This is a genomic window from Alloyangia pacifica (assembly GCF_020524285.1).
In the GTDB taxonomy this organism is placed as follows: domain Bacteria; phylum Pseudomonadota; class Alphaproteobacteria; order Rhodobacterales; family Rhodobacteraceae; genus Salipiger; species Salipiger pacificus_B.
In genome coordinates, this window is record NZ_JAIVKX010000027.1 from 1 (window position 1) to 55827 (window position 55827).

Genomic DNA, 55827 nt, shown 5'->3' on the forward strand with positions numbered 1-55827 from the left:
TGGTGGCTGCCGATCAGCTTTTCTCTTTCCTGCAGACATCCGCCTCGACGGACGGCACATTCTTCTCGGTGATGACCGAGGGTCCCGCCGGGCAGCCGATCCCGTGGCACTACCACAAGCACCATACCGAGAACTTCTTCTGTCTCGAAGGCCGGATGACGCTGTGGGTCAACGGTCAGGAGCTGACCCTGCACCCCGGTGACTTCTGCCAGGTGACGGCGGGCACCGTCCACAGCTATCGTCTGGACACGCCCTACACCAAGTTCTTCGGCTGGCTTGTCCCGGCGGTCTTCGAGCCCTTCTTCCGCTACATTGGAGACCCGACGGATATCCACGTCTTCCCCGTCGAACTACCTGCATTCCGGTTCGACCGGGTCATGGCTCATATGGAAGAACTGGACCTGAATGTCCTGATGGTTCACGACTGACCGCAAACACGGTACGGAAGGGCCCGCCCGGGAGGCGAGCCCTTTTCCCTGCCGGGAACGGGCGCAGCCTGCGTGGTGATCATCCTTATCGGACGCGCGCAAACGGGCCTCGCTTCACGCGCTGTATCGGCTTGGGCAATCATAGCGATATTGCGCTCGGAGGGGCCTTGCGTCCGCGAGCAGGCCGCGGACTTTTCGGCCATTAGCTGCGGTGCAGCAACTTTCCCAAGCAAGGGCGAAATCCATACCGCTTCATTTGAAACTATCGTGTTGGACGCGAGCGTTGAGTCCTTTGAAAGCCCGGAATGGCGGATGTCGATCGAGCACGAAGGATCACTTCTTGGGGCCTGTCCGCAAGACTCCAGATGTACTGGCAGTGAAATAGACTATGCGCCCGCTCAAGGGCGTGAGCGCTCAAAGCGCCGATGACAAACGTCTCAGATTGCGTCGCCACAGGCGAACGAATACCATCCGTAGCATGCGTTTTACCGATAAGAAGAAGATCGATCAGAAGACCGGCCGGGCGATAAACCGAAGGCTGATCCTGAACCTCATCAGGATGTCCGGGGGCCTCAGCAGGTCGGAACTGGCGGAGCGCACGGGCCTCAGCCCGGCGGCGGTTGGCCATGTGGTCGGTGATCTTCTTGACGAAGGGTACCTGATCACCGGCACCTCGAGCCGCAATGGCAGCGGGCGCAAGCCGGTGCCGTTGATGCTGAACACCGAAGGGCATCTTGCCATCGGCGTGAAGGTCGGCCCGTCGCGGCTCGACTGCATCCTTACCGATTTCGGGATAAACGTGATCGACCGAGAAAGCTCTACGCTCACCGATGTCAGTCCCGAAGCGGTCGTCTCGGTTGCCGCTGAGGCGGTGTCCAAGCTCACGACAAAGCATGGAGCCGGTCGCCCGATCCTTGGGGTCGGCCTGTCGGTGCCCGGGCGGATCGACCCGCACAGCGGCATGTGCATCCGCAGCCATCGGTTCGACTGGGACGAGGTTCCGATCGCCTCGATGCTCTCCGAAGCGCTGGAGCTACCGGTGTTCATCGAGGATGACACGCTGGCGTTCGGGCTCGCGCATCACATGTTCGGCTTCGGACAGGCGTGCCAGAACTTCGCGGCGCTCGCCGTGGGGGACGGTATCGGCTACGCGGTGATCTCCGACGCCAAGGTGCGGCGCGGGGCATTGGGAACGGCGGGAAAGGTGGGGCATGTGCTGCACGACCCGTCCGGCCCCATGTGCGAGTGCGGTCGAAGGGGCTGCTTGCAGGCCTGGTTTTCGGCCGCGTCGCTGGCGGCGCGCTGGGGTGAGACACATTCGGAGCCTCTCGCCGAAGCGCTCGAGGCCGGGGACAAAGCTGCTCTGAGCTTCGTGGCAGAGGCCGGGGACGCAATCGGGCGCCATCTCGCGGAGTGGTGTACGGTCACCGATCCCGAGCTCATCGTGCTGGGCGGCGAGGCGGTGGCGCTTGGCGCGGCCTTCATCCGGCCGATGGAAGCGGCGCTGGCGGAGAACTTCTACCGCGATACGCCGCCGCCGGTCTTCGTGGACGATAGCAGCTTCTACTGGATGGCGGGGGCGGCTGCCGTCGTGGTGCAGCAGGTGTTCGACTTCGAAGCGGCGCCGGCCGCCGAACAGGCGGCCGACGACGAAAGCGGTCAGGCCCTGAGCACGATGGCGCCGTAGCCCTCGATCCGCGCCTCCGTGCCTAGGGAAGCGCCCGTCAGCAGATCGATCTTTCCACCTTCGAGCGAGACCGTCACCGGACGTTCGGTGGTGTTGAGCACGAAGAGCATGCGCTTTCCATCCTCCTGCGTGCGCTCGGTCACTTCGATGCCCTCGGGCATGTCGGGCAGCAGCGGGGATATCCCGGCAGGTACGAAGAGCTGGTCGATCAATCGCTGTGCGAGATCCTCGGTCATGTAGGTTCCGAGGTAGTGGCCGCTGCCCTTGCCGAGCGCGCGCCGGGTCAGCACCGCCTCGCCTTCGAGCCAGCGGTCGGCCCAGGTGGCCAGCGCCTCGACATCGTCCTGCACGATGAGCTTCTCGTAGAGATGCGCTGCGGCGAAGGTCTCGTTGCCGAAGCGGATGCCGTAGCTGCGCGCGGTCGAGCAGGCCGGCAGCGGCGCGCCGCCGGGACCGAAGCCCATGGTCTTCTGCGGTGGCAGAAAGAGGCCGTCCTGTCCGGGGGCGATGACCCGCCCGAACTCTTCGACGCGCACACCGAGGAGATCACCAAGGCCCATTCCGGGGGCAAGCTCGCGCAGGATGTGGTTGTCGCGGGTGCGGGTGCCGGTCATCGCTGAGGCGATCAGCAGTCCGCCGCCCTCGACAAAGGCGCGGAGATTGTCGGTCCATTCCTGCTCCCACATCAGCCAGTGCGGCACATAGAGCGCCTTGAGCCGCGAGAGGTCATCCTCGGGGTGGACGAAGCCGGCGGCGATGTTGCGCTTGTAGAGCGCACGGTGCAGCACCGTAGCGTCCTCGAGCGGCGAGGGCAGGCCCATCGGGTAGGTGCGGTAGGCCTCTTGGTTGTCGAAGTCCGAGCCGGCGATGCCGACGTCCATGCGCACCGAGCTGCCCATCAGGTCGGACTTGATCGACCCGATGTCGGAGGCGAACTGCTTGGCCTCTGCATAACGGCGGCGCGGCTGGTCGTCGTGATCGAGCACACCCATCCAGTAGATCTCGGCCCCGAAATGCGCGGGACGCCAGCGGAAGAACATCAGCCCGTCCGCGCCGCGCGCCACCGAGGTCAGCGCCATGCGGCGCATCTCGCCGGGCTCGGGCGTCATGGTCGAGAACAGGGGCTGCGAGCCGAAGCCCGAGGCCTGTTCGGGCACGATGAAGTTGCCGGTGAAGCCGCGACAGATGTCGAGATGCAGGGCCTGGCTGTAGGCATGGCCGCCGTGACGGCGCATCTCGTCGTAGAGCATCGGGTAGATGTCGAAGCCGAGGAAGTCGAGATCGGTGCTGAACTCGCTGCGGAAGTCGATGTCCTCGAGTTGACCGAGATTGTGGAAGACAAACCAGTCGGGGTTGGTGGCGCGCAGAATCTCAACCTGGTCGCGCTGGAAAGCGGCCGTCGCATGGGCGAGGAAGCGGTGGTAGTCCTGCCGGTGCCCGGGCGAGATATGTCCCGGATTGTTCGGGTAGGGCAGCAGCACCTGGTCGAAGTTGTCATAGTGGGTGGCCCAGAAATCGCCGCCCCAGGCCCCGTTCAACTTGTCGATTGTGCCGTACCGCAGGTGGCACCACTTGCGGAACTCGATTTCGCAGCTTGGCGAGAAGCTGATCGAGGTGGTGGTGTTGAGTTCGTTGTCGGTCTGCCAGCCGATGACATTGGGATTGTTGGCGTAGTGCTCGGCCATGGCGCGGGTGATGCGGCGCGAATGGTCGCGCAGCACCGGCGAACTGGTGTCGCAATGCTGGCGCGAGCCGTGCGAGGCGGTGCGGCCGTTGGCGTCGATGCGGAGCATCTCGGGATGGGCCTGCGTCAGCCAGCGCGGCGGCGTGGCCGTCGGGGTGCAGAGGATGGTCTTGATCCCGTGTTTGGCCAACCCCTCGATGGCTCGGTCGAAGAGATCGAAGTCGAAGTGCCCCTGATAGGGCTCCCAGATATGCCAGGCGAACTCGCCCATGCGGACCGAGTTGAAACCAGCCTCTGCCATGCGCTGCGCGTCGCGGTCCCAGTAGGTCTCGTCGACGTGCTCGGGGTAATGCGGCACGCCGATCAGGAACTCGTCGATGTTGAGCGGGCGCCAGGCGGAGAGCGGCGCGGGTGGGGTCTTTTTCATCGGTGGATTACCTTCGTGTTCGGGAGTTCACGTGCGGCTCTTCGGGGCCGAGACGGTGCGGCCATCGGAACGGAAGAGATAGGCGTAGGCGGGATCGAAGCCGAAGCGGATCGTGCTGCCGTCGGCGGGCGGCGCGCCCTCGTCGAGCAGCAGGGTTACGTTGTCGGTGCCGGTGTCCGAGCCGGTGGTGCGCAGCGCGCCGGCATCAGCGTAGAGCACCGTTTCGCGTCCCAGCTGTTCGGCCAGCCGGATCGTGGCCTCGGCGATGACGACCGTGCCTCCGGGGTTGGTCTTGAGGTGTTCGGGCCGAATGCCGAGCGTTACGGCGTCACCCACGGTCAGCCCGTGATCCGGTTGAAGCGCTGGGATGGTTACGGGCGGTAGCCCTGGAACCTCGAGTGTTGCGCCGGCACCCAGCGCAATGACATGCCCCTCGACGAAGTTCATCCGCGGCGCACCGAGAAAGGAGGCGACGAAATGGTTCACCGGGTTGCGGTAGAGTTCGAGCGGAGCGCCGACCTGCTCGATCCGCCCCGCGCGAAGCACGACGATGCGGTCGGCCATGGTCATCGCCTCGACCTGGTCGTGGGTGACGTAGATCATCGTCGCCCCGAGGCGCTTGTGCAGGGTCGCAAGTTCGACCCGCATCTGCGTGCGCAGGGCGGCATCGAGGTTCGACAGCGGCTCGTCGAAGAGAAAGACATGCGGCCGCCGGGTGATCGCCCGACCGATGGCTACGCGCTGCCGCTGACCGCCCGACAACTGCGCGGGCTTCTTGTCGAGGTAGTCGGTGATCCGCAGGATTTCGGCGGCTCGGCGAACCGCCTCGTCGATCTCGGCCTTGGGGCGCTTCATGATCTTCAGCCCGAAGCCCATGTTCTCGGCCACGGTCATATGCGGGTAGAGCGCGTAGCTCTGGAACACCATCGCGATGCCCCGGTCGCCGGGCTCTTCGCGGGTCACGTCCCGCCCGGCGATCTCGATGCTGCCCGAGGAAATCTCCTCGAGCCCGGCGATGGATTTCAGCAGCGTGGACTTGCCGCAGCCCGAGGGGCCGACCATCACCACAAACTCGCCCGGCTCGATCGACAGCTCGATGTCCTTGAGCGCGTGGAAGCCCGCGTAGTGTTTCTGAACGGAGGTTAGTTTGACGTCTGACATTGGCAGTCCTCAGCCCTTCACCGCGCCCATGGTCAGGCCGGCGACGAAGTGGCGTTGCATCAGGAAGAACATCACCACCGGCGGGATGGCGACGAAGAGAGTGGCGGCGGAGACAACGTTCCAGGACGAGACCCATTCGCCGCGCAGGTTGGCGAGCCCGGCGGTCACCGGCTTCACCGCGTCTGTCTGGGTGAGCACGATTGCCCAGAAGTAGTCGTTCCAGATGAAGGTGAAGAGCAGGATGGCCAGCGCGGCGAGCGCGGGTCGCACCAGCGGCACGACGATCTGGATCAGGATCTGCCAGGGGCTTGCGCCTTCGGCGCGCGCCGCCTGGAAGAGTTCATGCGGCAGGGCCGCGATGAAGTTTCGCATGAAAAGCGTCGCAAAGCCGGTCTGGAACGCGACGTGGAAGATGATCAGGGCGCCGAAGGTGTCGTAGAGACCGAGCGAGACCATCAGGTCGCGCACCGGGATCATGAACACCTGCTGCGGCAGGAAGTTGCCCGCGATGAACACCGAGAAGAGCAGCGTCGCGCCGGGGAAGCGGTGCCGGGACAGGACGTAGCCGGTCATCGTCGAGAGTACGAGCACCAGCACCGTCGAGGGGATGGTGATGATCAGGCTGTTGACGAAGTAGTCCAGCATGTCGGTCTGAGTGAAGACCGCGGTGAGATTGCCCCAGAAGTTGATTTCGGTCGGCCAGCCCCAGTAGTTGCCCGCCATGACGTCCTCGAATGTCCGGAAGGCGGTGAGGATGATGGCGAAGACCGGCATCAGCCAAAGCAGCAGCACGGCCCAGACACCCGTGGCATAGAGCAGTCGCGACGCGGGGCGGGACTCGGGAATTTGGCGAGGGTACATCACGCGCCCCTTTCGTCACGCAGAAGGCGGATCAGGTACCAGACGATGAACACCATCATGATGGCAAAGAGCACCGTCGCCAGAGCCGCGCCGTAGCCGAAGCGGTAGGAAAACAGGCTCTCTTCGTACATCTGGTAGGCGAGGTTGGTGGACGAGCCGAAGGGGCCGCCGCTGGTCATCACGGCGATGATGTCGAAGGAGCGCAGCGCCCCGATCATCGAGATCGCCACCGCGATGAAGGCGACCTGCCGCAACTGCGGGAGCACCACGTGGCGCAGCATCTGCCAGCCGCGCGCATTGTCGACGCGGCCCGCGCCGATGATTTCCTCGTCGAGGTTGTTGAGCCCGGCGAGGAACAGCACCATGCAGAAGGCGACCTGGGGCCAGAGCGCCGCGAAGACCACCGCAAGCGTCACCCATGTATCGCTCGACAGGACCGCCGGGGCGGTGCCGCCGAAGGCATCGAATATCAGCGCGAGCAGGCCATAGGTTGGGTCGTAGAACCACACGAAGATGACGCCGACGGTGACGGTCGAAAGCACCAGCGGCATGAAGAACAGCGACTTGGCCAGGCGCATCGAGCGGATCTTCTGGTTGACAAGCAGCGCAATGGCGAGCCCGAGCGGGGGCGCCAGCAGGAAGACTACCAGCCAGATGACATTATTGCGCAGCGATACCCAGAACTGCGGGTCTCCCCAGAGCTCGACGTAATTGGCGAGGCCAGCCCAGGCCATGTCGCCGAAGCCGTCCCAGACGTGCAGGGAAATCCAGAAGGTGCGCAGCGCCGAGAAGACGATGACGACGAGAAAGAGCAGCAGTCCCGGTGCGAGCAGCAGGGCCGGGGTCGCGCGGTGAAGCAGTTTCCGGCGATTGCGGAGCATTGTTCGGTCCGATTGGGAAAAGTTGTGGCGGACGGCAGGTGAGGGCTGCCGTCCGCGCGGGAGGGCGGCCGTCAGAGCGCGCCGTAGACGCGCGCGCGGGCCCGCTCGATGTCGGCCAGGATGCGCTCGGCCCTGTCGGGCCGCGCCATGAACTCTTGGAAGCCCTTGAGCCCGGCCTGCGCCACGTCCGGATTGGTGTCGCGGTCATAGTACTGCGAAGTGCCGTCGACGCCGACGAGACCCTTCTTCGACTCGGACATGATGTGATTGCCCGACACGTCGATGTCGGTGCGGGCGGGCAGGTTCCCGTCGGGCTCGAGATAGCTCCAGAGCGTGTCGGGCTGGTAGAAATAGGTCAGGAACTCGCGCGCCACCTCGGGGTTCTTTGCGCCCGCCGGGATGTGGATCGAGTCGACCGAGAAGTCCTCGTAGCGGCCCATGCCGGCATCGTAGGTGGGGAAGGGCGCGAAGCGCAGCTGCCCGCGATCCTCTTCAGGGAAGCCGTAGCTGATGAACCCGGCCAGATCCATCATCGCCGCCTTCTTCTGCGCCAGCGTCGCAGCAGCCTGTTCCCAGGCATAGGACGTCGCGTTCTCGAGGAAGAGACCCGCGTTCACCAGCTCGGTCCAGGGCTCCATGACCTTCATCAGGCTGGCGTCGGTATAGGCGATGCGCCCGGCCATGAGATCCTTGTGGTGCTCGAGCCCGTTGATCCGCAGGTTCATGTGGTCGAACCAGCCCGCGGCGGGCCACATGTTCTTTGTGCCGATGGAGAAGGGTGTCATTCCCGCCGCCTTGGCGGTCTCGCCGAAGGTGAAGAAATCCTCTGCGGTCGCAGGCGGCGTCCAGCCGTTCTCGTCGAAGACGTCCTGCCGGTACCAAAGCCCCCAGAGCAGGCCGGCGGTCGGCAGGCCGTAGATGCGACCGTCGACGGTTGTCGCGCCCATTGCAGGCACCACGTCGGCCCAGCCGTTCTGCTCCACGAGATCGGTAATGTCGGAAAAGAGTCCGCGCTCGACGAAGCCCTGCATCCGCTCGCCAGAGAACCAGAAGTTGATGTCGGGCGGGCTGGCAACGAGGTAGTTGCGGATCGCCGTTTTGTGCGCTTCGTGGTCCATGTTGTTGACCGACACCTTGACGCCCGCCGAGGTGCCGAACTCCTTGGCAAGGGCCTCAAGCGCCGCGCGCTGGTCGGGGTTGCCACGGTTTGAAATGATCACAAGTTCGCGGGTTTGTGCGTAGAGCGGTGCGCCGAGGCAGGCGGTGCCGGCAGCTGCGGACGTCGCGAGAAAGCGACGCCGGTTGAGTCTGAGTCTGGTCATTGGTTCTCCTCCCAAGTCCTGTTGTAGCGTAGGCGGTGATGACGATCCTGTCAAAGTAAATTTACTAAATAAAAAAATAGACGGATGGAGTTTATCGTGATGCGTTGCAAGGCTTCGGGCGGCGTTTCCACCTAACGCGACATGGCAGCACAGGGTGGTCATCTAACCTGATCGGAATTCTCTATGCGGGACTGCATGGGTTACGCTTCGCCATGGAAACCTCCGGCAAGAATGGGCTCGAAGCGGACCTGCGGCGGCGCAGCGATCGCCGATGGGAGTTTCGATAAAACGGTGTTACAGTCGCGGCGCCGCTTGCCGCGTCACGGAGAAGGGACCAGCCGGAATAAAGCTGGCCCTGAGAATTGTCGCGCGCTGGGACGGAGATCTCAGCCGAAGGGCTTGCTCTTCAGCCAGTCGCAGGTCTCGGCGATGACCGAAGGAATGTCACGCATCGCAACGCCGAGGCTGTCGCGGCGGGTGAAGTCGAAGCGTGTGCGCTCCTCGGGCTCGCCTTCAAGCGGGGCGGGCATGATCTCGCGGGGTACGTGCTTGCCCAACTCGGCATAGAGATCGCGCCAGGGCACGCTGCCATAGACCGCAAAGAACCGCCCCCGCGCGCCACTCTCGTAGGCGGCGAGGAAGAGCTTGGCCACATCACCGATATGGCTCACCGACATCGATCCGGCGGGAACCTTGTCGTGCCGCGTCTGGCCGTCGCGCACGGCGCTGGTGACAAAGCCCGCGCTGTCGCCCTCGAGATGCTGCGGCAGGATCACCGGGCCCAGCATCATCGTCGGCAGGAAGATCGCGAGGCGCATGTCGTGCCGCACGCAGAAGTCGCGCGCGGCGGTCTCCATGACGATCTTCTCGGCCGAGGTGAACTTGCCCTCACTCATCTGGAATTCGGCGTCCGACACGGCATTGGTCTCGGTCTTCACCGCCACGCCCTCGGGCGGGTTGGTCGAGGAGGTCGAGGAACAGAGCAGGACATTCTTCACGCCCGCGCGCTCGGCAGCCGCCAGCACGTTGAGGCAGCCGTCGCGCACCGGGGCAACGATCTCCGCATAGCCGCGCGCCCGGTCCAATTCCTTGGCAGGCGTGCCGTCGGCGGCCTTGTAGATCGGCGGGAAGCAAGCGATGAACACCGCGTCCGCTCCCTGCAGGGCCGCGTCGAAGCTGGCACTGTCGCTGGTTTCCGCCGAGAAGAGCGTCAGCCGGTCCGCGGCGCCGGGCAGGGCCATGAGCCATTTGGTCTTGCTCTCGTCCGAGGCGTCGCGCAGCGTGCCGTTCACATGGTAGCCGCGCTCCAGCGCCTCTTTGACGATATTCGATCCGACGAGGCCGGAGGCGCCCGCCACGGTGACTGTCTTGGTCATGTCGCGTCCTTTCCTAGCGGAGCGCAGCCGCCTTTGGAGGGCGCTCCGAGACTGTCCTTTCAAGGGCAGCTAGCTTGATGCACGGCCGGGTCAGCCCTTGGCGTGCGCGCTCTCGCGTTTGCGATTGCCAAAGTAGATCAGCGCCATGGACGCAAAGAGCAGCGCGATCGCCCCCCATCGCTGCGGGTCCAGCGGAATGCGGTCGTTGCCGAGCCACGCAAAATTGTCGATCAGCACGCTCATCGCAAGCTGTCCGGTGATCACTGCGACGGTGGCTGCGGCGATGCCGACGCGCGGTACCGAGAACACCATGGCGACAATGTAAAACACACCGAAGAACGCCCCGGTGAGTTGCCAGCGCGGCGCATCGAGCAATGTCATATCCCGCGGAGGCTGCGCGAAGAGCACCAGCAGGACACTGATCAGCGCGCCGAGCACGAAAGTCAGCCAGGCCGTCGCGAGAACGCCGACGGTCCCGCCGAGCCGACCGTTGACCGAAGACTGCACCGACAGGGTGACGCCGCCGAGCAGCGCCAGAAGGATCAGGAGAGAGGTAAGCATTCGGGTCCCTTCAGTGAATGAGTGCAAGTGCTGCGGCGATGAGGACGAGAGCGCCCAACCGGTATCCGTCGACCCGCTGCCGCGCCACGCCGAAAACGCCGAAATGGTCGAGGAGCAGTCCCGCGGCGATCTGTCCGAACAGGATGGCCACCATCGTGGTCCCCACCCCGAGCAGAGGCGTCACACTGGTAATGATCACCACGTAGACCGGCCCGAGCACGCCGCCGGTGAGCATCCAGCGCGGCTGGGCAAAAAGCTCGGGTAACGCGCGGCGCGGAGCGAAGATAAGCGCCAACGACAGCAGCAGGCTGCCGACAAGGAAGATGCAGAGCGTTGCGGACATATGGCCGACCCTCTCACCGAGCGGCCCGAGCAGCCCCGCCTCGACGGAAAGCCCCATACCGGCTGCGAACACCACGCAAAGCGTAAGGATTTGTTTCATTGTGCCTCCGTTGACTTGTGGAGGCAGCTACTTCAATCGAATATGGACAACAATTCAGGACATCTGGAAAGCATTTTTGCAAAATGGGCAATGACGTAACGCTGGCCAGCCTTCGCCTCTTCGTCGAAGTGGCCACCCATGGCAGTTTCAGTGAGGCTGCGCGGAGGGCGGGTCTCCCGGTCTCCTCGGTCTCACGCCATGTCAGCGGCCTTGAAGCGGGACTGGGCCAAAGATTGCTGGTGCGCAACACGCGGGCGGTGCGTCTCACCGACCACGGCACACAGTACCTGAGCTCTGTACGCGAGGCATTGGCCTTACTCGACACGGCCGGTGAGGAGGTGCGCGTCGGCGCGCGGGAGCCAAGGGGCACGTTGCGCCTCAATGCACCGGTAGCCTTCGGCCGGCGTCACATCGCGCCGCATCTCGCGACGTTCCAGGCGCGGCATCCGGCACTTGAGGTCGAACTGACATTGACCGATGCCTTTGTAGACCCTGTCGCCGACGGTGCGGACGTTCTTGTCCGTGTCGGGGTGCTCGAGGATTCCAATCTCATCAGCCGCAAGCTCGCAGGGCAGAGGCATGTGCTCGCAGCTGCACCCGAATATCTCGAACGGCGCGGACGTCCGAAATCTCCAGAAGAGCTTTCGAGCCACAACTGCCTGACCTACAGGGGCACACATGGCGCCCGGCCATGGCTGTTTCGCACGGCGAAGGGCAGATACACCCGTCACCACGTCACCGGCGATTTGCGCAGCAACGACGCGGACAGCCTGATCGCGGCGGCGGAAGCCGGGCACGGGCTGGTTCTGTTTCCGACATGGCTGCTGCATGTGCCGCTGCAGGAGGGGCGCCTGCTGCCGCTCCTTGCCGAATGGGAGGCGCTGTCCGACGTCGAAGACGGCGCCATCCACATGCTCTTTCCGGAAAACCGGATGCGATCTTTGAAGGTGACCGCGTTTCTCGACTTCATGTCGGAGACGGTCGGGCGCCGGCCCTATTGGGACGCCCTCATGGATGATGAGACCAGGGGGTGAGCCCTGAAGCCCGAGAACTCCGCTCACCAGACGACGCCCAATTCGGCGGGACTATTAGCTTATGCCGCTGAGATGACGCTGTTCGGCGATGGTTGCACGCAGGTGTTCTCTTCGAACACGACGACTACGAGGTCCTGCGGCGATCTTCGTTCGGTGCTCCCCAATCCCAACGGATCGCGAGACACTACGCCTGTCTTAGGTCACCGGCTCCTTGGCCAGCCCCTTGCCGAGGATGGGTCCGGTCGGGAGGTTGGTCGGCGAGCCGCCAGCGGGCTCGAAGGTGATCTCGTAGAGCTGCGTCGGATGCGGCTCGGGCAGGCCCTCGACGCTCAATACGCGTGACAGGCCGGTGGAGAGCAGGCCCAGCGAGACGGGAGGTCCGTCGTCGTCGGGTTTGGTCCAGACCTGCATCACCTGGCCCGCGGGCACATCGGGCCGCTCGAGCAGGGTCACGCGTGTGGTGTTGTCCGGGCCGCTTTCGACAAGCGCGATGGCTTCGCCGCGGTCATCCAGCAGCACCGCCACGACCAAGGGATCAGATGGCGTGAGCATCGACCAGCCCAGCAGGCAGGCCAGCAGCAGGCTGGCGGCGATCCCGGTCACGGCGGCGCGGCGCCAGCGGTTCAGGCGTGCGCGCAGCGGGGCAAGGTCGATCACCTCGGCGCCAGCCGTTTCAGGCTCCGGGGGAGGCGACGCCTCCTCCGATACATCCAGCCGCGGCGCGAGGCGATTCCAGAAACCCTCCGGCAGCGGCAGGTCGTCGGCTGTCTCGTCGAGCGGGGCGAAGCGGTCACGCGCCCTTGCAAGCCGCTGGGCCACCTCGGGATCGCGCGCGGCGAGCTCCTCCAGACGCGCGGTATCAGCCTCCGAGGCGAGCCCGAGCACAACCTCGTCGATCAGCAGATCAAGAGAACGGTCCGTCATGACAGACACTCCCTCAGCTTGAGCAGGCCGCGCCGGATACGTGCCTTCACCGTGCCCAGCGGCGTTGCCAGCCGCCCGGCGATCTCGCCGTGGCTGTGTCCGAGTACGTAGGAGGACAGGATCGCACGCCGTGTCGCCTCATCAAGCCCTTCCAGGCACCCGCGCAGGTCTGCCGAGGTGGGCAGCCTGTCGAAGGCCGCGTCGACCAGGGCGCCCTCGGAGGCGCGGTCGATTGCCTGCGGCTCGGTCGGCACTTCGCGGTCCTCGCTGCGCAGCATGGTCAGACAACGGTTGCGCAGGATGGTGTAGAGCCAGCCCTTGGCGCTGCCCCGGCTCTCGTCGAACTGATGCGCCCGGCGCCAGACCAGCACGAGGGCCTCCTGCACCGCGTCTTCGGCAAGGTCGACCCGGCCCAGCATGCGACGCGCGACACCGAGCATGCGCCCGCCCTCCGCCGTCATGATGCCGCGCAGGGCGGATTTGTCGCCCCCGGCGCAGGCCCTGATCAAGGCTGCATGATCCGTCACGTGACTTCCTGCTCTCCCTGTGCCGCCCTCTTGCGCAGCGGCAATGGGACTACGGCTAGAGACCGCTTGCAGGCCTGTCAATTTACACGAGATGGCAGGGCCAGATGCGCGCAGAGACGTTGCCGATTTGCGTGACCCGTTCGAGCCGGGCGCAGGCATGCAGCCTGCGCCCGACATAGACGTAGGGCGAGACCTCACATCTCTGCGGTCATGAAGGTGATGTCGCGCAGCATCGCGCCGTCGGCGCCTTCGATATCCCAGCTTTCCTGCACGGAGCCGTCATCGAGCGAGACGGTGTGCAACTGACCCGCAGCCACGAGCCAGGCGGTGTTGATGCCCTCGGCATCGGTGGCGATATCGAAGGCGTAGTGTTCCGCGCCCTCGATACCCAGCTTGCCGACCGCGGCCAGCGTGCCGTCATTCGGCGAGGTCTGCCGGATCAGCGCGACGATGGTGCTGTCGATGTCGTACATCGCTGTGCTCTCGGGCTTGCCGAAACTGTTGATATAGGCCGCCGCAACGATGGCCGGGGCCTCGCCCGCGTGCATGTCGGCCTCCTCGAAGGCCAGCGAGCCGTCCACCGTCACGGCACCGCTTTCGATGTCGACGCGGTGGTTGGTGGTGCCCGACATGAAGCGCAGCTTGTCGGCCATCGGGTTGAAGTCGACGATCACCGGCGCATCGCCCGCGATCGGCAGCTGCTTGTCCATGGTCGAGATCACGGTGGCCGCCCCGGTCTCGGGATCGATCTCGACGATGTCGAATGTGTCGCTGACGCCGATCAGCTGCCCGGTCGAGGGGCGCAGGTCGATGCCCAGCAGCCGATCGACACCGGTGACGTCCATGGACTCCGTCACCATGGCAGAGCTCGTGTCGATCACGTGCAGCATCTTGTCTCCGCTGAGCCCGATCGCGGTCATCGCGCCATGATCGTCGGCCAGCGCACCGGTGGCAGCAGAAGTGGTGAGCAGCAGGGTCAGGGCGGAAAAGGTCTTGTGCATCGTTCAGTCTCCTCAAGTCTCGAGCGCGGCCATTCCGCGGGCTCGATACTCCTAGGACTCGGGCTCGGGACCGTTTGGATGCACCTGGAGGAAGAAAAATCTTAGGTCTGTCGGAATGCTCTGTTTGGCCGAGCGCCGGAAGGGTTCTTTCCAGGCAGGTGACCATGGCGGTATCAGAGGCCGCCGGAACCGGACACTCAGGTCTGACACACGAGCAGCCCCAAGGTTGGCCAGGCGGAGGGTGCAACCCGGCAACGGTCGTAAGAGCATGCTATTGCCTCTTACGCATGCTGGTGAGCTTCACTGAGCTCCGAGAGTGATCTCAGAAGAGATTTTCAAGGGCGTGTGGAGAAAATTCTTACTGAGGACTTAACCCGTTCCAGCGGCGCACCTGGCTCACAGCGCCTTGCGAGGCTCTTTCCCTATCAGCGGGGATTGAGAAACATGCCCTGATAGGGAGTTCTGTTATCAGGCATGCAAGCAGATACAATACGCCTCACTCACTCTTGCAAAAGTTGTTGCATGACAGGCACGTGCCGAAAAGGGCGACCGTTGAATGCACCGATATTCATGGAAACCAGCTGAGCCGTTCACTAGGTCTCAATTCATGCAACAGACGCAGCATCATATCCTGGTCCGATCCATACGGGTCATATGACGTAAACCGACCTTGTCGGGTCCGGCCTTCTTGCTTCGCCTCTTGGCGAAGAAACGGTTTCGGAAACAGGTCACCTTCGCATCGAGGGTGTGGATATGAAAGAAGGGCTGCTCTGGGATGAAAACTCCTGAACACCGCATGCCGAAGAGCCTTGTCGGCATGATTCTCTTGGCCAGATAAGTCTTGAAGTTGCGGTTCTTCAGGCAGAAATCTTCCCTCGATGAATCGCAAGGCTGTAATTGCAATTATGAAAGGCTCGTTAGGATGGTGTATTTTCGCGGATCGATCTGGGACTTTACGTCGAAAGAGGACCCCCAGATTTTGATGTTCTAAGTCTGGAAGCACGCAAGGTACGCGGATTTGGAGATGCGAAAAATGTGCCTAGGGAGATTATCTAAGTACTTGAAGTGGCTTAAGAAAGTTGTTCGGCTTTCTTCGTGCTTCCGCTAACGTAACGAGGCACGCGAGACCCAGGCAGAAAGGATGGTCTGATGAAGAGCTAACCAATTGAAAACAGCGATCTGCGCCAACAGATCGCCGTTCCATCGGCAGACCCAAGTCCACCCATTGTCACGAATAGCGTAGCAGTAAGACGCTGCGGTTTCAAGGACAGGGTTCTTCCGACGAAATGAAGATCTTCCACCGGCCATGTCCTCGCATGGCAATGGGACCGGCTTGCCTGGAGCTCAGATATGGGCCCAAACGGCAGCATCGTCTCCTTCAGACAGCAGACGGTTCCGAAGATCACCTGCGCTCCGAAATCCCGGGGTGCGTCACCTGATCTCGAAAGAAGAAATCATGTCCAATCTTTCGCTTGGCAGCGGCGTCACGCTGCCGAACCCGAGCCGGGGTAACCGGGCCACCCAGGTCGGTTCGACTGCGCATTTCACTGGATGCATCGTTCTTGGCGATGGGCCTGGATTTCGCACTGGCATTGAGAGCCATCTCGAGGCGAAGGCTGCTCTACTGCTGGCAGCGCGCCCTGAGACCGGAGAGCTGATCGAGCAGGTCTTGTTCGAATGGTACGATGACGATGGTGAAATCCACAATCACTACATCGATCTCGTCGTGAAGGAGGCCGATGGTAAAACTGTGGGTTATGCGGTGCGTCCCATGGCACGAGCGAAAGAGACCTATCTGGCGCTTCTGGCTCGCGTGAAGGAGCAGGCCATCGGGCAGGGGGCGCTCGACGACTTCCGCCTGTTCACGGAACTGGATGTCTGCCCGGTCGAACTTTTCAACGCGAAGCTCTTCCATTCGGTGCGGCGGCCGGACTGCTTCGGCGATCCCGTGGCCCGGGATACCGTCGGCCGGATGGCCGGTGTGGTCACGATTGAGAGCCTGGTCGAGCAAACCGGCCTTGATGGGATGGGCTTTCGCGCGCTCGTTCGGCTGATCCGGTCCCGACACCTTCAGATGGTGCGCTTTGAGCGCATCGACCACAGCAGCTTGGTGTTCAAAGCGAAGGAGGTTTGTGCATGACTGTCTCTGATACCCAGAGCGCCGAACTGGTTTTGCCGCTCGGCCACGGCTCCAAGCAGGTCAATTCCGCAGTTGTTGATCATGTTGAGAAGGACGACGTCGGGACTGCTTGGTTGGGGGCATCTGGTGTTCCGGATCTGGTGATCCTCGACGGAGGCCCGGCTTTCCGGTCTCAGAAGTTTCTGCAGGCTGCCTTTGATCTGGCCGTAACCTCCAGCGACTGAGCCGAGGACGGCATACGACGTCGTCCGCACCGCAACCCACACTCACTCAACCCATCCCTCTTCAAAGCGGTGCCGTTCGGCAACCGCACTCTCTCCTGCTGCCTTGTGCAGCGCGAAACATCCGAAAAGGACTTCGAAATGGATCTCTCCTTCACCACCGAAAATTCCCGCTATGCCTTTGGCCGCTTTGACCGTGTTACCATCGACGGCATGGCCTTCCGTCTCCACATGGAAACCGAGAAGGGCTTCGTCATGACGCATGATGACCATGGGGGCCTTGCGCGGCAGTTCTCCCATGAAGAGCTTGCCGATCTGGGTAACTTGGGCCGCATCCGCGTCGAGCGTGACTTCTTCAATCCGGAGGCTGCGCGGAAACGGCAGCTGACGGATGGCGTGGCGCTTGGGGCGCTGTCCGTGCGGCCTCTTCGGCGTTTCGTGCGCAAGGATGCATATTGTCAGGCCGCGCTCGACATGCACCGCGAAAAACTGATGAAGTTCACCGATGCCTCCATTGCCGCATCGATGGACATGCTGGTCGGTCGCGCGACGCAATTGGCGAAGCCGCACATGCCCTCTGGTGCGCTGGATATCCTGCCCTCTGAGAACATGGGCGAGGTTCCAAGCCCGCGCACGCTGCGCCGCTGGCTCGCAGACCTCCGTGACCTGAGGCTGATCGGCCACCTGGACAATATGGATCGGCGCGGATGGCGGGGCACCCGTCTCGACCCCGAGGTGGCTGCCATCATGCGAAAGGAAGTCCAAGGGTATCTTTCGCAGGACAAGCCGACGATGCAGCAGATCTATGAGAATGTCGCGCTCGCCATCCATGCACGCAACGAAAAATACACCGACAAGGACGATCATCTCCTCGTGCCGAGCCGCGAGACGGTGCGCCGGGCGATCCGGGCACTGGACCCGTTTCGCGTGGAAGTTGCGCGCAATGGCGAGGCTGCAGCCCGCAAGAAGTTCCGGCCCGTTCTGAATGGGCTCGGCGTGACCCGCCCGTTGGAACGCGTCGAGATCGACGAATGGACGGTGGATGTCTCGACCCTGCTCGAGAGTACGAACATCTATGGCATGCTCAGCGATGACGAGAAGCGGCAACTCGGCCTCTACGTCAAAGGTGACGACAAAGATCCCCGCTACAAGGAAAAGGCCAAGGCCAAGGACCGCTGGACGCTGACTGCAGCGATCTGCTGTGCCACGCGCTGCATCGTCGGCATGGTCCTGAGCCGTTCTGCGAACTCCGAGGCAGCGGTGCAGCTCCTGCAGATGATCACGACCAACAAGGGGGCGTGGGCGGACGCTGTCGGGGCCCTGACACCTTGGGACATGCATGGCACGCCCGAACTGATCGTCTTCGATGGCGGCTCTGCCTTCAAGTCGATGCGTTTTCGCATGGCGGCTGAGGATCTCGGCGTGATGTGGGAGATGGGGATTAACGGGGTGCCGGAAAACCGCGGAACGATCGAGCGTGTCTTCTACAGCGCCGCGAGCGACCTCGCGCCGCGCCTCTCTGGCCACACGTTCTCCAGCATCATGGAAAAGGGCGATGCAGATCCCGAAAAGCGCGCCGCGCTTACCTTGGATGACTTTACCTTCGCGCTGCTGCGTTGGGTGATCGACATCTACCACAACACGCCCCATCACGGGCTGGGCGGAGAAACCCCTGTGAAGGCTTGGCGTCGCCTGTCGAAGCTGCATGGCGTGACGCCGCCGCCGGACGCGGAGATGATGCGGCTGTGCTTCGGCCAGCAGCGCGAGTACCGCCTGGACAAGACCGGCATCACCGTTCTGGGCGTGCGTTACCAGTCCGAGGCGATGCAAACCTATCTGCGCCGCGAGGACCCGGAAAAGGTTTCCGTGCGCTGGCACCCCAAGGATATCGGCGCCATCTCGGTCAAATGGGGCAAGAAATGGTACGACGTGCCTGCGCTTGACACTTCGCTGCAGGGCGTCGCAGCCCAGACCTGGCTGACGGCCGTCCGTCATGTCCGCGACGCGAATCCGAAGTCGAACCGCCTCGACAATGTTGCCGTCCGTGACGCCATCACGGCGATCAAGGCGCGCAACGAAGCCGCGATGGCCGCGGCCGGTCTCAACCTCGAGGACTGGTCCGAGAAACGCTGCGCGAAGGAAGAGAAGAAGCTTCTGGCCGGCATCGAGTTCGTTGAGCGCAAAGAACTGCGCCAGGTGAAAGACGGTATCGGCATGGAGATCCCCGCCTCCTCCGAACTGACCGTGGCGGCTGAGAAACCCAGCACGCCGGAGACGCCCGCCAAACCTGCGAAGCGGGCGGCCAAAGGGCGCGGCGTTACGCCCACCTCGCCCAAATCCAACATGACCATCGAGGAGGACTGATCATGGCACAAGCTGATACCGCAAAAAGTGCTCTGGAACGTGTCCGCAGCCTTCATATCGGCTCCGCGCGTGATGCCGAGGCGGCAATGCACACGACGCGCCTTCTTGCTACGGACGAACAGGGGGCTCTGACCCCTGTTGTCAAGCGCTTCACCCGGACTGGGGAAACCCGTGGGGTCATGCTGATCGGGGGGCCGGGAAGCGGCAAGTCCCACCTGTTGGAGCGCACGCTGTCCAAACTCACGGTGTTGCAGGAGGGCGAATACGGGCGGCCGCGCTATCTTGGATGTTCGGTGCCGAGTCCTGCGACGTTCAAGAGTATGACGCTCGCCCTGTTGGCGGAGAGTGGCTACCCCGATGCGAATCCGCGCAAGGAGGCCTGGTCGCTCTGGCAGGATCTGCGTCACCGCTTGCAGCTTCTCGGGATCTCGGTGCTCTGGATCGACGAGGCGCAGGATCTCTTCTGCGCGGACCGCAAGCTGATCCTGCGGGCACTGAAATCCCTGATGCAAGGCGACGATGCCGTCGTCGTGGTCCTGTCCGGCACGGAAGACCTCGCCAAGGTCATTCGTACGGATCCGCAGGTGCAGCGCAGGTTCACCGCGATGGTGCTGCCCGATCTCGTGGAGCAGGTCGATGGCGACAGTTTCCGTGATGTGATCACGCAGTACTGCGAACGGGTGGGGCTCGGGGCGCCGGTCGAAGCGGATCTGATCGGACGCATCTTCCACGGGGCGCGCTATCGGTTCGGACGGGCCCTCGAGCTGCTGCTGCAGGCCATGGAAATCGCCATCGGGCGCGGCGACGACGACCTGGATATCGGGCATTTCGCTGCCGCCTATGCGATGAACGAGGCCTGCACGGCCGCCGACAACGTCTTCTACGCCGAACACTACTGGCTCCTGAAACCCGATGCGGTCGAGGAGGAAGAACAACCGCGTCGGAAAAAGCGGTGAGGGCGGTCTCATGAGCACGCTTTTCCCCATGCTTCCGTTTGTCGATGATGAGACTCCTCTCTCCTGGGCGGCGCGGCAGGCCGCCTTCCACACCCGCGATCGCGTTCTGTCGTTTCTGACGGACCTCGGCATTCCCCTCGTGGACCTCGCGCGGGGCGACGAGTCGGCGGTTCTGCGGCTGTGCGAGCGGGCAGGGCACGATCCCGCAGCGGTGTTGTGCAATACGATCAGCGCAGTTGGTGGTCGGCGCTACCAGTTGCGGGGGCTGGAGTTCGCAGCCGAGTTCACGACCGGTCCTGTGACACGGATCTGTTCTGCCTGCCTGGACGATGATCTCACCGGGGCGCGTTTGCCGGGTGCCACGCTGCGTCACCGGCTCATCTGGCGGTTGGCACCGGTGCGGACCTGTCCGATCCACGGAACAGCGCTTCGGGATCTGCGGTCGGGGAAGTGGGATGACATCGCGCATGAACTGCAGGCCATGACTTCCTTGATCGCGGCCGAGCGGCAGGTGCCGGGTCGTGCCCGCGTTGTCTCGCCGCTGCAGGACTACGCGGTGGCGCGTCTGGAGGGCTGCACCGGGCCCGCATGGTTGGATGGTCAGGATATCGACCAGGCGGTGCGCGCGACCGAGATGCTGGGTGCCCTTGATGCCTTTGGTCCGAAGCTGAAAGCCTCGGACATGAACCATGACATGTGGGATGAGGCCGGGCGTGCGGGCTGGTCCATCGTGTCGGAAGGCGGTGCGGCGATCCGGGAGTATCTCATGGCGCGCGTCACGGCATGCAGAGGGAAGAGAGCCGCGCCGCGCGCGGCCTTTGGCATGTTGCATGCCTGGCTCTCCGGTAGCCGGCTGTCCAAGAATCCGGGGCCTATTCGCGACATGCTCCGAGATGTAATCCTCGAGACCACCCCGCTCAGCAAGGGACACATGCTCTTGGGCAAGCCGGTTACCGATCCCCACCTCTGCAGCGTGGCGTCGATCGCAAAGGCCGAAGGTCTCGACGCCAGAACGCTGCGCAACGTCCTGCAGGTCGCGGGGCTGTTGAGCCCGGCGGAAGCGGAGCAGGGGAGCAACCAGCTCGTGGTCGACTACACCGCAGCGCGCGATCTGATCGATGTCGTGAAGCATGCTGTCCCGGTCACGCACCTGCCGAACATGCTCGGAGCCTCTCGCCCGCTGGTCGCGCTTCTTATTGAGATCGGGCAGCTGCACCGTGTGCAGGATCAGCGTGCTCTGGCTAGCAAGATCGGGAAGGCGGTCGATGGCCGGGGCGTGAAGCCAATCCTTCGGTTCCTGGAGACGAGCTTCCAGGAGATCGACGAGGCGCCCGAGGGCTTTGTCCATCTCTCCAAGTCGGCCGAGAAATCCCGCGCGGGGGTGAAGTTCATCCTCGAACTGATGTTCCTCGGCCATCTGAAGCGGGTCTACCGGGTGACCGGCGCACACGGCTTCGCGGCCGTGGTTGTCGATCCGGAGGAGATCAAGGCGCTGCTCGAATCTCCTCCGCCCGGCCTATCCCAGGACTCGTATTTCCTGATGGGCTGAGCCTCAGAGCCTGACCTTTCCCTGAAACCCAGATCATGTCGCCTTCGGGCGGCATTTTTTTACGAAATTTCGATGGCCATTTTCTCTGGGTGAAATGGCCATCTGGCGGCCTCAAGGTGTTTTTTGGTAATTTAGTTCGTTATATTTCAATGACTTACGTTGTAGGTAAAGCCGTCAATGGACTATTATTTGTGGGTTCTTCAGTTGTGTTCCGACCACCAATTAGTGGCCACCGGCGGGCTTGGAATGTCCATTCTGCAAGCAAATAAGGTCAATCGGGCGTAAGCGCCCGATTTTCCGCTATTTCGGCCATTTTAGGCATGGCCGCGGATTCGACTCTGCCCAAAGGGACATGGGCACGGGAAATTGGAGATGGAAACGCTTTTCCCAATTTTATTAGGGTCGGTTCCGGCCGGTGACACGAAGCCGCTGTCGCACAGGGTGGACCTGTCCGCCATGATCAACACGTCAGAGACAGCTCCGAAGACTTGCCGAGCAGTAAGTGCGAAATATCGGTAGATGTTGGACAAAGGAGCAAAGGGCATAAAAAAAGGGCGGCTTTCGCCGCCCTTCTCCAAGGTGCCTACAAATTCCCTATGATGATCGCCAGCGCCGCAAGGCGCCCTCAATTCGCGCGTAGCCTTGGATAATCTCATGCCTCGAGTGATGACCGTCGCAGAACTGGTGGCCGTAAGTGTCTCCACCCGAATTCTTGATCATGTAGCCGAGCGCGAGAAAGACGTGGTGCGCCGCGTCAGCCAGCCGCGTTGGATGCCTTGGTGATGTCATGACGGTGACACCGGCGATCTGATGGCCAACATGCGTGTAGTGCCGGTCCACCCAGACGTGGACCCGAGAAAGGCGGTGTTTCTCGATTAGCCAGAGCGTCACGTCGCAGATGTCCTGCTCCAGTCCGAACTCGTCGGGATTGCCGCTCAGGCGGCGCTGGCCTGCCGCCTGAAGGGCACAGCGTGCCCCGGTTTTACTCGGCATGGTCGAACCGTGCGAGAAGCTCGCTGATGCGCGCGCCATACCATCGCGTCATGTCTGACGCCGGCAGACCCCGTTCATGACCGATCCGGTCGAGCGATGACGGCGTCTGATCGGCCAGGATGCGCAGGATGTCCCTCAGCGCTGCCTCGACGGCGTCAGCATCCGGGATTGGCTGCCCGAAGGCGGCTTGCAGGTCACAGAGAGCCTCGAACCCGCTCGGATCATCGAGCGTATCGAGCAGGTCGCAAAGGCCCGGACCGTGACGTCGGAGGTGCTGCTCCACCTCATAGGCGGAGCCGAGACGGGCCTCAAGAGTGTCGAGGGTAGTTGTATTGAGCATGATGTTCTCCCTTCATTCCATAGCAGGAACGGTGGTTGTGCGCCGGGTTCATCGGCGTCACGTTCGGTCGGTGGCAGGTTCCTTTCGGTTGTCTTCGAACGCTGGTCTTCGGTGCTGGTGAGGAGAACATTGGTCGTTCGTTGAGCTGACGAAGAAGAAAACTTCCGGATGCTTTATTTTCGGTTCTCGGGCTGTTCCGCCGAAAACGATTCAAGTCTCGCTACCGGGGGTTGGGTTCATCCGGATCATGCCGTCGGTACCGCAAGCCACATCACCGGCGTCGCAGTGCAGGCGACCTGGCCAGCGGCCAGCGCCTCGCCGCGGATGCCAATATCATCGCGGCCGACGCGAACCGGCAGAACTCCACGCCGAAGCAGGACTGACAGCCGGGCAGCATCGATCCAGTAGACGCGCCTCGGGCTGTCAGCGAATATCTGGAAACGCTCGATGATGCCGCCTTTGGCGCAGCGAGCCCGGTCGAGCCGAAGTTCACCTCGCATTCCGATCCGGCCTCGCAATGGACCGGGGCTCGGGGCGGTCCGGCCTACTTTGCCTATTCCACCAACTACCTGATCGATACCGACAACGGTGTGATCCTCGATGTGGAAGCAACCCGGTCGATCCGTCAGGCCGAGGTCGGATCGGTGCAGACCATGATCGATCGGGTGAACGATACATTCGGTATCGCGCCGGAACGGCTGATCGCCGACACCGCCTACGGCACCGGCGTCATGCTGGATTGGCTGGACCGGCATCGCGGCATCGCACCCCATATCCCGGTGGTCGACAAGTCAGCCCGGAGGGACGGGACATTCGAACGCGCCGACTTCACCCATGACACCGAGAGCGATGTTTACACCTGCCCGGGCGGCAAGGAATTGAAGCAAAGCCGCCGGACCTTCACAAGGCCCCGGGAGAAGATGCCCGATGAGCATGGCATGCTTCGCTATCGGGCAAGCAAGGCCGATTGCGATGCCTGTAAGCTGAAAGCGCGCTGCTGCCCCAAGGCGCCCTCGCGGAAAATCCTCCGGTCGATCTTCGAGCCCTCCCGGGATCGGGCGCGTGCAATTGCTCAGACGCCCGACTACGCGTTCTCCTGCAAGCTCCGGAAGAAGGTGGCGACGCTCTTCGCGCATTTGAAGCGCATTCTGGGCCTCAACCGTCTCCGATTGCGAGGCCCGAGCGGCGCACGAGATGAATTCCACCTCCCAACCACCGCACAGAACCTCCGGAAGCTCGCAAAGCTCCTTCCGACCCCACCGGTCGCCTATTGAGGAAGGATAGGCGTGGGCACCGCAAATCTTGGGTGAGGAGAAATGCGATCGCCGAGCCGAGTTTTTCAACGGAATAAGCCCATTCAGGACATTGCCCGTTTGACCAGCCGAAGCCCCGGCGATAAACGACTGGCGGTCAACCGGAAGGAACGTCCCGTCTTGCCAGAAGTGGAACTGCACAGCCTCAGAGATGAGGTGACCCTGCGGTCGCGCCCTGACTTCTATGGCATCGAGACCCTGTCGGCGCGCTACCTGAAGCAGACCTTCAAGCCGCACGCCCATGACGAGTACCTCTTCGGCGTGATCGACGGAGGCGTCCATGCCGTTTGGTGCCGCGGCGAGATGCACCGGGTGCCGCGGGGCTCGGTCGTCACGATGCGCCCCGGCGACATCCATCACGGCGGCGCAGGGAGCGAGACCGGCTGGCGACAACGGATGCTTTACATTCCCGAAGCGGGGATGCGGGTGCTGGTGAAAGACATCACCGGGCGCGTGCCCACCGGAACGCTTGATTTCGGAGCGGCCTTCCATGCCCGACCCGATCTGGCGCAGAGATTTTCCGTCCTGCACCAGGCCCTACACGCTTCGGTTCAGCGGTTGTCCCGGGACGTGGCGCTCGATGCGCTGCTCGGCGCGCTCCTGCGGGAACTGGCTCCCCAGCTTTCTGCGTCGGAACCGCAGAGCGATGGGCGGATCGCCGATGCAGTCGCCTATCTGGACAGCCACGTCGAAGAGGATGTCTCGCTCGACGAGTTGTGCCGGATCACCGGTCTGCGGCGGAGGCAGACGATCGAGGCCTTCCGGCGCGTCACTGGCCTGCCACCCCACGCCTGGCACCTGCAGAGGAAGGTTCTTCTGGTGAAACACCTACTCCGCACGGGCCTATCTCCGGCAGCAGCGGCTGTGCAGGCAGGCTTCGCGGACCAGAGCCACATGGGCCGCCACTTCCGGGCCATCGTCGGCATCACCCCCGCCGCCTTCGCCAAGGGCTGACATCGCGTTTTCGTTCTATATCGCGACGCACCTGCCGGCCTATCTCACTGTGATTTCACACGGGAAACGGAGGCCATGGTGGCGGTATCGGAAAGTTTCATGGCACAGCGGACGACGCTCTGGGCGGATCTGGCGGTGCTCGGCGTAGCGCTGGTTTGGGGCGCGAGCTACCCCGTGGCCAAGGGAGCGCTGACACATATGCCGGTGCTCCTGCTGATCTTCTACCGCTTTGCATTGACCGCAGTGGTGATGACCGCAGTAGCTCACCGTGACCTGCGCGCGGCACCCCGGCGAGATCTATCGGCGGGAGCCGTGCTTGGAGCCATCCTCTGCGCCATCTTCCTGGCTGAGACATGGGGCGTGTCGATGACCACGGCGACCAATACCGCGCTCATCATCTCGCTCTGCACCATCTTCACGCCTTTCCTCGAGTTCGGACTACAGCGAAAGCTGCCTCCTGCAGGGGTGATGGTGGGAGCGGTCGTGGCGGTGATCGGCGTCATGGTGCTGTCGGGCGGCATGGGCGCGCTCGGTGCGGGAGACCTGCTGGTTCTCTGCGCCGCCGGTCTCCGCGCGGTGATGGTGGTGTCAACCAAGCGCCTGATGGAAGGCAGCCGTCTCTCCTCTGCCGCGCTAACTGCCGTGCAGGCAGCCACCGTCGCGGGGCTGACCATGGCGCTGCTTCTGGGCCAATCTGGGCCGACGGGGCTCCTCGTCCGGGCGGATGTCGCTGCCTGGGGCGCGGTGGCGTTCCTGTCGCTCTTCTGCACGGTGGGGGCCTTCTACGTGCAGAACGCGGCGGTCCGCCGCACCAGCCCAACGCGCGTCGGCTTCCTGATGGGAACGGAGCCGCTGTTCGGCTTCGCGCTGGCCTGGGCGCTTCTGTCCGAGCCCGCGACCCCGGCGGCGCTGATCGGCGCTGCGCTGATCGTGACCGGCACCTTTCTTGGCCTCTGGGTGGAGAAGCAAAGCTGATCTTCAAGAGATTGCTCGCCAGATCTGTTCCGATGCTTGCGGCATTCCGCGAATGCTGTCGCCCACAAGTCCGGCTCGTCTCCTGCTTTTTCTCGTGGATAATAGGGAATGAAAAAGAGGGATCGTTGGGGTCTTGACCGCGATCTGCTGCGCGCCGTCAAGTGCGCCCAAGCCGCTTGGGCGACGTGTGCGGCAACGCACCCTAAGTCACCTCCAGAATCCGTTAGCTCTACACTATACCCCACAAAAATTTTCTTGTGGGGTATAGAGAGAACTTGTACTCGCACGTCCTCCTTTGATGCCTCCGAGATATCGTCGCACGCTGAGCTATAGGGCCACGTGGGTGCTGGCTGTCTCGGTGCGCGCTATTTCGAGTCGTCCCCTTTACGGCTGTACTCGGCGCGCTGCTGGGCGACATCGCCGCCGCAGTGCTGGCGTGCATCGTGTTCTGTTATGGCTTGATCGAACTCGTCATGGAATACGGATTTATCGCCGTCGCGGTCATGGGGCTGACGCTGCCCCGGGTAGAGAAGTACCATGTCTTCCACCGCCGGCTGGAGTGTTTCTCGAAAAGCATCAACATGCGCTGGCCGAACCGCTGCTGAATGCCTGTGCAGCGCGCTGCCGAGGCTTTTTCCGGACCTGATCTGGAGCATCTCCGCCTCCTGCGCATATGGCTGTTGGTGGGCCGGTCGTAATTGCTGGGCCTCGGCCTCGGCCGGCGCGACCGGGCGGTAGTGGCTATTCACGGGGTGCGGGCGATCGGCTCGATCTACTACCTCGCTGCCTCTTCACCGAAGCGGCCATTCATGTAGGCCGCAGCATTTGCTTGGTCCGAGGTCGGCAGCGCGGGACTTTCCGGCCATCCGGCGATTAGCTGGTGCAATTGCAGCATGACGAAGGAATTGCCGCGCAGCCGCCGCAAACGGGCTTCTGCGCCGCAGCGCAGATCAAGTTAGCGGTCGTTCAAGGCCGCTCCAAAGCCGGGAGCCTAAACCCGCCATTCGCTGCGCCTTGCCGCAGCGCCGCCGATGCGGACAAAGCTGCCATTGCCGACCCGCGGTTGCGCCGATGCCGTCAGGACCAAGCCGTCGACCCCGGATCGCGACCTTCCTCGATCCAAAAAGAGTTTTGCGACCTGCCGTTCCTTCTCTACCCCTATAGGGCAGACATCGCCTCGCGAGGGAGAAGACATGCCGCTCAAGGACTTTCCGATCTGGACCCGCCCACGGCACCATCTGGACGTCGAAGGGGGCGCAAGCAACCACGTGCATTGGGTCGAGCTCTTCTACGACCTTGTACACGTGGTGACGATCTTCCTGCTCGGCAACTACCTGTCGCATCACCTCGACTGGGCCGGGTTCTGGACCTACACCTTCCTCTTCATCGCGATCTTCTTCGCCTGGGCCGACAACTCGGTCTACAACTCGCTCTACATCTCGACCGACATACCGCACCGCGTGGCCATGGCGGTGCAGATCGTCACCATGATGTTCATCGCCGCGGCGATCCCCGAGATCACCCACGGGGGCTGGCCGTTCTTCGCGCTCGGCTACGCGCTCAACCGGGCACTCACCGCATGGCTCTACTGGCGGGCGCGGCATCTTGGCGCCGAGAGCACCTCACTGGCCTCCGAGATGGGGCGGAACTTCTTTATCCTTGCTGCGATCTTCGCGGTCTCGGCCTTCCTGCCGCGGCCGCTGGCCTATTGGGTGTTCGGCGCGGGGATCGTGATGATCCAGCTGATGTACCTGCTGCCGGGCATCGGCACGCTGCGCTTCGAGCGATTCCTGCCGCGGCTTGGCCACCTGTCGGAACGCTTTGGTCTGCTGATGCTGATCCTGCTCGGCGAGGGGTTCTTCAAGCTCTGCGTCACGCTCGCCGACAAGGGCATAGACGAGGCCTATCCCGGCACGTTTTTCAACATCGCCATGGGAGGGCTGTCGCTCTTTGCGCTGGCGTGGATCTACTTTGACAGCGCGGGCATGGCCAAGCTGAAGACACGCAAGGTGCCGCTGATGCTTTGCTATTGGTTCGCCCATATCGTCATCCTCTGGGCCGCGGTGACCATCGGCGTGGCGCTGGCGGGTGAAGCCTATGTCGGCTTTCTCGAGCCCTATCCGCCGGGCTACGGGGCGCTTGGCACCATCGGGCTGGCCGTGTTTCTGGCGGCGCTCTGGGTGCTGCAGCTGCTGGTCGAGGGCCGCGACGAGACCCGGCGCTACCATAGCGGCGGTCTGCGGCTTTTCGGGGTGGCCATGGCGATCTTCATGTTCTTCATCCACTCTTACGTGCCCGCGATCATCGGCAACCTCGGCTGGGGCATCGCGCTCTTCTCGCAGATCGGCGTGCCGCTCTATCGCGCGGTCCGTGACCTGCGCGCCGCTCCGGCATCGTGAGCGCAGGAGAGGGGAGCCTCCGGCGGCGGGCCTACCTGCTGCTCGAACACCCCGGGACTGGGCCGAAGCTGGCGCGGGTGCTCGATTTTGCGCTCATCCTGCTGATCATCGCCAACGTGCTCGCCGTGGCGCTGGAGACCGTGCCGCGCATTTACGCCGCGCATCACGCCAGCTTCCGCGCCTTCGACACGATCTCGGTCGCGATCTTCTCGGTCGAATACATGCTGCGGGTCTGGGCCAGCGCCGAGCGCGAGCCCAAGCTGCCGCCGTGGCGCGCCCGGCTGCACTACATGCGCAGCCCGATGGCGCTGATCGATCTCGGCGCGGTGCTGCCTTTCTTCATCGGGCTCCTTTTCACCTCGAACCTGCAGATGCTTCGCATCCTGCGGCTCTTCCGCATCTACAAGCTGACGCGCTATTCGCCGGCGCTTTCGGTGCTGATTTCGGTGATCCGCGAGGAAGCGGGTGCTCTCGTGGCCGCCTTCTCGATCCTGACGATCCTGCTCGTCTTCGCGGCGACCGGCGCCTATCTCGTCGAGCACGAGGCGCAGCCCTCTGAGTTCGGCTCGATCCCCGCCGCCATGTGGTGGGCGCTGGTGACGTTGACGACGGTGGGCTACGGCGACGTGACGCCGATCACGCCTCTGGGCAAGGTCTTCGGTGGATTCATCACAGTGCTCGGCGTCGGCATGGCCGCGCTGCCCGCCGGTATCATCGCCAGCGGCCTTGCGGATCACCTGCACCGCCGCCGCGACCATCTGCGCAACGAGTTCCGGCTGGCACTGGAGGACGGCAAGATCGATCTCGAGGAAGGCCGCCAGATCGAGCGGCTGCGGCGCGAGCTCGGCATCAGCCGCGACATCGCCCATGCCATCCTCTCCGAGGTCCGTCTGCGGCAGGTGCCACGCGGGGAGTGCTGCTGCCCCGCCTGCGGCCATGTCTTTGACAGCCGCCAGATGGTCAGCGCCAGGTCAGGAGAGCCGTCGCAGCCGAGCCTTCAACGCGTCGACGACAAGCCGGAACGCCGGTGAGCTGTGCCGCCGGTTCGGGTAGTAGAGGTGATACCCCGGCAGCGGCGGCGTCCAGTCCGCCAGCACTTGGCTCAGAGTGCCCCGTGCCAGATCGTCTTCGACCTGGTCTCGCGGGAGATAGGCTAGACCTTGTCCGAGAAGAACGCTTTTCCGGATCAGTTCGACGGTGTTGAAGCTGAGCGCGCCCTCGACCCGGACCCGCTTTGCCTCGCCATTCTTTGACAGCCGCCAGGCGTTGATCGTCTCGGATGACGGCAGGCGCAGGTTGATCGCCCGGTGCTCGACGAGGTCCTCGGGGGTCTTCGGTACGGGATGCTGCGTGAGATAGGCCGGAGCGCCGACGATCGCCATCGGGATATCCGGGCTGATACGCACCGAGATCATGTCCTTCGCCACCTGCTCGCCGAGCCGCACGCCGGCGTCAAACCTGTCGGCCACGACATCGACGAGCCCGTAGTCGACGATGACCTCGACGTTCACGTCGGGATAGCCCGGCAGCACCTCGGCCAGCGCCGGGATGAGGATGGTCTTCGCCGCATGTTCGACCGAGGTGATGCGGATATTCCCGGTCGGCGTGTCCCGGAACTCGCTCAGCTCGGCGAGATCGCTGTCGATCTCGCGCAGCAGCGGGCCAAGGCGCCGGACCAGCCTGTCGCCTGCGGGCGTGGGGGCAACGCTGCGCGTCGTGCGCGCCAGCAGGCGCAGCCCGAGGCGATCCTCGAGCCGCCGCACGATCTGGCTCAGTGCGGACTGCGAAATGCCCAGCCGGGTTGCGGCCTTGGTGAAGCTGCCCTCTTCGGCGACCGTCACAAAGGCCGTCAGATCGGCGATGTCCTCGCGCCGCATTTATCACCTCACTTATAGGTCCATGAAGAACTTACCGTCTAATCACTGAGCGGCTCAAGCGTCATATTGGCTCCATCACCAGCGGATCGGTTCGATCCCAACCCAAGGAGACGACCATGACCAAGATCACCTTCGCCAACACCAACAACCCGAACGTCGAGATGTCGGCCGTCATCAACCTGCCCGAGGGTTTCGAAGAAGGAGCCAAATACCCGACCATCGTCGTCTCGCACCCCGGCGGCGGCGTGAAGGAACAGACCGCCGGCACCTATGCCGCGGAGCTTGCCAAGCAGGGCTTCGTGACCATCGCCTATGACGCCTCCTACCAGGGCGAATCCGGCGGCAGCCTGCGCCAGCTCGAGAACCCCTACATCCGCACCGAGGATGTCAGCGCGGTCATCGACCATCTGACCACGCTGGATTACGTCGACACCGACCGGATCGGTGCCATGGGGATCTGCGCGGGTGCCGGTTACACCGCGAACGCCGCGATCAACGATCACCGGATCAAGGCCGTCGGCACGGTCAGCGCGGTGAACATCGGCGCGATGTTCCGCAATGGCTGGGACAATGACGTGGCCGATGCCGACGCGCTGCCCTTCCTCGAAGCTGGCGCCGCCGCCCGCACTGCGGATGCACAGGCACTCGCCGCCGGCGGTGATCTGGCGCAGATCCCGATGGCGCCGCTGAAGGAAGAAGATGCCCCCAACGAGGAGCTTCGTCAGGCCTGGGAGTATTACCACACCCAGCGCGCGCAATGCGCCACAGCTCCGGGCTACGGGCTGGCCCGCAGCCTGACCCAGCTTATCAGCTATGACGCCTACAACTTCGCCGAGGCCTTCCTGACCCAGCCCCTGCAGATCGTGGCGGGCAGCGTCGCGGGCAGCAAGTGGATGAGCGACGACCTCTATGCCCGAGCCGCAAGCGGCGACAAGAAGTTCCACGTCGTCGACGGTGCCAACCACATGGACCTCTACGACGGCGCGAAATTCGTCGATGAGGCGGTCAGCGTGCTGGCACCCTTCTTCCAGGAAAAGCTCGGCGCCTGATCCGGCGCAGACGACGCGTGCCCCGCCCGGATCGCGGGCGGGGCAGCCTCTGCCAATTTGACACCCAAGGAGTTCAAACCATGGAAAGCGTGACATTTCAGAACCCCGACATGGCCTGGCACATCGCGGCGGACATTCACCTGCCGCCCGCCTTCGATGCGGGCAAACGCTACCCGACGATCGTCAGCATCCACCCCTTCGGAAGCTGCAAGGAGCAGACCTCGGGCAGCGTCTACGGCAAGGCGCTCGCCGAGCAGGGCTACGTCGTCATCGCCTTCGACGCGAGCTATCAGGGCGCGTCCGGCGGCAGCCCCCGCTGGACCGAGAGCCCGAGCCAGCGGATCGAGGACGTCAGCCACGTGATCGACCACGCGGTGACGTTGCCTTTCGTCGATGCGGACCGGATCGGGGTCATCGGGGTCTGCGGCGGTGGCGGCTACGCGCTGAATGCCGCGTTGACCGAGAAACGGATCAAGGCGGTGGTCGGGATCACCCCGGTGAACCTCGGTCGCCTCTTCCGAGAGGGTTTCAGCGGCTTCGATCCGGTCGGCGCGCTGACCGCCATGGCCGCGCAGCGCAGCGCCGAGGCGCGCGGCGCAGAGCTGCAAGTCAATGAACTGCTGCCTGCCAGCCTTGATGCGGCACGCGAGGCGGGGATGACCGAGCGCGACGTCTTCGAGGCGACAGACTACTACAAGACCCCGCGCGGCCAGGCGACTGGGGGCGCGACACGGATGGTCTTCAGCCATGCCCAGAAGACCCTGTCATGGGATGCTTTTGGCTTCGCCGAGACGCTGTTGACCCAGCCGATGATGGTGGTCATCGGCCAGAAGGTCGGCGCCTTTGGGGCCTATCGTGACGGCATGGAAATCTACGGCCGCGCGATGGCATCAGAGGACCGGCAACTGGTCGAACTGCCGGATTGGTCCCACTACGACCTCTACGACCGGGAAGAGCCGGTCGGCTTGGCTCTGGAGAAGATCATTCCGTTCTTCAAGAAGCATCTCAGCGAAGAAGACGTCGCCGCTGCCGAAGCTGCCTGACAACAAGACGGCTCGGTCCTGCGCCGAGGGGTCGAGCCGCTGAACGCGGAGAGTCTCTGCTACGGTCTTTGGGTCCGCCGATGATCTGGCTGCCCGGGGGGTTGTATGGGGCCGCTTTGGGCTCGAAGCCCACGTCTGCACGTAGCTCCTCGCACGTCCGGTCTTGGTTGGCGAACGGCGTGCGCCGTTCGCCCAACGTATCAAATGTCGACCGACTCCGCGATGCTCAGAGCATCCTCAAGTTCAACGCCCAGGTACCGGACCGTACTGTCCACCTTGGTGTGACCGAGCAGGAGCTGGACTGCGCGAAGATTGCCCGTTTTGCGGTAGATTTGTGCAGCCTTGGTGCGCCTCAACGAGTGCGTACCGTATCCACTCGGCTCGAGACCGATCGCCGTCACCCACTCTCGGACGAGCCGCGCGTATTGTCGCGTCGAAATGTGCGGCCTGGCATGAAACCGGCTCGGGAACAGGAAGGCGCAGCCGATCATCTCCGGCCGCTTCACCCACGCCGAGATCGAAGCTCGGGTATTTTCCGTGACTTCGAACTGAACGGGGCGGCGCGTCTTGCTCTGGATGACCGATACGCGTTCGCGGACACGATCGCCGACAACGAGCTGGGCGACCCTCAGACCGACGAGGTCGCAGCCCCGCAACTTGCTGTCGATGGCAAGATTGAACAGAGCGAGATCGCGAAGGTTGCTCGCGAGTTCGAGGCGCGCTCGGATCGCCCAGACCTGTTTCGGCAGCAGAGGCCGTTTCTGGCCAACGAGCCTGCCACGGTTCCAAGGGCGTCGCTTCGGCTTGATGGCGGGGAGTTGGATTCTGGACATGAGACTTTCTCCATCCGTCCCTCCCGGCCCAGGCGTCGACATCGCGTGACCCCGAGATATTAAGCGATGTCGCGTATGACCGGTGAAGAAGATTGGCTCCGGGCCGCCGCCGCCGCGCTGCCGCAAGGCCGCACCGAGCCCAGATTGACCGCGTTGATGTTGGGTGCGTTCGCGGTTGCAGCATGGGCGAGCCCGTCCCGACCGACCCGTTGCGGCCATTCACCTCATTACTCGACGCTGCAATGCGGCGTCACTAAAGTTGCCCTCCGCGCCAGCTGCAGCGAAACGGAGCGTACGGGCGGGCCCTTCTGCTGTCCTTCACGATGGAGCATTCTCGACAGCAATCACTCGTGCTCTACCGACAGCAAGGCGGCGTCACCGATAGAACTGCGTCCGACTTCAGCCAACGTCGGAAGACGCCGGGCACCAGCGTCTATAGTTTTGGTTGCCTGGATAGGTTGACCTGCATCAAGATCAAAATCTGAATTTATTGCTATGTGCGAATTGAACGTTTTTGGAGGAACGCATTGCAATGAATTCGCCCACTCTCATTTCATCATTTGCGTTGCTGGCCGCCCTGGCTTCGTCGCCTGCGCTGGCTCAGGCTCCGATCCTCATCACCAACGTCAACGTCTTCGACGGGGTCAACGAGGCGCTGATCGAGAACGCTAATGTCGTGGTGACCGACAATCTCATTTCGGAGATCTCGACCGAAGACCTCGCCGTCGCAGGCGGCACTGTGATCGACGGCGGCGGTCGCACCATGATCCCCGGTCTGATCGATGTTCACTGGCACACCTCCTATTGCTGCGCCTCGCAGAGCACCGTGGTCACCGGCGACATTCTCGAGATAGCCATCCGCGGCGCCATGGGTTCGGAGCGCACACTCATGCGCGGCTTCACGACGGTGCGCGACGTCGGCGGCAATCCCTTTGCCACAAAGAAGATGATCGACGCCGGCGAGATTCCGGGCCCGCGTATCCTGCCCTCGGGCCCGCCGATGAGCCAGACTGGCGGGCACTTTGATTATGGCGCCTATCAGGACGTGCCATCGAACCCGGGCGACTCGCTCTGGTATTGGAACCGCGTCGGCCTGATGCTGATCGCCGATGGCGTGAATGACGTCACTCTGCGCGCGCGCGAAGTGATGCGCATGGGGGCGAGCCAGCTGAAGATTTCGGGCGGTGGCGGGGTGTCCTCGGTCTACGATCCGCTGGACGTGAGCCAGTACACCATGGCCGAGCTGAAGGCCTTCGTCGAGGTCGCCGAGAGCTACAACACCTATGTTGCCTCGCACATCTTCACCGACGAGGCGGCGCAGATGGCCATCGAGGCCGGCGTGAAGTCCATCGAGCACGGCAATCTTCTGAGCCGCGAGACAATCCAGATGATGAAGGACAACGACGTCTGGCTCTCGGTCCAGCCGATCCTGAACGACGAGGATGCCTTCAGCTTCAACGACCCGGTCAGCACGCAGAAATTCATCGAGGTCACCGACGGCACCTCGAACTCGATCCAGATGGCCAAGGAGATCGGCGTCAAGGTGGCCTTCGGCACAGACATGCTCTTCGACGCGGACCTGGCGGAGAAGCAGGGCGCGTTCCTTGCCAAGATGAGCCGCTGGTACACGCCTTACGAGGTGCTGAAGATGGCGACCTCGACCAATGCCGAGCTGCTTGAGCTGGCCGGGCCGCGCCACCCCTACCAGCAGGGGCCGCTGGGTGTGCTGGAACCGGGCGCCTATGCCGACCTGATCCTCGTTGATGGCAACCCGCTCGAGAATATCGACCTCGTGGCGGATCCGGACGCGAATTTCGACCTCATCATGAAGGATGGCAAGGTCTTCAAGAACACGCTCGGCGACTGATCGCGCCGCAGGCGCTGTCCAGGCGCGGATGTCAGACAGGGAAGGAGGCGGGGCGCGTGAAGGATTCCGCAGAACACCGGGAGGACGGGCGACCGGAAAACACCTTTTCGGCGGTGCATTCGGAAAAGGTGGAAGACTACAGCGGAACGGCCGAGCCCTTGCTCCCCGTCCTCGAGGTCTCCGCCACGCAACTTGCACCGGGGCCGCCGCCTTCGAATGTTGGCATCTTCTCTTCCGACAAGGTCAACATCCTCGCAGTTCACTTCAACGCGCCCTCGGTGGGAACGGTGATCATCAAGCCCGAGTGCTTCGGCTTCATGTGGTGGGACGGGCCGGAGGAGTGTCGGATCAACGGTGTCCACACCGAGCGCTCTCTGCTCCATACTCAGGGCGAGCAGGACGGCTTTCACGCCGTGGGCGGCAGGCGCCGGACCGCTGGCCTGACGGTGCGCCGTGACGATCTGATCACCGCGCTTGCCGCTCTGAGAGGGGTTGGCCCGGAGGACGTGCATCTCGGCCGCTCGGCCCTGAGACTGAGCGATGCTGCGGCTCAGCGGTACCGACGCGATATCAAGGCGTTCATGGGCGCCGCCCTCGAAGACGGCGCGCGGACGGGCAACCTGGGGGACGGGCTGTTCGGCGTGCTGCTGGAGACCTATCTTGGCGCGACGCCCGAGCAGAATCTCCGCTCGACCAGGCGCCCTGCAGAGCAGATCGTGCGACGCGCAGAGGAGCGCTATTTCGAGGCTGAGGGAGGCCCGGTCTCGCTTGCCGATCTCTGCGCCGCAGCGGGTGTCAGCCAATCCGTGCTCTACCGCGCCTTTCACTCGGTCTGCGATGACGCGCCACTGGCCTATTTTCACAAAAGGCGCCTGAACGAAGCCCGAAGAGTGCTGATGACATCGGAGCGCTACCGCGGCGCGGTAAAGAACGCTGCGCTTTCCGCCGGGCTGACCGAGATGGGGCGCTTTTCGCTCGAATACCGCAGCCTGTTCGGAAAGTCCCCTTCGGCGACCTTGTCCATGTATGGGAGATAGGGCGGAGAGCGGCATTACTTTGGAAGAATTCGCATACTGAAATTTTCAGAGACCGTCGCTTTAGCATGTAGCCTACTTCACGTCAGGCGATCGTAGCGCTGTCACGACCTCAGGGTCTTTTCGACCGGTAGGCCAATGCATCGCTCGGCAAGGGTGTTCCGGCCTATTGGACCATGGACGCGTCGCAGCCGGCCGACAGGGTGCGGCGGGAAACTGCATGCTCGGGGCCAAGATCGCGTGACCTGCAAATGCGCTGGCAGGGCGCTGGAACAGGTGAGGGGAGCCGTCCGGGGTCATCATCCAGAGAAATGGGAGGGACTGCGGTGGGAGAGGATGCCACGAACAACGCCATGGAGAACCGGCCATCGGGTCGCGTTGCCACGGTGTTCGCCGAGAGGGTCGTCGATTATCGCGGCATGGCAGAACCTCTGCTCCCTGTTGCGGAGGCGTCCGTCACCCATCTCAAGCCCGGACCAGGACCGTCCCACCTTGCGATCTTCTCCTCGGACAAGGTGTCGGTTCTTGGGGTGAACCATCACACCGCATCGGTCGGCGTTGTCATCGTCAAGCCGGAGTGCTTCGCCTTCATGTGGTGGGACGGCTCGGAAGAATACCGGATCAATGGGACCGCGGCTGAACAGTCGGTGCTCTACGCGCAGGGCAAACAGGATGGTTTCCATGCAGCAGGCGGAGCGCGTCGCACGGGCGGCATCGTTGTGCGCCGTGACCACCTTGTCGCTGCGCTTGCAGCCCTCAGAGGGGTTGGGCCTGAAGATGTGCATCTCGACCCATCTGCGCTCAAGCTGACCGATGCCGTTGCAACAGGTTACCGCAGGGACTTCTCCGTGCTGATGCGCGCGGCGGCAGGCGCTGGTCCGCCGCTGGCGAGCGGCGCGCGGGAGTCCGACCTGAGTGATGCCTTCTTCGGCCTCCTGCTCGACGCTTACCTCTTCGCAACACCCGACAAGACGCGGCAAGCTCGCCGCGAAGCGCCGGAGAGGATCGTGCGAAAGGCCGAAGAGCGCTTTTTCGAGGCGGAAGCCGGTCCGATTTCTCTGGCGGATATCTGCGCAGCCGCCGGGGTCAGTCAATCCTCGCTCTACCGTGCGTTTCACTCGGTGTGTGGCGAGGCCCCGCTTGCCTACTTCCAGAAGAGGCGCCTGACGGACGCAAGGCGATACCTCGTCGCCGCCGAGGCGGCACGCGGCGCAGTACGCAATGCGGCCCTCTCAGTTGGTTTTACAGAAATGGGGCGCTTTTCCGTCGAGTATCGGCGACTATTCGGAGAGTCGCCATCAGCGACCCTCAAGGATGGCTCTCCCTGAAATCAGCCAACAGGACTACACTTGAAGAATGCTTGCGGGCCGGGATCATCTGCCGGAAGCGCAATTTGAGAATATCTGCATACGAACTCGGTGCCGTATTGAAGCGCCGACCTGATAGAACAGTAGGCACGAGGACGTCCTGGCGCTCGAAACGCAGAGCCAGATCGTCCGAGTGAGATTTTAAGACACTGCCAAAACTCCAGAATTACCGGACCATAAGAGGTCCAGCTCCAGCGCCAACATCAAGGCAATGACTATGCTCGTGGTGATTGTTGAAAGATTTGGAACGGGATGTCGGGAACGCACCCGCTCAGAAACATCAGAGCTTTGTCGAGCACAGCGCGATGATCGTGCCGATCATGACGCGTGGCGGAAATTCAGGAATTCCGTAACCGACTGAAGGCGAATGAATAATGCTGCGTAAGACACGTAAACAGCGACGACTACTCTGCGCATCTTTGCGTCCGCGCGATCCCGCCGAAAACAGCCAAACATTGGAGCACGTCTCATGCGCTACACGTCCTTGAAGATCGCCATTCCCACTGCGATCGCTCTGGCGCTGCCGCAGGTCGCACCGGCGCAGGAAGGGACCTCGACCGCCGACACCTCGCTTGGGCGCGTCAAGGAAATCCAGGAGTATTTCGCCGATCCCGCCAACGCGGTGAGCTTTCAGTTCGCGAGCCCGGAAACGCACTACATCTGGCAGCACGTGTCGCAGATTTTCCCGACCGCGCGTTTCACGCGCTCCGGCATGCCGACGGTGCTCGCGACCGCGCTGGACGAGGCGATCGGCGACATCTCCTTTACGGGCAAGGACGGCGCGGTTCGCACCGTGGCAGAGCATTTCGAGGCGATGCCGATGGATGCGATGCTCGTGATGAAGGACGGAAAGATCATCTACGAGCGCTACAAGACCATGTCGCCCGACATGTCTCACATTACCTTCTCGGCGAGCAAGGTCTTTAGCTCCACCATCCTTGCGTTGCTCGAGGAAGAGGGCAAGGTCGACCTGTCGAAGCCGGTGACGGAATATGTCGATCAGCTGAAAGGCTCGGTCTGGGACACGGTCACCCTGCGCGAGGTCGCCGATATGCAGACCGGCCTCAACGGCACCGAGCATGACGAGCCGAACCCCGACAGCCGGACCAATCCACAGCAGATCTGGTATCGCTGGGCGGCGACGCTCGGCATCTTCCCCAACCAGGGCGAGAGCGACACCTTCGCCGTCCTGCGCGCGATGGAGCGCAGCAAGCCCGGCGGCGAGGTCTTCGAATACAACTCGATCAACACCTGGCTTCTGGCCCGGGTCTGCGAGGCGCTCGAGGACCGTCCCTTCGCCGAGATCTTCACCGACCGGGTCTGGAGCAAGATCGGCGCCGACCACGACGGCGACTTCATCATGTCCCCCAATGGCTACGCATTGGCCTTCGGCATGACCAGCGTCACCCTGCGCGACTTCGCCCGCTTTGGGTCGATGTTCACGCCAAGCGCGGAGACGGTCACCGGGGCGGACGTGATCAGCGACGAGGTGCTCGAGCGCATTCAGACCTCGGGCAATCCAGAGGCCTATTCCGACGGCTACGTGGGCCACGTGATGTCGCCGAAATTCGCGGATGCCGAAGGCCAGCTCTCGAACGCCTATATGTGGGACGCGATCCTGCCCGATGGCGATCTCTTCAAGGGCGGCGTCGGCGGGCAGGGGCTGTACGTCTCGCCGTCCAAAGACTTGGTCGCGGTCTGGTTCACCACTGGCGACGGCTCTGAATGGAACGAGGCCATGGCCCGGGCCATCGCGCTGCATTTCGATTGAACTCGTACGTTGCGCTGTGCCCCCGGCTTTTGTGGTGGTCATGACCGATCCGGCGCAGTGCTCCCTCTCACCCCGTGATCGCGGGGCATAACCATGACAGGAAACGAGGAGACCAAGCACATGGCCTACATCAACCGACGCGCTTTTCTGGCTGGTACAGCCGCCGGTGCTTTTGCATCGCTTTTGCACCCCGCAGGCGCCTACGCCCAGAACACCTCCCCCATCCTGATCCGGGGCAGCAACATATTCGATGGCTCTTCAGCGGAGCTTACGGCCGGAATGGACGTCCTGATAGAAAGCGGCCTCGTCACCGGCATTGGCCCAAATCTTTCGGCCACCGGAGCAGAGGTGATCGACGCTGATGGGCGCACGCTCATGCCGGGCCTAATAGACATGCACTGGCATGCGTTGATGGCGACGAGTACCATCAACGTCGTCCTGAATTCCGATCCGTCCTACATCACGCTGGTGGCAGCCGAAACCAATCGTGATGCGCTCATGCGCGGCTTCACCACCGTGCGCGACGTCGGAGGAAATGTCTTCCCGCTGGTTCGCGCAACGCGGGAAGGACGCATCATCGGGCCGCGCATTTACCCCAGCGGTCCCTACGTCGGCCAGACCGGCGGCCACGGAGACTTCCGCCCACCCGTCGCGGTTCCGGCGGGGCCCGGCGAGAAGTTCGACTTCTTCGCGCGCATCGGCATGTCCCTCTTGGCGGATGGTGTTCCCGAAGTAATGCAACGGTCGCGGGAAATCCTTCGAATGGGGTCGACGCAGATCAAGGCCATGGCCGGCGGCGGCGTCAGCTCCGATTACGATCCGCTCGATGTCGTGCAGTTCACCTTCGAGGAAATGAAGGCGATCGTCGATGTCGCGAAAAACTGGAACACCTATGTCACAGTCCACGCCATCGGCGAGGCCGCTGCCCTCCAAGCGATCGAGGCGGGCGTGCTCTGCATCGAGCATGGCCATCTGCTGAGCGGCGACGGTCTGCAGATGGTGAAGGACAAGGGGGCTTGGCTGTCGATGCAGGCGATCCTCGACGACGAGGACGCCATTCCCTTCCCCGAGGGCTCTGAGAACCAGCGCAAGTTCCTGCAGGTGACCGAGGGTACGGAATCTGTCTACACGACGGCCCGCGAGCTTGGCGTAAAGATGGTATGGGGGACCGATACCCTTTTCGACCCTGAGCTGGCGAAGAAGCAGGGCAAGCAGTTGGCGAAGCTCGGGCGCTGGTTCCCAAACCACGAGGCGCTGGCGCAGGCCACGTCGAAGGCGGGCGAATTGTGCCAAGCCTGCGGTCCCCGCGATCCCTATGGGAACGGAACCATCGGCGTGGTGGCCGAGGGCGGCCACGCGGACCTGCTCCTGGTGAACGGCAATCCGCTTGAAGACATCGACCTCGTCGCCGACGCCGAAACGAACTTCGCGATGATCATGAAGGGCGGCGTGATCCACAAGAACACGCTCGATAGCTGAGGAGTACTGACCAATGACACGCAATGACCCCAATAGGGCCGCCGAAGCTGCCGCACTCCAGGACGTCGTGGACTTTGCGGCACCGGCGGGCACCACTCGCCGCGAGTTCATCGAGGCGTTCACCGCCATGGGTGGGGCCGCGGCGGCGGCGATGGCGCTCGGGCCCAGCAAGGCCTCGGCGGCCGACATTCCGGCCACGAATGCGTCGGTCAGCATGCCCGAGTTCGAGATCAAGGACTACTCGGACATTCCGCAGCGCTCCCACGTTTATCCCGCCTCCTCCGAGGCGGAGGCGATCGTGCAGAGCTCCAAGACCATGGACACGCTTTTCTCTGCTATCTGGCCTGACCAGTGGTCCGGCCCCGAAGCGCCGGAGTTTGCGGATGAAATGGCGCGGTGCAAGGCGGCCGGTTTCAAGGTGCTGGCGATCTGTCCTTCGGCGGATTCTCTGGACGCGTCGATCCGCGGCGTCGCAGGCGCGTTGATCTTCTACCTCAACAAGATCGCCGAGCGGCCCGACCTCTACAAGATCGTCCGCAATGCCAGCGACATTGATGCCGCGATCCAGGAGGACAAGCTCGGCATCTACTTCACCCACCAGGGGACCGCATTGTTCGAGAACGATGTGGACATGGTCGGGCTGTGGCGGCAACTGGGCTACGGCTACTGCCTGCTGGCCTACAATCAGCGCAATTCCGTCGGGGACGGCTGCTTCGAGACCGCCAACGGCGGCCTGACGGCCTATGGCAAGCAACTGATCGATGCCTACAACCGCCACGGGATGCTGGTGGATGTCAGCCACACCGGCGAACAAACCTCGCTCGACGCAATCGAGCGCAGCAGCCAGCCGGTGATTTCGTCCCACTCGGGTGCGCTGGCCATCGCGGACTATCAGCGCAGCATCTCTGACGCGGTGATCAAGGCCGTCGCGGAGAGTGGCGGCGTCTGCAGCCTGAACCTGGTTGGGGCCTTTCTCGACAAGTCCAACCCGGACATCCTGACCACCGACGCCGTCTTCCGTCATATCGACTACATGGCCGAACTGGTGGGCATCGATTATGTCGGCTTCGGCTCCGACTACATCCCCAATATCAATTTCACCGCGTCGCTGATCCAGACGCCCATGGGCGCGGCGGTCTTCCCTGACGGGGGGTACAGCGCGGAAATGGGGGCCAAGGGCGTGCCGACGCCGGCCCCGTACCAGATCGCGGCAGCCTTGGTCGATAAGATGCTCGAACACGGCTACTCGGACGAGGATTGCGGCAAGTTCCTTGGCGGCAACATGTACCGCGTGATCGGGGAGGTCTGGCGGTAACGCGCCCTACAAGTCGAGGCATGCCCGCGGCCCGACGAAGGCGCGGACGAGCTTCCTTGCAAACGCGGCGGTGAAGCCGGCCTCCTGCATCCGCGCAGGCTCCGATTTCACCGCCCACTGCGCCATCCCGGCGCCCCGTCCAATCTAACGATCAAGACATAGGCGAGCACTCAGATCTCCGGAGACCAAGCCAATGACTGATACCCCAATCTCCCGCCGCGACTTCAATGTCGGCGCAACCGCCACCGTCGCCGCCGCCAGCCTGGCCGGAAGGGCCATGGCTCAGGCCTCGGCCCCCTTCGATCTGGTCATCCTGAACGGCCGGGTCATGGACCCCGAAACCGGGTTCGACGAGGTCGCGAACGTGGGCGTGAAGGACGGGCGGATCACCGCCATCACCGCTGACGCGCTCGAGGGCACCCGCCAGATCGACGCCACCGGTCACGTGGTCGCCCCGGGCTTCATCGACACCCATTTCCACTGGGTCCGACCCATGGGCCACAAGCTGGCGCTGCGCGATGGCCGCACCACGGTGATGGACCTCGAGATGGGCACGCTGGGTACGCTGGTGGGCGACTGGTACGCCATGCGGGAGGGGACCACCCAGATCAACTATGGCTGTTCCTCCTCGCATGAGATGGCCCGCGCCTTCGTTCTGGACGGGATCACCACCATCGACTGCCCCGAGGCACTGAACCACCGCGGGTCGGAAAAGACCGGCTGGGCCCTGACCCGACCGGACATCGATCAGGGCAACGAAATCCTGCGCGTCATCGACGAAGGACTGGCGGCCGGTGCGATCGCGATGGGCTCGACTCTCGGCTACATGCGCGATGGCGCCAGTGCGCGCGAGGTGTTCGAACTGCAGAAGACCGCCGGGAACTATGGCCGCCCCTCCGCCTTCCACTTCCGCTACACGCCGGGCACCGACACGACGGAGTCGAACGGCATTCAGGAAATGCTCGCGAATGCCGCCGCGCTCGGCGCACCCGCCATCGCCTGCCACTTCAACAACCCCGGCTACAACCTCGTGCACGAGCTCCTGACCCGGATGCGCGGGCAGGGGATGAACGTCTGGGGCGAGCTCTACCCTTATGCCGCGGGCTCGACGGCGCTGAACGCTGTCTTCCTGGAGCCAGAGGTCTGGGTCGACCAGCTTGGCTACCGCTACGAGGACACGATCCAGGACGTGCTGACCGGGGAGTGGTACACCGCGGAAAGCCGTGCCGAGATGGTCGCGAAGGAGCCCGCCCGTCTTGTCCTTGTCTACAAGATGCCCCCGGAGGCCATCGTCGATTGGCTGAAGATGCCGGGTGTGGCGATCGCCTCGGACACCGTGCCGATCCTCGGGGATATTCCCTGGGACACGCCCTACGAGGACCTGCCCAACAGCCACCCGCGCGGCGCCGGCAGCTTTGCCAAGGCCCTGCGGCTTGGTCGCGAGAACGGCATCTCGCTGATGCAATCGGTGGCCCAGACCAGCTGGAACTCGGCCCGCCCGTTCAGCGAGATGGGGCTCAAGTCGATGCAGGAACGCGGCCGGATGCAGGAAGGCATGATCGCCGACATCACGGTCTTCAATCCCGAGACGGTCACCGACAACGCGACTTATGAGCAGGGCACGCTACCCTCGACCGGGATCCCCTATGTCATCGTGAACGGCACGGTGGTGGTGGACGATTCCGAGGTGCTGAAGGACGTAAACCCGGGCCAGCCGATCCGGTTCGAGCCGCAGGAGAGCAAGCTGGAGCCGCTCGAGGTCAGCACCTGGACGCAGACCTTCTACGAAGTACCGCAGGATTTCGGCGGCGGCGTGCCCGGCACCCAGCCGCAGTACGATCACCGCATCATCAATTGCTGCGACTGACAAACTGACCGAAAGCGGGCGGTTCCGGTTGACCGGTGCCGCCTCATCTACCGCAATGGGTGAGCGCGCCTCGAGATGGCGATCGCACGCAGGTGCTCCCCGGACTGCCAGCACGGCACCCCGGTCAGGGCAGTCTCTCAGAAGCATCCTTCGGATGCACCGGCCAAGGAAACCGACTTATGCAGATGATCAAGTTGCCCCTTACCTCCGCACTTGTCCTCGGAGCGCTGGCGCTGCCCGCGCTTGCGCAGGACAATCCGCTGCAGAAATACCTCGAAGTGCCGGGGGCCATGACGACGCTGCCTGTCGAAGCCGCAAAAGAGCCCTGGTCCCTGCAGTTCTCGCGCGATGCCCGGGCGGCCTTCGAGAACTTCCACTACCAGATGGGCGGCGACCACGCCCTTTACTACAATCAGAACCTCAGCGAGATGCTCCCCACGGCCTATTCCTCGCCGCATCCCGAGTACATCCCGCTGGAACGCGCCATCGACGACAGCATCGGCGAGAGCGTGCGCTGGACGACCTCCGAGGGAGAGATGCCGCTGTCGGAGTACATCGTGCATCCCAACCACCGGCTGCAGGGCATGATGATGATCCACTAGGGAAAGGTCGTCTACGAGCAGTATCCGGGCATGAACCAGATGGATCGCCACGCCTGGATGTCGCCGGGCAAGGCGACTGTCGGGCTGATCCTCGCGCTGCTCGAGGAGGAGGGGAAACTCGACATGTCGAAGGACGTGGTCGACTACGTCCCGGAACTGGCGGGCTCGAACTGGGACGGCATCTCCGTCCTCGACGCCGCCAACATGGAGACAGGGCTGGCGCTCGAGGAAACCCTCGACGCGATCATCGACCCTGCCTCCATCATCGTGCGCTTCTTCTCGGCCGAGTTTGGGTCGCCGAACCCGCTGACCGGGGAGATGGAGAACTGGCTCGACATCCTGAAGACCGCCGAGAAGATCGAGGGCGAAGAGCCGGGCGAGGTCTTCCGCTACTCCTCGGCGGTGACGCAGGTCAGCGTGTTGCTGGCCGAGAACCTCGACGACAAGACTTGGGCCGACCTGTTTCAGGAACGGGTCTGGGGCAAGGTCGGCGCGCGCGAAGACATCATGTTCCACCTGATGCCGGATGGCACCGCCGTGACGCATGGGCTGATCTCCACCACGCTGGAGGACTTCGCCCGCTTCGGCCTGATCTTCACCCCCAGCTGGGCCGCCACCGCGCATGAGGACATCGTCTCCGACGCAGTGCTCGAGCGGATGCAGAACGCCGGCAACCCCGAAGCCTTTCGGCGTGGGTCGAAGTTCGCAGGGCTGACCGACGAATTCGGCGAAGAGCCGAAGGCGAATTCCATGCAATGGGATGCAGTCTTCGAGGACGGCGCGCTCTACAAGCACGGCAATGTGGGGCAGGGGCTCTACGTCGATCCGGCCCGGGACTTCGTGGGCGTCTACTTCTCGACCAACGGCTACATCCCGCCCTACGGCGAAGACCGGGCCCAGGGCTTCCTACGGCAGGCCGCGAAGTATCTGAGCGGAGAGTAGCACTGGCGCAATGGGCACCGGGGGCTGAAGGCGGCCGGACCTGCGAAAACGGAGAGATATGTCGTGACCTTCACAAGAGAGACGCCAAGATCGATACCGGACAGGTTCCAGAAGGGGACGTCGCGCATTGGTTTGGCCAGCGCCGCCGCGCTTTTCGGCTTGCTGCTGGGGCTGTCGCAGACACCGGCAGCGGCGCAGGACGGGGCCTATGAGGTGGTCCAATTCGAAGGCACCGTCGTCCCCGCGCGCGAGGCCGACATCACGCCGATCGTCAGCGGGTGGCTTCGTCACATCGCCTTCGCGCCGGGGCAGATCGTTGATGAGGGTGACGTCCTCTTTGAGTTCGCCATGCCCCCCGCGCAATACCGTCTCGACCTGGCACAGGCGCAGCAAGATGCGGCGCAGGCGCAATTGCAGGAGGCCATCGCGGAGGTGAAGCGGGCTGAACTCCTCAAGGACCGGGATGTCGTCTCGGAGGTTGAGCTGGAGAAGAGCATCGCGCTGCGAGATATCGCCGCCGCGAACCTTGCCGCGGCCGAGGCCAACGTCGGGCTGGCCGGGCTCGGGGTCATGCAGATGACCCAGAAGGCCCCCTTCGCCGGCATGATGAGCGCGCCGATGGTCCGTGAGAACGGCTGGCAGGACGTCGGTGACGGCGACATTACCATGGCCATCATCACCCAGCTGGACCCGATCCAGGTCGTGGGCGAGGTGCCCTACGATGTCTATGCCGCACGGCAGAAGATGTTCGGCTCGGATCAGGATCTGATCGACGGCATCGCCTTGTCGCTGATCCTGCCCGGAGGAGAGGTGTACCCCCACGAGGGCAGGCTCGTCTCCGGAGGGTACAAGTTCGAGGCGGAGAGCCAGAAGATGACCGTCTGGGTGGAATTTCCCAACCCGGATTTGCTTCTGCGCCCGGGGCTCAAGGTGGCCATCCAGTCGAGGGTCAAGCCATGACGCGCCGGGGGCGGCCACATCAGTCAACACAGGGAGAGACTTCCATGTTCAAGGATTTCCGGTTCGCGGCGGCTTTTGCCCTGCTTGCCTTCGCGGGGCCCGGTCTTGCCCAGGTCGGTGCCGAGCCCCCCCTCCTCATCACCGGCGCGCGGATCTTCGACGGGGTCGGTCCCGAGCTGGTCGAGGGGCAGGATGTGCTGGTGCAGGATGGCATGATCGCGGCTGTGGGGGCGGGTCTGTCCGCTCCGGAGGGCGCGGTGGTCATCGACGCGGGTGGCCGGGTGATGACGCCCGGCTTCATCGACGTGCATTACCATCTCAGCCTGTGCAACGTGCCGGTGGCCGACATGGCGGGGTCCAACGCGCCGGATCTTGATTACATCGGGATCAAGGCGGCGCAGGCTGCCGAAGAAGCGTTGATGCGCGGCTACACCAGCCTGCGCGACGTCGGGGGCGCATCCTGGGGCGCCAAGCTGGCCGCCGACCGGGACGAGATTGCCGGGCCCCGAGTGTGGCCGTCGCTGCGCGCAATTTCGCAGTTCGGGGGGCATGGTGATGCCAATCCGCGTTTCATGGATCCGCGTGAATTCGGCGGGCCCGAAAACAACCTTGAACGGCTGGGCTACAGCCGCATCGTGAATGGCCGGGCCGAGGTTCTCACGGCCGTCCGCGAACAGCTCAAGCGCGGGGCCAGCCAGATCAAGATGCATCTCGCGGGCGGCGTAGGGACCGAGTTCGACCCTATCGACGGCCGCCAGTTCACCGCCGACGAGATCCGCGCGGCAGTCGAAGTCGCCGAAGGTTTCGGAACCTATGTTACGGCGCATGTCTACACCGTGGATGGGGTCAAGCAGGCGATCGAAAATGGCGTGAAGGCCATCGAGCACGGCAACCTCATCAATGAGGAGATCGCGCAGATGATGGCCGAGAACGACGTCTGGCTGAGCCCGCAGGTGGTGGTCTACCTCACCTTCTCACCGGACCTTGGCTCGGTCCGTCTCGAAAAGGGCCGAATGGTTTCCGAAGGGCTCGACACGATGTTCGAGCTTGCCAAGAAATACGATCTCAAGATTGCCTTTGGGACCGATGTGGTGGTGAACCCCGAAGCCTGCGCCGACCAGAACCGCGAATTCGTCGAGCGTACGAGATGGTTCACGCCAGCCGAGGTGCTGGCCCAGGCCACCTCGCTCTCTGGAGAGTTGTTGCAGCTTTCGGGCGATCGAAACCCGTATCCCGGAAAGATCGGTGTGATCGAGGCCGGGGCCCACGCCGATCTGCTGCTCATCGATGGCAATCCGCTCGAGGATATCTCGATCCTCAGGGACTATGAGGGATCGCTGGATTTGATCATGAAAGCCGGTAAGATCTACAAGGATGACATGGAGTGAGAGCATCTCTCCTGTTTGGGCGCGGGCCAGATTGGCCGGACACTGAACGGGCAGTGTCCGCAAGCGGGTGGAGGAAATTGCAATGCTGAGCCTCTGGCTGACCATTCTGCGGCTCCTGAAGGCGATATTCCGGTCGTGGGAACTGCCGGAATTCCGCGCCGCCTTCGTCCTGTCTCTCGTCATTCTGATCTCCGGGACGGTGTTTTACCGAAGCGTGGAGGGATGGAGCTGGGTCGATGCGTTCTATTTCAGTGCGACGACGATCTCGACCGTCGGCCTTGGCGACATAACACCGGCCACGGATTTGGGTAAGGTTTTCACGGTCGTCTATATCTTCGTGGGCGTCGGCGTCTTCGTGACGCTCTTTTCCCAATTGGCGCGTGCGCTTCTGCAGAAGGGCGACGACGAAAATGGAGACAGGTTGCAGGACTGACCCCGGTCTCAATTCGGGGTGAACACTAACACGGACGGTGCCCGTCACTGACTGGCGGTAAGGCGTGCAGGAGCAGTGATATGAAGTCGGCACAGGTTATTGCCCCTGACTGGTTCAAGATCATCGTCGGTCTGCCGTTTGTCATCCTGCTGCTCTGGCTGGGGCAGGACCTCTTCAAGCTGCTTGCCGTCGCCTTCCTGATCTTCATTCTCGCGACGGCCTTCACCGACAGGCTTTCTCGGGTCTCCATTTTCGGGCACCGATTTTCCGGATGGCAATCCCATGCGCTTGCCCTTGCCATCTTCATCTCGGTCATCTGGGTGTTCGCCGCCATTTCCTCGACCGCGGCAGGCGAGATCGTGGAGGCCTTGCCGAGATACCAGGAGCGGCTGGGTGGCATCGCGGTGAAGCTCGAAAGCCTCTTGGGTCCGAGGCTCGTCGAGGCCGTCCATCAGGCGCTTGATGGCTTGCAGGTCGGCGATCTCGTGGTGTTTCTCGCAGGAGGTCTCGTCGGCAGCATCGCGCAGGTCTCGCTGCTTACAATCTACTTCGTGTTTCTCGTTCTTGAGCGGTCCGACTGGCAGAAGAAGGTCGCGATGCTGTCCTCGCCAGACCCGCATGGCGCGGACTTTGCCGTCATCGTCCGGCGGGCGGCGATCGGCATCAAGAACTTCATGTGGGTCAACGCGGTGACCAGCGCCATGAGCGGGGCCGTCGCCTACGTGGTCTTCCGTCTGATCGGTCTCGATTTCGCGTCGTTTCTCGCGATCATGATCTTCTTCGTGGGGTTCATCCCGAACATCGGGGCGTTCATCGGCATCCTGCTGCCGTCGTTTGTGGCGCTGGCGCAATTCGACAGCCTGTGGCCGCTGGTGGCGGTGATCGTCATCTACGGCGGCGCCGATCAGGTGATCAGCAACGTGATAACGCCCATGATGCAGGGCAAGTCGCTGAACATGAGCATCTTCATGATCACGGTGTCGCTGGTGTTCTGGTCCCTGCTCTGGGGCGGGCTCGGAGCGTTTCTGGCCGTGCCGCTCACCGTCATCGTCATGGTGGTCGCCTCCGAGGTGCCCAGCCTGCGCTGGCTGGCCGTGCTGCTCTCGAAGGATGGTCAGATCGACTATCTCGAATAGGGTTTGGACGTTCCCCGGTGTTGGCGGCTCCCGACATCGGGCCCGCTGCCCTCAGAGGATCGGTCCGATCATCGCCACCGCGTTCTGCCAGAGGCGCCGCGGCAGGGACCAGGAGGCCACCTCTTCGGGCGTGACCACGCGGGTCTCTGCCATGTAGCTGTCCTGTCTCTGGCGGATATCCCTGCAGGTCTGCCTGTCCACCAGAAGGATGTTGTTCTCGTAGTTCAGGTCGAAGCTGCGCCGATCCATGTTGGCCGAGCCGATCAGGGCGATCTCGCCATCCACTACGAGCGTCTTGCTGTGCAGCAGTCCCGGCAGATACTCCCGGATCTCGACGCCCGATGCGAGCAGGCCCGCATAGTAGCTGCGGCTGGTCGCGCCGACGAAGAGGGAGTCGTTGCGGGCCGGGAAGACCACCGTCACCTTCACGCCCCGATAGGCCGCGGCGCAGAGCGCAGACTGTATCCCCTCGGTGGGGACGTAGTAGGGCGTCGTCACCACCAGTTCCTCTCGGGCGGCATAGATCAGGCTGGTGAACATCTCCGGCATCGCCGAGGCCCGAACGCTCGGACCTGTTGCGACCACCTGCGCGGGCCAGCCGTTCGGGATAGGTGCCATCTCGGTGGCGACAACACCCGACAAGTCTTCGTCGACGGCCTCCATCCAGTCGGCGGCAAAGACCCTCTGCGCCTGCTGCACGACAGGGCCCTCGATGCGCAGCATGATATCGACCCAAGGGGCATATTTCGCCTTCTGCACGAAGGCCGGATCGGCGCAGTTCTGGCTGCCGCAGTAGGTCACCCGTCCATCTATGACGACGATCTTGCGGTGGTTCCTGAGATCGATCCGGCCGTCGAAAATCCGCAGCAGCGGGTTGCCGACGCGATAGGCCGAGGCCAGATGCACGCCGGCGCTCTTCATCTCGGTCCACAGCGCCGACCGGATCAGGCGGCGCGATCCGATGTCGTCGGCCATCGCCCGGCACACCACCCCGCGCCGCGCGGCGCGCATGAGCGCCTCCGCGACCTTGCGCCCGTTGCTGTCCGCGACCCAGATGTAGAACATCAGATGCACGTGGTCGGTCGCGGCATCAATGTCGGCGACGATCGCGTCCACCGTCGCATCACTGTCGGCCATGAGCTCGGCACTGTTCCCCGGGCAGGGCTCGAAGCCGCTGATCGAGGCGCCCACCCGGAACAGGGCATCAATCCGCGGCGACGCACCAGCGCCAGCCGCTACTGCGGGGAATCGTGCGGCATCCGGGAGCAGCTCCTCGATCCGCCGGAGCCGTTCGATGCGCCGCCTGCCGATGCTCGTCTCGCCGAAAAGCAGATAGGCCAGAACACCAGCGACGGGGACCGCCAGTGTGGTCAGCACCCATGCGGCCCTCGCCGCGGGATCCCGATGGGGGCGCAGCAGGATGCGGATCACGCAGGCCAACACGATCGCATAGTGAAGCAGGATCCAGATCATCGGCGGCCCCTCGGCTACGGCTTTGGCCCCGAAGTGTAGCGGCAGGGCCTACGATGACGCCATCGTGGTTCTTGGCTCGTGGCTGAAAAGGATGCCTGCCGAAACTTGGCAAGATCTGCATATCGAAATCCGCCTGGATCGCGGAACCCGCGGTGTAGGCTGCTTGTAGGCGAGGCGCGCGGGGACGCGACGTGCTCACCGGAACGTCTGCGAGGAGATCACCCAATGACCCCAGAAGACATTCAGCCACTGGGCATTCCTGCCAAGGCACGCGCGATCAGCATGACGGCGATTGCGTTGACCGCCACTCCTCTATGCACTGTGCCGCAAGCACATGCGCAAGACGGTGGCTATCTCGATCAGGTTCAGCGCGAATTTGAAGAGATCAACAACGGCACCAACCCGACGCTGCTCACAACGCAGGCCGGCATCCAGTACCAGTTCAGCCAGATCACGGATGACCTGGACGCCGGTCTGTGGGAAGCCTTCTACACCCAGCCTTTCGGCGATGGTTCGAAGGCGTTCCGCTTCACGCTTCCCTATTCGAACAGCCCGCTCGACTCGGCCTACGACTTCGGCGACTTCAGCGTGACCTATATCGACGTGTTCCACCTGACCGAGAAGACCGGCGCGGCTTTCACGGCTGAATTCTTTCTCGACACCGCCTCGCGGGAGGATACCGGCTACGGGCAATATGCCATGGAGACGTCACTCTTCTACGCCTGGTTCCTCGACAATGGCGCGATCTTCGCGCCCGCCTGGGTTCAGACCTTTGGCCTGGAGGGTGGGAACGATGCCGGTGCGGAGCTGAATACCACCACGGTCGATTTCTATTACGTGCCGAAGCTCCCCAACCCAAAATTCTATCTGACCTTCGATCCGGCCGTGATCCACGATTGGGAAGCGGATCGAACCTTTGGAAGCTTGCAGGTTACGGCCGGCATGCTGACCGGGCGGGCGTTCGGCGGTGACAGTCAGATTTTCATCAAGCCCGGGGTGCTTTTCGGAGCCGACGCTCCCGCCGACTGGTCGGTTCAGGTCGGCTTCAAGGTTCTGAATTTCTGAAGAGAGGGTCTATAGTTCCAATCGGCTCGAGTCCGCGGGGCGTCGAGCGCAACGATTGTGTCCCATGTGTTTTGTGTCCGCGTCACTTCCGTGAGGAACATTGAAATGAAATTCAGATATTTGACCTTTGCAGGCCCGCTCTTCGCCCTGGCCGCGATATCGACCCAAGCCATCGCGCAGAATAGCGACTTTCCGTCGCTGCAGATGCAGGATGTCGAGCAGATTTCGATCGATGTCGATCTCGACGGGGCCATCGAGCGCCTGTCGAAGGCGATCACCTTCCCCACGATCTCGAACCAGGATCGCGAGGATTTCGACACGCAGGCCTTCGATGAGTACCACGCCTTCATCCAGCAGGCCTATCCGCTGGTCCACGAGACGCTGAAGCGGGAAATCCTCGGCGATCCGCGCCCCTACAGCCTGCTCTATACGTGGGAGGGCAAGAACCCCGATCTGCCGCCCGCGCTGTTCTACGCGCATCAGGATGTTGTGCCGGTGCCGCCGGATTCCCGTGACGAGTGGGATCAGGAGCCGTTCGCGGGCACGGTGGCCGATGGCTACCTCTGGGGTCGCGGTGCCATGGACGACAAGAACCAGATCCACGGCATCCTCGAGGCCGCCGAGATGCGGCTCGCCGAAGGCTGGCAGCCAGAGCGCACGCTCTATTTCGTCTTCGGTCAGGACGAAGAGGTCGGCGGACCAGAAGGCGCTGCCCATATCGCCCAGGTGCTGGAAGACCGCGGGATCGAGCGCTTTGCCTTCGTGATGGATGAATCCGCGCCGCTCATCCCCGGCATCTTCCCGGGCCTTCCCGACAACACCGCGCTGATCGGCATCGCGCAGAAAGGCTATCTCAGCCTCGAACTGGCGATCAACGCCGTCGGCGGCCACTCCTCGCAGCCGCCCGAAGAGTCGAACATCGGCATTCTCGCCGAAGCGATCACCAAGCTCGAAGACGCGCAGTTCCCCTATCGCATCCACCCCGCGCTGCGGGCCCAGTACCGCTACCTCGGGCCGGAGCTGGATGAGGAGCTTCAGCCGCTCTACTCTGCGGTCGCTTTCGGAAAGGAAGGCGAGATGACGGAGGACGAGAAGAAGTTCATCGAGGTCATGGCGGGAAACCCGGTCACCCGGGCGATGATGCGCACCACCATCGCCGTGACCATGTTCAACGCGGGCATCAAGGACAACGTGCTGCCGCCCTCGGCCACGGCGGTGGTCAACTTCCGCCCGATGCCCGGCGACACGCCCGAGGTGATCATCCAGCACGTCAAGGACGCGATTCAGGATGACCGCATCACTCTGCGCGACATCTCCGCCTCAACCCCCGCGACCGCTATCGCTGACCCCGAGGGGCCGGGCTACAAGGCGATGGAAAAGACCATCCGCCAGATCTGGGGGAATGATCTGGTCGTCGCACCGTTTTTCGTGATCGGCGGGTCGGACTCCAAGCACTTCCAGGCGCGGTCCTTTGCCCCGGACGTCTATACCTTCACCGCCATCCAACTCGAGAACATGAAGGAATTCGAAGGCTTCCACGGCGTCAACGAGCGCCTTCTGGTGGACGAATACGCCAAGACAATCGCGTTCTTCTATCAGATCATGAGCAATCTCGACGAGCTGTAGGGGATTTCGGAAGGGGCGGCGGCCATTGCCCCCCGGGGTTACAAGCCGCGCTGTTGCGTTGATTGGGCGAAGAGCGTCCTGCGTCAGACCGCGAACAGCAACAGCCGCAAAGCAACTGAAGGAGCGGCGGAGTTTTCGACTCCGCTCTCACCAGTTTTTCGACGGAACTCGCAGACCTTTCCAAGGGCGTGGAGGCCCCTCAACAAACTGGATGCTGCGGGTGATAGCATACCAAGATGGACAGTACGGTGCGCTACCTGGGCGTGGAGCTTGAGGACGCCCTCGCCATCGCTGAAGCCGTGGAGATTTGAATGAACTGGGCCGTTTCAACGCGGACGGCCCTGGGCTCCCAATCGAAAAGGCCTGAGCAGACCTTCGTAGGTGCCCGCAGCGAACTTCGGCTTACCTCGCAACTTCGCGGGCGCAGCGTGAATCGAGCACATGCGGCGAACGACTGAAAGGTCCCGCTGTGCAGCCAGTGCTTCTGAGAAATTTGCTGCATTGCGCATGAACGACAGGATCCACGGCTGCGATGCGGCATGAATGCTTGCTGCGCCGACGCAAACATTCCGCTGCGTGCGCGTGCAGCGCAAAATCGGCTCTTCCGCAATGGGCTCGGTGCCGTCATGCGGCGATGCAGCGACGGACCACTGGTGTGCGGACTGTGCGGTCGTTCAGCGGACAACTAATGCATGTGCAGCATAAGCACGAGGCGCTCTGGTGGGCGTGATTTGAATGGTAGTGACCTTCGAGATCCAGAAAGTGCGGGATCGCCTCTCTCAACTTGGAACTCCCTCCAGCATGCGCCTGACCGCGGCTGCTGCGCTCAGATTTTGATCCTGCGCCCATAGCAAAGTGACATCGACATCGTAGTGCCTGTTCCTGAGCGTTCGAAAGACCGCACCCACTTCCGAACGCGCCATGACCTCAGGAATGATGGCAACCCCGAGGCCTGCCGCGACAAGGCCCACCGTCATCGAGGGGTTGCTGACGGTCCGGTAAGATGCCGGCCAATACCCCAAGGCGCCCGCAGTCAGAGACAGGCCCGAAATATCATCCGGTCCGGCGAACCCAATGAAAGTCTCGTCTCGCAAGTCCTCTGGCGAGACGTCTTCTCCGGGAGCGAGGGGGTGATTTTCGGGCAGGACCACGATCGCGGGTTGGACGATCATCTCATGCATCGACAGTCCGTCAGGTACGGTCAGTGAGGCAACCGTGGCCAGGGCCGCATCGAGATCGCCCCGCAGCACTGCGGCGGGCGCACGTGCCGGATGGACCTCGACCGGTTCAATCAAGAGCTTTGGACTGGTGCTGTTAAACGACTGCATCACCATTCTAAGGACACCGGACTCTACCGCGCCCGACGAGATGCCAAGCCGCAGTTTGCCAACCATTCCCTGATGGGCTGCACGCGCGATGTATTGGGCCTGCTCGGCATGGTGCAGGCAACGGCGGACCTCCTGCCGGAACAGATCTCCGGCGTGGGTGAGCGCGACCTTGCGTTTTGACCTGGCAAACAGCGCGACACCCAGTTCCTCTTCGAGCTTCTTGATCTGCATCGACAGGGCAGGCTGAACGATGTTGAGGCGTTCGGCTGCCAGGCCGAAATGCAGGGTGTCGGCAAGAACCGTGAAATATCGTAGCTGGCGAAGCTCCATAAATCAGACCTCGTGATTATTCAGTCAGAAATTCCTATTACACCTGATTTTTCTGGTGCGATACCCATCGCCTGAAACGATCAAGTGCTTAGGAATCGGCATGAAACTGACACGCAGGAACTTCTTTCGAAACGCAGCGATCGGCGGTGCCGCCGCGGCTATCACCGGCGACGTCGCCCTTGCGGACGCTCCGCTGGGGCAGATCCCCTTCGCGCAGGCCACCGGTCAACTCCCGGGCAAGCCCGAGCTTTATGCGCTGCGCGACGGAGAGGGCGAGCACCACCTGATCGGCGGTCAGGTCGCGACGCTGATCGCGCGGCCCCAGGATACCGGTGGCGATTGCCAGGCCGCAGTGCTGACGGGGTCGATGGAGGCGGGCCTGCCGCTGCATCGCCATGACGAGACCGAGGAAGCGCTGTATGTCATGGCCGGTCGGCTGGAGCTGCATCTCGATGGCAAGGTCCACATGCTGACTGCCGGGGACTACGCCTATGTTCCTGCCGGGACCGTCCACGGCTATCG

47 protein-coding genes and 3 pseudogenes are annotated in these 55827 nt (G+C 63.2%); 32 read left to right on the forward strand and 18 right to left on the reverse strand.

Annotated elements, in window-relative coordinates; genetic code table 11:
• Positions 1 to 428, forward strand: a 428-nt coding sequence (locus LC039_RS25915; RefSeq protein ID WP_226629641.1) for a quercetin 2,3-dioxygenase, incomplete at its 5' end; no start/stop codon positions are given.
• 388 nt (positions 429 to 816) lie between these two features.
• Entirely contained in the window at positions 817 to 2115 is a 1299-nt protein-coding gene (locus tag LC039_RS25920) for an ROK family transcriptional regulator (RefSeq protein WP_226629643.1), read from the forward strand.
• Here the strand turns inward: LC039_RS25920 and LC039_RS25925 are convergent.
• The 8 genes from LC039_RS25925 to LC039_RS25960 all read right to left on the reverse strand — a co-directional run bounded on the left by LC039_RS25925 (position 2088) and on the right by LC039_RS25960 (position 10830).
• A complete protein-coding gene (locus LC039_RS25925; protein WP_226629645.1) occupies positions 2088 to 4226 on the reverse strand; it encodes a beta-galactosidase in 2139 nt (712 codons plus the stop codon). The two genes, LC039_RS25920 and LC039_RS25925, sit on opposite strands and share 28 nt — an antisense overlap.
• Positions 4227 to 4253: 27 nt before the next feature.
• Entirely contained in the window at positions 4254 to 5387 is a 1134-nt protein-coding gene (locus LC039_RS25930; RefSeq protein ID WP_226629646.1) for an ABC transporter ATP-binding protein, read from the reverse strand.
• A 9-nt stretch (positions 5388 to 5396) separates the two neighbouring features.
• Entirely contained in the window at positions 5397 to 6248 is an 852-nt protein-coding gene (locus LC039_RS25935) for a carbohydrate ABC transporter permease (RefSeq protein ID WP_226629648.1), read from the reverse strand.
• Positions 6248 to 7129 carry a carbohydrate ABC transporter permease gene (locus tag LC039_RS25940; RefSeq protein ID WP_226629650.1) on the reverse strand — a complete coding sequence of 294 codons (882 nt, stop codon included), beginning with the start codon at positions 7127 to 7129 and terminating at the stop codon, positions 6248 to 6250. The genes LC039_RS25935 and LC039_RS25940 overlap by 1 nt, the downstream gene beginning before the upstream one ends.
• A 71-nt stretch (positions 7130 to 7200) precedes the next feature.
• Positions 7201 to 8451, reverse strand: coding sequence for an ABC transporter substrate-binding protein (locus tag LC039_RS25945; RefSeq protein ID WP_226629662.1), 1251 nt, complete (start codon positions 8449 to 8451; stop codon positions 7201 to 7203).
• 386 nt (positions 8452 to 8837) lie between these two features.
• Positions 8838 to 9827 (reverse strand): NAD(P)H-binding protein, encoded by a 990-nt coding sequence (locus tag LC039_RS25950; RefSeq protein ID WP_226629664.1) that lies wholly within the window; start codon positions 9825 to 9827, stop codon positions 8838 to 8840.
• A 90-nt stretch (positions 9828 to 9917) separates the two neighbouring features.
• Positions 9918 to 10388 carry a DMT family transporter gene (locus LC039_RS25955; protein WP_226629666.1) on the reverse strand — a complete coding sequence of 157 codons (471 nt, stop codon included), beginning with the start codon at positions 10386 to 10388 and terminating at the stop codon, positions 9918 to 9920.
• Between the two features lie 10 nt (positions 10389 to 10398).
• Positions 10399 to 10830, reverse strand: coding sequence for a DMT family transporter (locus LC039_RS25960; RefSeq protein WP_224907327.1), 432 nt, complete (start codon positions 10828 to 10830; stop codon positions 10399 to 10401).
• An 83-nt stretch (positions 10831 to 10913) separates the two neighbouring features.
• Between LC039_RS25960 and LC039_RS25965 the strand changes: the two genes are divergently transcribed.
• A complete protein-coding gene (locus LC039_RS25965) occupies positions 10914 to 11864 on the forward strand; it encodes a LysR family transcriptional regulator (RefSeq protein ID WP_226629668.1) in 951 nt (316 codons plus the stop codon).
• A gap of 195 nt (positions 11865 to 12059) precedes the next feature.
• On the opposite strand, the gene LC039_RS25970 is transcribed toward LC039_RS25965, so the two are convergent.
• The 3 genes from LC039_RS25970 to LC039_RS25980 form a co-directional block, all read right to left on the reverse strand.
• The gene (locus tag LC039_RS25970) at positions 12060 to 12788 is read right to left on the reverse strand and encodes an anti-sigma factor domain-containing protein (protein ID WP_226629673.1); all 729 of its coding nucleotides are present in this window, start codon (positions 12786 to 12788) and stop codon (positions 12060 to 12062) included.
• A complete protein-coding gene (locus tag LC039_RS25975; protein ID WP_264179686.1) occupies positions 12785 to 13249 on the reverse strand; it encodes a sigma-70 family RNA polymerase sigma factor in 465 nt (154 codons plus the stop codon). The genes LC039_RS25970 and LC039_RS25975 overlap by 4 nt, the downstream gene beginning before the upstream one ends.
• 260 nt (positions 13250 to 13509) lie before the next feature.
• Entirely contained in the window at positions 13510 to 14316 is an 807-nt protein-coding gene (locus LC039_RS25980) for a DUF4394 domain-containing protein (RefSeq protein WP_226629681.1), read from the reverse strand.
• Between the two features lie 1456 nt (positions 14317 to 15772).
• On the opposite strand from LC039_RS25980, the gene LC039_RS25985 reads away from it, so the two are divergent.
• From LC039_RS25985 to LC039_RS26005, 5 genes are all read left to right on the forward strand, one after another.
• Positions 15773 to 16456, forward strand: coding sequence for a hypothetical protein (locus LC039_RS25985; RefSeq protein WP_226629683.1), 684 nt, complete (start codon positions 15773 to 15775; stop codon positions 16454 to 16456).
• Positions 16453 to 16680, forward strand: a complete 228-nt coding sequence (locus tag LC039_RS25990) for a hypothetical protein (protein WP_226629685.1) — start codon at positions 16453 to 16455, stop codon at positions 16678 to 16680. The genes LC039_RS25985 and LC039_RS25990 overlap by 4 nt, the downstream gene beginning before the upstream one ends.
• 69 nt (positions 16681 to 16749) lie before the next feature.
• Complete coding sequence (locus LC039_RS25995; RefSeq protein ID WP_226629687.1) at positions 16750 to 19041, forward strand: transposase family protein; 2292 nt, start codon at positions 16750 to 16752, stop codon at positions 19039 to 19041.
• Between the two features lie 2 nt (positions 19042 to 19043).
• Positions 19044 to 19997: a TniB family NTP-binding protein gene (locus tag LC039_RS26000; protein ID WP_226629689.1), complete on the forward strand. Its 954-nt coding sequence runs from the start codon at positions 19044 to 19046 to the stop codon at positions 19995 to 19997.
• A 10-nt stretch (positions 19998 to 20007) separates the two neighbouring features.
• Complete coding sequence (locus LC039_RS26005) at positions 20008 to 21546, forward strand: TniQ family protein (protein ID WP_226629702.1); 1539 nt, start codon at positions 20008 to 20010, stop codon at positions 21544 to 21546.
• 594 nt (positions 21547 to 22140) lie between these two features.
• Here LC039_RS26005 and LC039_RS26010 read toward each other — a convergent pair.
• Positions 22141 to 22539, reverse strand: coding sequence for a hypothetical protein (locus tag LC039_RS26010; RefSeq protein ID WP_226629703.1), 399 nt, complete (start codon positions 22537 to 22539; stop codon positions 22141 to 22143).
• Entirely contained in the window at positions 22529 to 22879 is a 351-nt protein-coding gene (locus LC039_RS26015; RefSeq protein WP_226629705.1) for a hypothetical protein, read from the reverse strand. Before LC039_RS26015 ends, LC039_RS26010 begins: the two co-directional genes overlap by 11 nt.
• Before the next feature lie 287 nt (positions 22880 to 23166).
• On the opposite strand from LC039_RS26015, the pseudogene LC039_RS26020 reads away from it, so the two are divergent.
• The 3 genes and pseudogenes from LC039_RS26020 to LC039_RS26030 all read left to right on the forward strand — a co-directional run.
• A pseudogene (locus LC039_RS26020) lies at positions 23167 to 24153 on the forward strand (transposase); the annotation flags it as partial.
• A gap of 168 nt (positions 24154 to 24321) precedes the next feature.
• A complete protein-coding gene (locus LC039_RS26025; protein ID WP_226629707.1) occupies positions 24322 to 25146 on the forward strand; it encodes an AraC family transcriptional regulator in 825 nt (274 codons plus the stop codon).
• 99 nt (positions 25147 to 25245) lie between these two features.
• A complete protein-coding gene (locus LC039_RS26030; RefSeq protein ID WP_226629709.1) occupies positions 25246 to 26121 on the forward strand; it encodes a DMT family transporter in 876 nt (291 codons plus the stop codon).
• A gap of 365 nt (positions 26122 to 26486) precedes the next feature.
• Here the strand turns inward: LC039_RS26030 and LC039_RS26035 are convergent, their stop codons facing one another.
• Entirely contained in the window at positions 26487 to 26777 is a 291-nt protein-coding gene (locus LC039_RS26035; protein ID WP_226629711.1) for a hypothetical protein, read from the reverse strand.
• A 537-nt stretch (positions 26778 to 27314) separates the two neighbouring features.
• On the opposite strand from LC039_RS26035, the gene LC039_RS26040 reads away from it, so the two are divergent.
• Together LC039_RS26040 and LC039_RS26045 are read left to right on the forward strand one after the other, a co-directional pair.
• Positions 27315 to 28520 (forward strand): low temperature requirement protein A, encoded by a 1206-nt coding sequence (locus LC039_RS26040; protein WP_226629713.1) that lies wholly within the window; start codon positions 27315 to 27317, stop codon positions 28518 to 28520.
• A complete protein-coding gene (locus LC039_RS26045) occupies positions 28517 to 29551 on the forward strand; it encodes an ion transporter (protein WP_226629715.1) in 1035 nt (344 codons plus the stop codon). The genes LC039_RS26040 and LC039_RS26045 overlap by 4 nt, the downstream gene beginning before the upstream one ends.
• Here LC039_RS26045 and LC039_RS26050 read toward each other — a convergent pair.
• Entirely contained in the window at positions 29492 to 30397 is a 906-nt protein-coding gene (locus tag LC039_RS26050; protein WP_226629716.1) for a LysR family transcriptional regulator, read from the reverse strand. The genes LC039_RS26045 and LC039_RS26050 overlap by 60 nt on opposite strands.
• A 116-nt stretch (positions 30398 to 30513) precedes the next feature.
• On the opposite strand from LC039_RS26050, the gene LC039_RS26055 reads away from it, so the two are divergent.
• Positions 30514 to 31446 (forward strand): alpha/beta hydrolase, encoded by a 933-nt coding sequence (locus tag LC039_RS26055; protein WP_226629718.1) that lies wholly within the window; start codon positions 30514 to 30516, stop codon positions 31444 to 31446.
• A gap of 80 nt (positions 31447 to 31526) precedes the next feature.
• Positions 31527 to 32489 carry an alpha/beta hydrolase gene (locus LC039_RS26060; protein WP_226629720.1) on the forward strand — a complete coding sequence of 321 codons (963 nt, stop codon included), beginning with the start codon at positions 31527 to 31529 and terminating at the stop codon, positions 32487 to 32489.
• A 200-nt stretch (positions 32490 to 32689) separates the two neighbouring features.
• On the opposite strand, the gene LC039_RS26065 is transcribed toward LC039_RS26060, so the two are convergent.
• The gene (locus tag LC039_RS26065; protein WP_224907211.1) at positions 32690 to 33322 is read right to left on the reverse strand and encodes a tyrosine-type recombinase/integrase; all 633 of its coding nucleotides are present in this window, start codon (positions 33320 to 33322) and stop codon (positions 32690 to 32692) included.
• A 532-nt stretch (positions 33323 to 33854) separates the two neighbouring features.
• Between LC039_RS26065 and LC039_RS26070 the strand changes: the two genes are divergently transcribed.
• The 13 genes and pseudogenes from LC039_RS26070 (at position 33855) to LC039_RS26130 (ending at position 49483) form a co-directional block, all read left to right on the forward strand.
• On the forward strand, positions 33855 to 35189 hold the full coding sequence (locus LC039_RS26070; protein WP_226629722.1) for a metal-dependent hydrolase family protein: 1335 nt from the start codon (positions 33855 to 33857) through the stop codon (positions 35187 to 35189).
• A 56-nt stretch (positions 35190 to 35245) separates the two neighbouring features.
• Positions 35246 to 36226 (forward strand): helix-turn-helix domain-containing protein, encoded by a 981-nt coding sequence (locus LC039_RS27020; protein ID WP_226629724.1) that lies wholly within the window; start codon positions 35246 to 35248, stop codon positions 36224 to 36226.
• A gap of 323 nt (positions 36227 to 36549) precedes the next feature.
• Positions 36550 to 37551 carry a helix-turn-helix domain-containing protein gene (locus LC039_RS27025; RefSeq protein WP_226629726.1) on the forward strand — a complete coding sequence of 334 codons (1002 nt, stop codon included), beginning with the start codon at positions 36550 to 36552 and terminating at the stop codon, positions 37549 to 37551.
• A 508-nt stretch (positions 37552 to 38059) separates the two neighbouring features.
• On the forward strand, positions 38060 to 39361 hold the full coding sequence (locus LC039_RS26085) for a serine hydrolase domain-containing protein (RefSeq protein WP_226629727.1): 1302 nt from the start codon (positions 38060 to 38062) through the stop codon (positions 39359 to 39361).
• Positions 39362 to 39481: 120 nt separating this feature from the next.
• The gene (locus tag LC039_RS26090; protein ID WP_226629729.1) at positions 39482 to 40840 is read left to right on the forward strand and encodes a metal-dependent hydrolase family protein; all 1359 of its coding nucleotides are present in this window, start codon (positions 39482 to 39484) and stop codon (positions 40838 to 40840) included.
• Between the two features lie 13 nt (positions 40841 to 40853).
• Entirely contained in the window at positions 40854 to 42155 is a 1302-nt protein-coding gene (locus tag LC039_RS26095) for a dipeptidase (protein ID WP_226629731.1), read from the forward strand.
• Between the two features lie 193 nt (positions 42156 to 42348).
• A complete protein-coding gene (locus LC039_RS26100) occupies positions 42349 to 44022 on the forward strand; it encodes an amidohydrolase family protein (protein ID WP_226629733.1) in 1674 nt (557 codons plus the stop codon).
• Between the two features lie 185 nt (positions 44023 to 44207).
• Positions 44208 to 44624, forward strand: coding sequence for a hypothetical protein (locus tag LC039_RS26105; protein ID WP_226629734.1), 417 nt, complete (start codon positions 44208 to 44210; stop codon positions 44622 to 44624).
• 12 nt (positions 44625 to 44636) lie between these two features.
• Positions 44637 to 45566: pseudogene (locus LC039_RS26110) on the forward strand (serine hydrolase domain-containing protein); the annotation flags it as partial.
• Positions 45567 to 45629: 63 nt separating this feature from the next.
• Entirely contained in the window at positions 45630 to 46526 is an 897-nt protein-coding gene (locus LC039_RS26115) for an efflux RND transporter periplasmic adaptor subunit (RefSeq protein WP_226629738.1), read from the forward strand.
• A gap of 44 nt (positions 46527 to 46570) precedes the next feature.
• Positions 46571 to 47914 carry a metal-dependent hydrolase family protein gene (locus LC039_RS26120; protein ID WP_226629739.1) on the forward strand — a complete coding sequence of 448 codons (1344 nt, stop codon included), beginning with the start codon at positions 46571 to 46573 and terminating at the stop codon, positions 47912 to 47914.
• Between the two features lie 82 nt (positions 47915 to 47996).
• Complete coding sequence (locus tag LC039_RS26125) at positions 47997 to 48347, forward strand: potassium channel family protein (RefSeq protein WP_226629741.1); 351 nt, start codon at positions 47997 to 47999, stop codon at positions 48345 to 48347.
• An 80-nt stretch (positions 48348 to 48427) separates the two neighbouring features.
• Positions 48428 to 49483, forward strand: coding sequence for an AI-2E family transporter (locus LC039_RS26130; RefSeq protein ID WP_226629743.1), 1056 nt, complete (start codon positions 48428 to 48430; stop codon positions 49481 to 49483).
• A 51-nt stretch (positions 49484 to 49534) separates the two neighbouring features.
• On the opposite strand, the gene cls is transcribed toward LC039_RS26130, so the two are convergent.
• Positions 49535 to 50956: a cardiolipin synthase gene (cls, locus tag LC039_RS26135; protein WP_226629744.1), complete on the reverse strand. Its 1422-nt coding sequence runs from the start codon at positions 50954 to 50956 to the stop codon at positions 49535 to 49537.
• Between the two features lie 225 nt (positions 50957 to 51181).
• Between cls and LC039_RS26140 the strand changes: the two genes are divergently transcribed.
• The 3 genes and pseudogenes from LC039_RS26140 to LC039_RS26150 all read left to right on the forward strand — a co-directional run.
• Positions 51182 to 52021: a hypothetical protein gene (locus LC039_RS26140; RefSeq protein WP_226629746.1), complete on the forward strand. Its 840-nt coding sequence runs from the start codon at positions 51182 to 51184 to the stop codon at positions 52019 to 52021.
• A gap of 105 nt (positions 52022 to 52126) precedes the next feature.
• Positions 52127 to 53647, forward strand: a complete 1521-nt coding sequence (locus LC039_RS26145) for a M20 family peptidase (RefSeq protein WP_226629748.1) — start codon at positions 52127 to 52129, stop codon at positions 53645 to 53647.
• Positions 53648 to 53874: 227 nt separating this feature from the next.
• Positions 53875 to 53958, forward strand: a pseudogene (locus LC039_RS26150) (integrase); the annotation flags it as partial.
• Positions 53959 to 54426: 468 nt separating this feature from the next.
• Here the strand turns inward: LC039_RS26150 and LC039_RS26155 are convergent.
• On the reverse strand, positions 54427 to 55305 hold the full coding sequence (locus tag LC039_RS26155) for a LysR substrate-binding domain-containing protein (RefSeq protein WP_226629749.1): 879 nt from the start codon (positions 55303 to 55305) through the stop codon (positions 54427 to 54429).
• A gap of 100 nt (positions 55306 to 55405) precedes the next feature.
• On the opposite strand from LC039_RS26155, the gene LC039_RS26160 reads away from it, so the two are divergent.
• Positions 55406 to 55827 (forward strand): quercetin 2,3-dioxygenase (locus LC039_RS26160; RefSeq protein WP_226629751.1); only part of this gene is annotated, 422 nt, incomplete at its 3' end.

Excerpts from the sequence above, each read along its gene's own strand:
- LC039_RS25920 (WP_226629643.1), top strand. The coding sequence starts at position 817 with ATGCGCCCGCTCAAGGGCGTGAGCGCTCAAAGCGCCGATGACAAACGT.
- LC039_RS25925 (WP_226629645.1), bottom strand. The coding sequence starts at position 4,226 with ATGAAAAAGACCCCACCCGCGCCGCTCTCCGCCTGGCGCCCGCTCAAC.
- LC039_RS25930 (WP_226629646.1), bottom strand. The coding sequence starts at position 5,387 with ATGTCAGACGTCAAACTAACCTCCGTTCAGAAACACTACGCGGGCTTC.
- LC039_RS25935 (WP_226629648.1), bottom strand. The coding sequence starts at position 6,248 with ATGTACCCTCGCCAAATTCCCGAGTCCCGCCCCGCGTCGCGACTGCTC.
- LC039_RS25940 (WP_226629650.1), bottom strand. The coding sequence starts at position 7,129 with ATGCTCCGCAATCGCCGGAAACTGCTTCACCGCGCGACCCCGGCCCTG.
- LC039_RS25945 (WP_226629662.1), bottom strand. The coding sequence starts at position 8,451 with ATGACCAGACTCAGACTCAACCGGCGTCGCTTTCTCGCGACGTCCGCA.
- LC039_RS25950 (WP_226629664.1), bottom strand. The coding sequence starts at position 9,827 with ATGACCAAGACAGTCACCGTGGCGGGCGCCTCCGGCCTCGTCGGATCG.
- LC039_RS25955 (WP_226629666.1), bottom strand. The coding sequence starts at position 10,388 with ATGCTTACCTCTCTCCTGATCCTTCTGGCGCTGCTCGGCGGCGTCACC.
- LC039_RS25960 (WP_224907327.1), bottom strand. The coding sequence starts at position 10,830 with ATGAAACAAATCCTTACGCTTTGCGTGGTGTTCGCAGCCGGTATGGGG.
- LC039_RS25965 (WP_226629668.1), top strand. The coding sequence starts at position 10,914 with ATGGGCAATGACGTAACGCTGGCCAGCCTTCGCCTCTTCGTCGAAGTG.
- LC039_RS25970 (WP_226629673.1), bottom strand. The coding sequence starts at position 12,788 with ATGACGGACCGTTCTCTTGATCTGCTGATCGACGAGGTTGTGCTCGGG.
- LC039_RS25975 (WP_264179686.1), bottom strand. The coding sequence starts at position 13,249 with ATGACGGCGGAGGGCGGGCGCATGCTCGGTGTCGCGCGTCGCATGCTG.
- LC039_RS25980 (WP_226629681.1), bottom strand. The coding sequence starts at position 14,316 with ATGCACAAGACCTTTTCCGCCCTGACCCTGCTGCTCACCACTTCTGCT.
- LC039_RS25985 (WP_226629683.1), top strand. The coding sequence starts at position 15,773 with ATGTCCAATCTTTCGCTTGGCAGCGGCGTCACGCTGCCGAACCCGAGC.
- LC039_RS25990 (WP_226629685.1), top strand. The coding sequence starts at position 16,453 with ATGACTGTCTCTGATACCCAGAGCGCCGAACTGGTTTTGCCGCTCGGC.
- LC039_RS26000 (WP_226629689.1), top strand. The coding sequence starts at position 19,044 with ATGGCACAAGCTGATACCGCAAAAAGTGCTCTGGAACGTGTCCGCAGC.
- LC039_RS26005 (WP_226629702.1), top strand. The coding sequence starts at position 20,008 with ATGAGCACGCTTTTCCCCATGCTTCCGTTTGTCGATGATGAGACTCCT.
- LC039_RS26010 (WP_226629703.1), bottom strand. The coding sequence starts at position 22,539 with ATGCCGAGTAAAACCGGGGCACGCTGTGCCCTTCAGGCGGCAGGCCAG.
- LC039_RS26015 (WP_226629705.1), bottom strand. The coding sequence starts at position 22,879 with ATGCTCAATACAACTACCCTCGACACTCTTGAGGCCCGTCTCGGCTCC.
- LC039_RS26030 (WP_226629709.1), top strand. The coding sequence starts at position 25,246 with ATGGCACAGCGGACGACGCTCTGGGCGGATCTGGCGGTGCTCGGCGTA.
- LC039_RS26035 (WP_226629711.1), bottom strand. The coding sequence starts at position 26,777 with ATGCTCCAGATCAGGTCCGGAAAAAGCCTCGGCAGCGCGCTGCACAGG.
- LC039_RS26040 (WP_226629713.1), top strand. The coding sequence starts at position 27,315 with ATGCCGCTCAAGGACTTTCCGATCTGGACCCGCCCACGGCACCATCTG.
- LC039_RS26050 (WP_226629716.1), bottom strand. The coding sequence starts at position 30,397 with ATGCGGCGCGAGGACATCGCCGATCTGACGGCCTTTGTGACGGTCGCC.
- LC039_RS26055 (WP_226629718.1), top strand. The coding sequence starts at position 30,514 with ATGACCAAGATCACCTTCGCCAACACCAACAACCCGAACGTCGAGATG.
- LC039_RS26060 (WP_226629720.1), top strand. The coding sequence starts at position 31,527 with ATGGAAAGCGTGACATTTCAGAACCCCGACATGGCCTGGCACATCGCG.
- LC039_RS26065 (WP_224907211.1), bottom strand. The coding sequence starts at position 33,322 with ATGTCCAGAATCCAACTCCCCGCCATCAAGCCGAAGCGACGCCCTTGG.
- LC039_RS26070 (WP_226629722.1), top strand. The coding sequence starts at position 33,855 with ATGAATTCGCCCACTCTCATTTCATCATTTGCGTTGCTGGCCGCCCTG.
- LC039_RS26085 (WP_226629727.1), top strand. The coding sequence starts at position 38,060 with ATGCGCTACACGTCCTTGAAGATCGCCATTCCCACTGCGATCGCTCTG.
- LC039_RS26090 (WP_226629729.1), top strand. The coding sequence starts at position 39,482 with ATGGCCTACATCAACCGACGCGCTTTTCTGGCTGGTACAGCCGCCGGT.
- LC039_RS26095 (WP_226629731.1), top strand. The coding sequence starts at position 40,854 with ATGACACGCAATGACCCCAATAGGGCCGCCGAAGCTGCCGCACTCCAG.
- LC039_RS26100 (WP_226629733.1), top strand. The coding sequence starts at position 42,349 with ATGACTGATACCCCAATCTCCCGCCGCGACTTCAATGTCGGCGCAACC.
- LC039_RS26105 (WP_226629734.1), top strand. The coding sequence starts at position 44,208 with ATGATCAAGTTGCCCCTTACCTCCGCACTTGTCCTCGGAGCGCTGGCG.
- LC039_RS26120 (WP_226629739.1), top strand. The coding sequence starts at position 46,571 with ATGTTCAAGGATTTCCGGTTCGCGGCGGCTTTTGCCCTGCTTGCCTTC.
- LC039_RS26125 (WP_226629741.1), top strand. The coding sequence starts at position 47,997 with ATGCTGAGCCTCTGGCTGACCATTCTGCGGCTCCTGAAGGCGATATTC.
- LC039_RS26130 (WP_226629743.1), top strand. The coding sequence starts at position 48,428 with ATGAAGTCGGCACAGGTTATTGCCCCTGACTGGTTCAAGATCATCGTC.
- cls (WP_226629744.1), bottom strand. The coding sequence starts at position 50,956 with ATGATCTGGATCCTGCTTCACTATGCGATCGTGTTGGCCTGCGTGATC.
- LC039_RS26140 (WP_226629746.1), top strand. The coding sequence starts at position 51,182 with ATGACCCCAGAAGACATTCAGCCACTGGGCATTCCTGCCAAGGCACGC.
- LC039_RS26145 (WP_226629748.1), top strand. The coding sequence starts at position 52,127 with ATGAAATTCAGATATTTGACCTTTGCAGGCCCGCTCTTCGCCCTGGCC.
- LC039_RS26155 (WP_226629749.1), bottom strand. The coding sequence starts at position 55,305 with ATGGAGCTTCGCCAGCTACGATATTTCACGGTTCTTGCCGACACCCTG.